The 56,316-nt window shown below is 50.0% G+C and carries 61 protein-coding genes and 1 tRNA gene (2 of these 62 running past the window's edge); 27 read left to right on the plus strand and 35 right to left on the minus strand.

Annotation, left to right across the window (positions count from 1 at the left end):
* The 4 genes from L1278_RS16210 to L1278_RS16225 all read left to right on the plus strand — a co-directional run.
* A protein-coding gene (locus tag L1278_RS16210; protein WP_253406067.1) for an ATP-dependent helicase crosses the window boundary here: on the plus strand, positions 1-181 show its 3' portion. The gene continues 2,072 nt to the left of window position 1, outside the view; 181 of the gene's 2,253 nt are visible here — the last part of the coding sequence; its start codon lies beyond the left edge, outside the window; the stop codon is at positions 179-181.
* A gap of 216 nt (positions 182-397) precedes the next feature.
* Positions 398-1,069, plus strand: a complete 672-nt coding sequence (locus L1278_RS16215) for a DUF4290 domain-containing protein (RefSeq protein WP_253406068.1) — start codon at positions 398-400, stop codon at positions 1,067-1,069.
* Positions 1,070-1,075: 6 nt separating this feature from the next.
* Entirely contained in the window at positions 1,076-2,380 is a 1,305-nt protein-coding gene (gene murA / locus L1278_RS16220; RefSeq protein ID WP_253406069.1) for a UDP-N-acetylglucosamine 1-carboxyvinyltransferase, read from the plus strand.
* A gap of 263 nt (positions 2,381-2,643) precedes the next feature.
* On the plus strand, positions 2,644-3,156 hold the full coding sequence (locus tag L1278_RS16225; protein WP_253406070.1) for a hypothetical protein: 513 nt from the start codon (positions 2,644-2,646) through the stop codon (positions 3,154-3,156).
* Between the two features lie 68 nt (positions 3,157-3,224).
* Here L1278_RS16225 and L1278_RS16230 read toward each other — a convergent pair whose 3' ends face one another.
* The gene (locus tag L1278_RS16230) at positions 3,225-4,400 is read right to left on the minus strand and encodes a class I SAM-dependent RNA methyltransferase (RefSeq protein ID WP_253406071.1); all 1,176 of its coding nucleotides are present in this window, start codon (positions 4,398-4,400) and stop codon (positions 3,225-3,227) included.
* A 291-nt stretch (positions 4,401-4,691) separates the two neighbouring features.
* On the opposite strand from L1278_RS16230, the gene murB reads away from it, so the two are divergent.
* The 3 genes from murB to L1278_RS16245 all read left to right on the plus strand — a co-directional run bounded on the left by murB (position 4,692) and on the right by L1278_RS16245 (position 6,784).
* The gene (murB, locus tag L1278_RS16235; protein ID WP_253406072.1) at positions 4,692-5,708 is read left to right on the plus strand and encodes a UDP-N-acetylmuramate dehydrogenase; all 1,017 of its coding nucleotides are present in this window, start codon (positions 4,692-4,694) and stop codon (positions 5,706-5,708) included.
* A gap of 101 nt (positions 5,709-5,809) precedes the next feature.
* Positions 5,810-6,247 carry a hypothetical protein gene (locus L1278_RS16240; protein ID WP_253406073.1) on the plus strand — a complete coding sequence of 146 codons (438 nt, stop codon included), beginning with the start codon at positions 5,810-5,812 and terminating at the stop codon, positions 6,245-6,247.
* Positions 6,248-6,352: 105 nt separating this feature from the next.
* Positions 6,353-6,784, plus strand: a complete 432-nt coding sequence (locus L1278_RS16245; protein WP_253406074.1) for a hypothetical protein — start codon at positions 6,353-6,355, stop codon at positions 6,782-6,784.
* A gap of 31 nt (positions 6,785-6,815) precedes the next feature.
* On the opposite strand, the gene L1278_RS16250 is transcribed toward L1278_RS16245, so the two are convergent.
* Positions 6,816-9,212, minus strand: a complete 2,397-nt coding sequence (locus tag L1278_RS16250; protein ID WP_253406075.1) for an endonuclease MutS2 — start codon at positions 9,210-9,212, stop codon at positions 6,816-6,818.
* 352 nt (positions 9,213-9,564) lie between these two features.
* On the opposite strand from L1278_RS16250, the gene L1278_RS16255 reads away from it, so the two are divergent.
* Positions 9,565-10,035, plus strand: coding sequence for a YhcH/YjgK/YiaL family protein (locus L1278_RS16255; RefSeq protein WP_253406076.1), 471 nt, complete (start codon positions 9,565-9,567; stop codon positions 10,033-10,035).
* Positions 10,032-10,745, plus strand: coding sequence for a hypothetical protein (locus L1278_RS16260; RefSeq protein WP_253406077.1), 714 nt, complete (start codon positions 10,032-10,034; stop codon positions 10,743-10,745). Before L1278_RS16255 ends, L1278_RS16260 begins: the two co-directional genes overlap by 4 nt.
* Here the strand turns inward: L1278_RS16260 and L1278_RS16265 are convergent.
* The 4 genes from L1278_RS16265 to L1278_RS16280 form a co-directional block, all read right to left on the minus strand.
* The gene (locus L1278_RS16265) at positions 10,742-11,794 is read right to left on the minus strand and encodes a serine hydrolase (RefSeq protein ID WP_253406078.1); all 1,053 of its coding nucleotides are present in this window, start codon (positions 11,792-11,794) and stop codon (positions 10,742-10,744) included. The two genes, L1278_RS16260 and L1278_RS16265, sit on opposite strands and share 4 nt — an antisense overlap.
* Positions 11,795-11,817: 23 nt before the next feature.
* Positions 11,818-12,594, minus strand: coding sequence for a TIGR02757 family protein (locus L1278_RS16270; protein WP_253406079.1), 777 nt, complete (start codon positions 12,592-12,594; stop codon positions 11,818-11,820).
* Positions 12,595-12,738: 144 nt separating this feature from the next.
* Positions 12,739-13,725 carry a LysM peptidoglycan-binding domain-containing protein gene (locus L1278_RS16275; protein WP_253406080.1) on the minus strand — a complete coding sequence of 329 codons (987 nt, stop codon included), beginning with the start codon at positions 13,723-13,725 and terminating at the stop codon, positions 12,739-12,741.
* Positions 13,726-13,746: 21 nt separating this feature from the next.
* On the minus strand, positions 13,747-14,517 hold the full coding sequence (locus tag L1278_RS16280) for a DUF4905 domain-containing protein (RefSeq protein WP_253406081.1): 771 nt from the start codon (positions 14,515-14,517) through the stop codon (positions 13,747-13,749).
* An 84-nt stretch (positions 14,518-14,601) separates the two neighbouring features.
* Between L1278_RS16280 and L1278_RS16285 the strand changes: the two genes are divergently transcribed.
* The 5 genes from L1278_RS16285 to L1278_RS16305 all read left to right on the plus strand — a co-directional run bounded on the left by L1278_RS16285 (position 14,602) and on the right by L1278_RS16305 (position 18,138).
* Entirely contained in the window at positions 14,602-15,948 is a 1,347-nt protein-coding gene (locus tag L1278_RS16285; protein WP_253406082.1) for a nodulation protein NfeD, read from the plus strand.
* Positions 15,949-16,049: 101 nt separating this feature from the next.
* Complete coding sequence (locus tag L1278_RS16290; protein ID WP_253406083.1) at positions 16,050-16,388, plus strand: hypothetical protein; 339 nt, start codon at positions 16,050-16,052, stop codon at positions 16,386-16,388.
* A gap of 41 nt (positions 16,389-16,429) precedes the next feature.
* On the plus strand, positions 16,430-16,774 hold the full coding sequence (locus L1278_RS16295) for a hypothetical protein (RefSeq protein ID WP_253406084.1): 345 nt from the start codon (positions 16,430-16,432) through the stop codon (positions 16,772-16,774).
* A gap of 104 nt (positions 16,775-16,878) precedes the next feature.
* Positions 16,879-17,610: a 3-deoxy-manno-octulosonate cytidylyltransferase gene (kdsB, locus tag L1278_RS16300; protein WP_253406085.1), complete on the plus strand. Its 732-nt coding sequence runs from the start codon at positions 16,879-16,881 to the stop codon at positions 17,608-17,610.
* 102 nt (positions 17,611-17,712) lie between these two features.
* The gene (locus L1278_RS16305) at positions 17,713-18,138 is read left to right on the plus strand and encodes a hypothetical protein (protein WP_253406086.1); all 426 of its coding nucleotides are present in this window, start codon (positions 17,713-17,715) and stop codon (positions 18,136-18,138) included.
* 411 nt (positions 18,139-18,549) lie between these two features.
* Here the strand turns inward: L1278_RS16305 and L1278_RS16310 are convergent, their stop codons facing one another.
* From L1278_RS16310 to gap, 4 genes are all read right to left on the minus strand, one after another.
* Complete coding sequence (locus L1278_RS16310) at positions 18,550-18,897, minus strand: translation initiation factor (RefSeq protein WP_253406087.1); 348 nt, start codon at positions 18,895-18,897, stop codon at positions 18,550-18,552.
* Between the two features lie 75 nt (positions 18,898-18,972).
* Positions 18,973-19,854 carry a diacylglycerol kinase family protein gene (locus L1278_RS16315; protein ID WP_253406088.1) on the minus strand — a complete coding sequence of 294 codons (882 nt, stop codon included), beginning with the start codon at positions 19,852-19,854 and terminating at the stop codon, positions 18,973-18,975.
* A 123-nt stretch (positions 19,855-19,977) separates the two neighbouring features.
* On the minus strand, positions 19,978-20,823 hold the full coding sequence (locus L1278_RS16320) for a universal stress protein (RefSeq protein WP_253406089.1): 846 nt from the start codon (positions 20,821-20,823) through the stop codon (positions 19,978-19,980).
* Positions 20,824-21,003: 180 nt separating this feature from the next.
* Positions 21,004-21,996 (minus strand): type I glyceraldehyde-3-phosphate dehydrogenase, encoded by a 993-nt coding sequence (gap, locus tag L1278_RS16325; RefSeq protein ID WP_188499857.1) that lies wholly within the window; start codon positions 21,994-21,996, stop codon positions 21,004-21,006.
* Positions 21,997-22,179: 183 nt separating this feature from the next.
* Between gap and L1278_RS16330 the strand changes: the two genes are divergently transcribed.
* The 4 genes from L1278_RS16330 to L1278_RS16345 all read left to right on the plus strand — a co-directional run bounded on the left by L1278_RS16330 (position 22,180) and on the right by L1278_RS16345 (position 27,198).
* Positions 22,180-22,251: transfer RNA gene (locus L1278_RS16330), tRNA-Glu, on the plus strand.
* Positions 22,252-22,682: 431 nt separating this feature from the next.
* The gene (locus tag L1278_RS16335; protein WP_253406090.1) at positions 22,683-24,068 is read left to right on the plus strand and encodes a gliding motility-associated C-terminal domain-containing protein; all 1,386 of its coding nucleotides are present in this window, start codon (positions 22,683-22,685) and stop codon (positions 24,066-24,068) included.
* A gap of 585 nt (positions 24,069-24,653) precedes the next feature.
* On the plus strand, positions 24,654-25,895 hold the full coding sequence (locus L1278_RS16340; RefSeq protein ID WP_253406091.1) for an alpha/beta fold hydrolase: 1,242 nt from the start codon (positions 24,654-24,656) through the stop codon (positions 25,893-25,895).
* A gap of 928 nt (positions 25,896-26,823) precedes the next feature.
* Positions 26,824-27,198: a hypothetical protein gene (locus tag L1278_RS16345; RefSeq protein WP_253406092.1), complete on the plus strand. Its 375-nt coding sequence runs from the start codon at positions 26,824-26,826 to the stop codon at positions 27,196-27,198.
* Between the two features lie 180 nt (positions 27,199-27,378).
* Here the strand turns inward: L1278_RS16345 and L1278_RS16350 are convergent, their stop codons facing one another.
* Positions 27,379-27,645: a hypothetical protein gene (locus tag L1278_RS16350; RefSeq protein ID WP_253406093.1), complete on the minus strand. Its 267-nt coding sequence runs from the start codon at positions 27,643-27,645 to the stop codon at positions 27,379-27,381.
* Positions 27,646-28,336: 691 nt separating this feature from the next.
* Here L1278_RS16350 and L1278_RS16355 point away from each other — a divergent pair.
* On the plus strand, positions 28,337-29,194 hold the full coding sequence (locus tag L1278_RS16355) for a DMT family transporter (protein ID WP_253406094.1): 858 nt from the start codon (positions 28,337-28,339) through the stop codon (positions 29,192-29,194).
* A gap of 97 nt (positions 29,195-29,291) precedes the next feature.
* Here L1278_RS16355 and L1278_RS16360 read toward each other — a convergent pair whose 3' ends face one another.
* The 17 genes from L1278_RS16360 to L1278_RS16445 all read right to left on the minus strand — a co-directional run bounded on the left by L1278_RS16360 (position 29,292) and on the right by L1278_RS16445 (position 45,247).
* Positions 29,292-30,257 carry a DUF5996 family protein gene (locus tag L1278_RS16360; protein WP_253406095.1) on the minus strand — a complete coding sequence of 322 codons (966 nt, stop codon included), beginning with the start codon at positions 30,255-30,257 and terminating at the stop codon, positions 29,292-29,294.
* Between the two features lie 23 nt (positions 30,258-30,280).
* Positions 30,281-30,691 carry an OsmC family protein gene (locus L1278_RS16365; RefSeq protein ID WP_253406096.1) on the minus strand — a complete coding sequence of 137 codons (411 nt, stop codon included), beginning with the start codon at positions 30,689-30,691 and terminating at the stop codon, positions 30,281-30,283.
* 270 nt (positions 30,692-30,961) lie between these two features.
* Entirely contained in the window at positions 30,962-31,480 is a 519-nt protein-coding gene (locus tag L1278_RS16370) for a DUF488 family protein (RefSeq protein ID WP_253406097.1), read from the minus strand.
* A gap of 67 nt (positions 31,481-31,547) precedes the next feature.
* Positions 31,548-31,949, minus strand: a complete 402-nt coding sequence (locus L1278_RS16375) for a heme-binding protein (RefSeq protein WP_253406098.1) — start codon at positions 31,947-31,949, stop codon at positions 31,548-31,550.
* Between the two features lie 160 nt (positions 31,950-32,109).
* Entirely contained in the window at positions 32,110-32,493 is a 384-nt protein-coding gene (locus L1278_RS16380) for a nuclear transport factor 2 family protein (RefSeq protein WP_253406099.1), read from the minus strand.
* Positions 32,494-32,785: 292 nt separating this feature from the next.
* The gene (locus L1278_RS16385; protein WP_253406100.1) at positions 32,786-34,024 is read right to left on the minus strand and encodes a DcaP family trimeric outer membrane transporter; all 1,239 of its coding nucleotides are present in this window, start codon (positions 34,022-34,024) and stop codon (positions 32,786-32,788) included.
* A gap of 302 nt (positions 34,025-34,326) precedes the next feature.
* The gene (locus L1278_RS16390; protein ID WP_253406101.1) at positions 34,327-35,592 is read right to left on the minus strand and encodes a M20 family metallopeptidase; all 1,266 of its coding nucleotides are present in this window, start codon (positions 35,590-35,592) and stop codon (positions 34,327-34,329) included.
* A gap of 38 nt (positions 35,593-35,630) precedes the next feature.
* The gene (locus L1278_RS16395) at positions 35,631-37,097 is read right to left on the minus strand and encodes an MFS transporter (RefSeq protein ID WP_253406102.1); all 1,467 of its coding nucleotides are present in this window, start codon (positions 37,095-37,097) and stop codon (positions 35,631-35,633) included.
* A 181-nt stretch (positions 37,098-37,278) separates the two neighbouring features.
* Complete coding sequence (locus tag L1278_RS16400; RefSeq protein ID WP_253406103.1) at positions 37,279-37,833, minus strand: TetR/AcrR family transcriptional regulator; 555 nt, start codon at positions 37,831-37,833, stop codon at positions 37,279-37,281.
* A 33-nt stretch (positions 37,834-37,866) separates the two neighbouring features.
* Positions 37,867-39,075, minus strand: a complete 1,209-nt coding sequence (gene pcaF, locus L1278_RS16405; protein ID WP_253406104.1) for a 3-oxoadipyl-CoA thiolase — start codon at positions 39,073-39,075, stop codon at positions 37,867-37,869.
* Between the two features lie 12 nt (positions 39,076-39,087).
* Complete coding sequence (locus L1278_RS16410) at positions 39,088-39,585, minus strand: FUSC family protein (RefSeq protein WP_253406105.1); 498 nt, start codon at positions 39,583-39,585, stop codon at positions 39,088-39,090.
* Positions 39,586-39,629: 44 nt separating this feature from the next.
* Positions 39,630-40,979 carry a 3-oxoacid CoA-transferase gene (locus L1278_RS19610; protein WP_305884444.1) on the minus strand — a complete coding sequence of 450 codons (1,350 nt, stop codon included), beginning with the start codon at positions 40,977-40,979 and terminating at the stop codon, positions 39,630-39,632.
* 7 nt (positions 40,980-40,986) lie between these two features.
* On the minus strand, positions 40,987-41,796 hold the full coding sequence (pcaD, locus tag L1278_RS16425; protein ID WP_253406106.1) for a 3-oxoadipate enol-lactonase: 810 nt from the start codon (positions 41,794-41,796) through the stop codon (positions 40,987-40,989).
* Positions 41,797-41,814: 18 nt separating this feature from the next.
* Entirely contained in the window at positions 41,815-42,732 is a 918-nt protein-coding gene (gene catA / locus L1278_RS16430) for a catechol 1,2-dioxygenase (RefSeq protein ID WP_253406107.1), read from the minus strand.
* A gap of 58 nt (positions 42,733-42,790) precedes the next feature.
* Entirely contained in the window at positions 42,791-43,087 is a 297-nt protein-coding gene (gene catC / locus L1278_RS16435) for a muconolactone Delta-isomerase (RefSeq protein WP_220626748.1), read from the minus strand.
* 3 nt (positions 43,088-43,090) lie between these two features.
* Entirely contained in the window at positions 43,091-44,212 is a 1,122-nt protein-coding gene (locus L1278_RS16440; protein ID WP_253406108.1) for a muconate/chloromuconate family cycloisomerase, read from the minus strand.
* Positions 44,213-44,359: 147 nt separating this feature from the next.
* Positions 44,360-45,247 (minus strand): AraC family transcriptional regulator, encoded by an 888-nt coding sequence (locus tag L1278_RS16445; RefSeq protein ID WP_253406109.1) that lies wholly within the window; start codon positions 45,245-45,247, stop codon positions 44,360-44,362.
* Between the two features lie 120 nt (positions 45,248-45,367).
* Here L1278_RS16445 and L1278_RS16450 point away from each other — a divergent pair, with 120 nt between their 5' ends.
* A complete protein-coding gene (locus L1278_RS16450) occupies positions 45,368-46,411 on the plus strand; it encodes an LLM class flavin-dependent oxidoreductase (protein WP_253406110.1) in 1,044 nt (347 codons plus the stop codon).
* 83 nt (positions 46,412-46,494) lie between these two features.
* On the opposite strand, the gene L1278_RS16455 is transcribed toward L1278_RS16450, so the two are convergent.
* The 6 genes from L1278_RS16455 to L1278_RS16480 all read right to left on the minus strand — a co-directional run bounded on the left by L1278_RS16455 (position 46,495) and on the right by L1278_RS16480 (position 51,059).
* Positions 46,495-47,454, minus strand: a complete 960-nt coding sequence (locus L1278_RS16455; RefSeq protein ID WP_253406111.1) for an adenylate/guanylate cyclase domain-containing protein — start codon at positions 47,452-47,454, stop codon at positions 46,495-46,497.
* A 23-nt stretch (positions 47,455-47,477) separates the two neighbouring features.
* Positions 47,478-47,774, minus strand: coding sequence for a GNAT family N-acetyltransferase (locus L1278_RS16460; RefSeq protein WP_253406112.1), 297 nt, complete (start codon positions 47,772-47,774; stop codon positions 47,478-47,480).
* Between the two features lie 46 nt (positions 47,775-47,820).
* Positions 47,821-48,204: a hypothetical protein gene (locus L1278_RS16465; protein WP_253406113.1), complete on the minus strand. Its 384-nt coding sequence runs from the start codon at positions 48,202-48,204 to the stop codon at positions 47,821-47,823.
* 18 nt (positions 48,205-48,222) lie between these two features.
* On the minus strand, positions 48,223-49,158 hold the full coding sequence (locus tag L1278_RS16470; protein ID WP_253406114.1) for a ring-cleaving dioxygenase: 936 nt from the start codon (positions 49,156-49,158) through the stop codon (positions 48,223-48,225).
* A 77-nt stretch (positions 49,159-49,235) separates the two neighbouring features.
* The gene (locus L1278_RS16475; RefSeq protein ID WP_253406115.1) at positions 49,236-49,775 is read right to left on the minus strand and encodes a YceI family protein; all 540 of its coding nucleotides are present in this window, start codon (positions 49,773-49,775) and stop codon (positions 49,236-49,238) included.
* 306 nt (positions 49,776-50,081) lie between these two features.
* The gene (locus L1278_RS16480) at positions 50,082-51,059 is read right to left on the minus strand and encodes a ring-cleaving dioxygenase (protein ID WP_253406116.1); all 978 of its coding nucleotides are present in this window, start codon (positions 51,057-51,059) and stop codon (positions 50,082-50,084) included.
* A gap of 304 nt (positions 51,060-51,363) precedes the next feature.
* Here L1278_RS16480 and L1278_RS16485 point away from each other — a divergent pair, with 304 nt between their 5' ends.
* Positions 51,364-52,023, plus strand: coding sequence for an NADPH-dependent FMN reductase (locus L1278_RS16485; protein WP_253406117.1), 660 nt, complete (start codon positions 51,364-51,366; stop codon positions 52,021-52,023).
* A 56-nt stretch (positions 52,024-52,079) separates the two neighbouring features.
* Here the strand turns inward: L1278_RS16485 and L1278_RS16490 are convergent, their stop codons facing one another.
* Entirely contained in the window at positions 52,080-52,484 is a 405-nt protein-coding gene (locus tag L1278_RS16490; RefSeq protein ID WP_253406118.1) for a hypothetical protein, read from the minus strand.
* A gap of 325 nt (positions 52,485-52,809) precedes the next feature.
* Here L1278_RS16490 and L1278_RS16495 point away from each other — a divergent pair, with 325 nt between their 5' ends.
* From L1278_RS16495 to L1278_RS16520, 6 genes are all read left to right on the plus strand, one after another.
* Positions 52,810-53,388, plus strand: a complete 579-nt coding sequence (locus L1278_RS16495) for a Crp/Fnr family transcriptional regulator (RefSeq protein ID WP_253406119.1) — start codon at positions 52,810-52,812, stop codon at positions 53,386-53,388.
* 113 nt (positions 53,389-53,501) lie between these two features.
* Positions 53,502-54,164: an NADPH-dependent F420 reductase gene (locus tag L1278_RS16500; RefSeq protein ID WP_253406120.1), complete on the plus strand. Its 663-nt coding sequence runs from the start codon at positions 53,502-53,504 to the stop codon at positions 54,162-54,164.
* Positions 54,165-54,211: 47 nt separating this feature from the next.
* Positions 54,212-54,784: a YceI family protein gene (locus L1278_RS16505; RefSeq protein WP_253406121.1), complete on the plus strand. Its 573-nt coding sequence runs from the start codon at positions 54,212-54,214 to the stop codon at positions 54,782-54,784.
* A 20-nt stretch (positions 54,785-54,804) separates the two neighbouring features.
* Complete coding sequence (locus L1278_RS16510) at positions 54,805-55,257, plus strand: DoxX family protein (protein WP_253406122.1); 453 nt, start codon at positions 54,805-54,807, stop codon at positions 55,255-55,257.
* Positions 55,258-55,372: 115 nt separating this feature from the next.
* Entirely contained in the window at positions 55,373-56,206 is an 834-nt protein-coding gene (gene ygiD / locus L1278_RS16515) for a 4,5-DOPA dioxygenase extradiol (RefSeq protein ID WP_253406123.1), read from the plus strand.
* A 40-nt stretch (positions 56,207-56,246) separates the two neighbouring features.
* Positions 56,247-56,316 carry the start of an alpha/beta hydrolase gene (locus tag L1278_RS16520; RefSeq protein ID WP_253406124.1) on the plus strand. The gene runs 623 nt beyond the window's last position, so 70 of the gene's 693 nt are visible here — the first part of the coding sequence; its start codon is at positions 56,247-56,249; the stop codon falls past the right edge of the window.

The raw sequence follows: 56,316 nt of genomic DNA on the forward strand, positions 1-56,316 counted from the left end.
TCAGCCAAGCGATACGTCGAATCTGGCTGCCGGCATGAAAGTAGAGCACCCTAAGTTCGGGTTTGGCGTAGTAAGCAAAATGGACACGCAGGGTAACAGCACCAAGGCCATTATCAACTTCGACGAAGTAGGCGAAAAAACCCTACTGTTGAGCTTTGCCAAGCTGCGGATACATAATTGATTTAGTGAATGAGTGAGTTAGTGATGGAGTGTTTTTTTTATTTTTGAATGGTGATTGAGTAGATAAGTGATAGTTTCTTGATGAATTATTTTTTCACTCACTAAAATTTCTATAAATCACTCAACCACTAAATCACTCAATAAAAAATCACTCATTCACTAAATCACTAAATCAAAAATAATTTACCCCTACATTTGAGATTCATAAATTGAAATAATGGAAGCAAGTACCACCTTTAAGCAGGACCTGTTGCTGCGCGAATACGGCAGAAACGTACAGGATCTTGTCAATCACATACTGAGCATTGAGGACAAAGCAGAGCGCACCCGCCTGTCATACCTGTTGATCAATCTAATGGCTAAGCTCAACCCACAGTTGCGCGACACCCAGGATTTTCAGCAAAAGCTCTGGAATCACCTGTTTGTGATGTCCGGCTCAAAGCTCGACGTGGATGCCCCTTATCCGCTCAGCGCCATGGAGTACCTCAACGACAAGCCGCAGCGCATGGAGTACCCACTCAGTACGCCCAGGTATAAGCACTACGGCCAGAACGTGGAGTTGCTCATACAACGCGCAACAGAGCTTGAGGACGATAAAGAGCGTGAAGCTGCGACCATTTCCATCGGGAAACTGATGAAGACGCTGTACCGATCTTACAACAAAGACAGTATTACAGATGATGTGATCCTAAGCGACATACAGCAAATCTCCAAAGGAAAGTTGAATCTGGATCCGTCTATGATTGAGAGCAATAGCCTGTTCGAATCTGTGAGCAGCAAGTCGCAGGACGGTGGCAGCAACCGCCCACAGCAACAGCAGCAAAACCGTGGCGGTGACAAGCGTAGCCACAAAAATACGAGACCAACTTCCAACCAACGAAACAAATAGTACTAAATGGCTTCATTTGAAGTAAAAGGCGGTGCAAAACTGCGCGGAGAAATCATTCCGCAGGGTGCCAAAAATGAGGCGCTTCAGATCCTGTGCGCCGTGCTTCTTACCCCCGAGAAAGTAACAATTTCTAATATCCCTGATATCCGGGACGTTAACCTACTGATTGACCTGCTGCGGTCGCTGGGCGTAAAAACAGAGCGCCTGTCGCCGGATACCTATATCTTTCAAGCAGATGACATCGACCTCGACTTCCTGGACTCCGAGCGTTTTGTAGAACTAGGTCGCGCCATACGAGGCTCCGTGATGATCGTGGGACCGATGCTGGCCCGCTTCGGCAAAGCAAAAATGCCGAAGCCGGGTGGCGACAAGATCGGCCGTCGCAGACTGGACACGCACTTTACAGGATTCGAAAAACTGGGTGCTTCTTTTGAATACAGCGCCGAAGATAATTTCTATACCGTCACCTCCTCTGGTTTGAAGGGCGCCTACATGCTGCTCGACGAAGCTTCTGTGACAGGTACAGCCAATATCCTGATGGCCGCTGTGCTGGCCAAAGGTACGACCACGATCTATAATGCGGCCTGTGAGCCTTATGTGCAGCAGCTTTGCCGTATGCTCAACCGCATGGGCGCGAAGATCAGCGGCATTGGCTCTAACCTGCTCGTAATAGAAGGTGTGGAACAGTTGGGAGGAACCGAGCACCGCATGTTACCTGACATGATCGAGATCGGTTCTTTCATCGGACTTGCTGCTATGACCGGATCAGAGATCACCATAAAAGACTGTCAGATTCCGGAGCTAGGTCTTATACCTGATACTTTCCAGCGACTGGGTATCAAAATGGAATTCCGTGGTGATGATATCTTTATACCTGAGCAGGACCGCTACGAGGTGGATACCTACATCGACGGCAGCATTCTGAACATCGCCGACCATACCTGGCCTGGCCTTACCCCGGATCTACTGAGCGTGGCTCTTGTAGTGGCAACGCAAGCAAAAGGCACTGTGCTGGTGCACCAGAAAATGTTCGAGAGCCGCCTATTCTTCGTTGACAAGCTTATCGACATGGGTGCTCAGATCATTCTGTGTGACCCTCACCGCGCTACCGTAATCGGTCAGAACAAGCAGATCCCGCTTCGTGGCATCCGCATGACGTCTCCTGACATTCGTGCTGGTGTTGCCTTGCTTATCGCAGCACTTTCTGCCGAAGGCACCAGCATCATCGACAACGTAGAGCAGATCGATCGCGGTTACCAGAACATCGACGGCCGACTGAATGCCTTGGGTGCACAGATCAGAAGAATGTAAATTCTTAGTCAAGATTTAATAAAGAAAGAGCGCTCAGGAATGGGCGCTCTTTCTTTATTTTGCTCGAAATAAAAAGCAATAGAGAATATTACTTATATTGAATTTAAAAGCGGCAGTTACGAAATACCATACCTACACATATAGTGCGGATAAACGTATGTTGTCGTTTGTCTGGTAGTTAGGTGGTATAAATGAGAAGAATGAAGACTCTGTTGTTACATATTCTTTTGCTCCTAAGCATACGAGCTTATGGACAAATCCCCGTGCTTCAGTACAACAATCAGCCAAATGAATCGACTATACAAAAAAATCTTGAAGGGAAGTATGATTTTTTAATTGCATACACAGAAGAAAGCTATTGGTGGAGCGATAGGCAGTTCTATCAAATTTTGGCACTTAAAGACGGACAATGGGACTTGATAACATTAGCCTCCAAAAAGAAGAAGAATGGCGACTTTAGGAAACCTAAAATCAGAGTGAGCTCATTTGACAATAATAAAGCACAATTGCTATTAAACCAGTTAGACCATTTAAGCTTTTGGACATTAAGTTCAGACTCTCTTAACATAACTCAAAGAGAAGACCCTGATTCTACACTAACCACATACACCCTGTATGACGCTGCAAATTATAAATTTGAAATAATGACAAAGGAGGGCTACAAAATTATAGAAGCATATGCACCAGATCACTTCCTTGAAAAGCTTCCAGAAATTAAGAGCAGGCAGAAGTTTATCGCTGGTAGGGACATCTTTATAGCAGCGTTGAAAAATTAAATCACCTAACAAGGTGCAGCTTTTAAGCTTCGGTTCCGCCTCGCTCATCAGCTGCACGAGCACGTTACCTATTCCTTCTCCCCTCTCCTACTGCCCTGGTACAGCTCATACTTGAGCAGACGGCAATCAATGGCGCCATTGTAGAGTGGAGTGCGTCTAGAGGCTCGTAAACCAATGCTTTTCGCGGCATCGAGGTTTCCAGTGAACACGAAGGCGTCGAAGCCCTGGTAGTTGTTCTTGAGCGTGTCCCCGATCTGCTTGTACAGCTGGTGAATGTCGTCTGACAGGATACGTTCGTTATAGGGCGGGTTCATGATCAAAACACCCTCTTCGGCCGCAGCTTTTGTCTCGAAGAAGTCAGCCATTTCCACTTTAATCACATGCTCTAGTCCGGCGTTCTCGATGTTTTTGCGGGCAGCCAGCACGTAATCCGGGTCAATGTCGTAGCCGATGATCCGGGCTTGTGGCTCGCGCTTTTCTTTGGCTTCAGCCGTCTTCCACACCATTTCAAAGAGCTCGGCGTTATAGTCTTTCCAGCTTTCAAAGCCATAGGGGTCGCGGCGGAAAATGCCCGGCGCGATGTTCTGCGCCATAAGCGCGGCTTCAATCAGGAAAGTACCGGAACCGGCCATTGGATCGATGAAGGTCGATTTCTTGTCCCAGCCGGACAGAGCAATAATGCCGGCGGCCAGCACCTCGTTCAGAGGTGCTACGTTGGTCTGCAGACGGTAACCACGGCGGTGCAGCGAGTCGCCGGAAGAGTCGAGCGAAAGGGTGACCATGTTCTCGTGCATGTGCAGGTTCAGGCGCACATCCGGGCGGATGCGGTCCACAGAAGGACGCTCGCCTGTGGCTTTTCGGAACTGGTCGACGATAGCGTCTTTAGTAAGCTGAGCTACAAAAAGCGAATGCTCAAAAGTAGAATGGCTTACAACGGCATCGATCGCAAAGGTCTGGTTCAGGTCAAACACCTCGACCCAGTTGGTTTTCTGTACCTGTTCGTAGAGGTCGCGCTCGTTGCGGGCTTTGAAATTACGGAGAGGCCTGAGAATGCGAATGGCGGTGCGGCACCAGAGGTTGGCTTCGTAGAGTTGGCGCAGGTTACCCGAAAAAGAAACTGCGCGGTTGCCTACTTTGATATACTCTACTTCAAGCGCCCGCAGTTCTTCTGCCAGCACTTCCTCCAGTCCACTGAGCGTTGTGGCAACTATATTGAAATTAACGCTCTGCTTTTGCTTCGCCATTTGCTATACCTGTTAAACCGCAAAAATAATGGTAATTTAGTTAAGAGTTAGGAGTTGTAATCAATTTAAGAGTTTGAGGCTTATTGTGGTGGTTTCTTTAGTAAGGAAAGAGTAAAAAAAAGTCGCTATACCTGCTGGCATAGTGGTCAGCCACTCAGAATTAGCTTTAGCCTTTGCCTTGAGCTGAACATCATAAAACCCTATACCTATAGCTACATCGCCTCAACTCTTAGCGCATAACTTTTAACTCTTATCTAAATAAAAACTATTTTTGCCCGTAAATACCCGTTTATGAAATTCGAGAAAGACTTTTCCCTTAAACCTTACAATACGTTTGGCATCGATGCCAGGGCCAGGCATTTTGCACGCTTCGACAGTGTGCAGGAATTGCAGGAACTGCTGCAGCGGCCGGAGGTGAAGGAAGAGCCGAAGCTCATTTTAGGCGGGGGTAGTAACTTGCTGTTCACCAAAGATTTTGAAGGCATTGTGCTGCTCAATGGCATTAAAGGTATGGAAGTGCTGCGCGAAGACGGTGGCTATACCTACGTGCGGGCCGGTGGCGGTGAGAAGTGGCACGACCTGGTGCTCTATTGTCTTGAAAATGATCTGGGTGGCATTGAGAACATGTCGCTTATACCTGGCACGGTGGGAGCCGCTCCCCTGCAGAACATTGGGGCCTATGGTGTAGAGCTAAAGGATGTGTTTGTAGAACTGGAAGCCGTGCAGCTCGAGACCGGTCAGGTCCATACCTTCGACAAGGAGGCCTGCCAGTTCGGGTACCGTGAGAGCGTCTTCAAACACAGCCTGAAGGGACAGTATGTAGTAACGAGCGTGACCCTGCGTCTTCGTAAAAACCCAGAGTTGAATACCACTTATGGCGCTATCCAGACCACACTGCAGGAGATGCAGGTGCTACAGCCAACCATACATGATGTAAGCGCTGCCGTTTGCCATATCCGCCGCAGCAAACTTCCCGACCCGGCCCAGATTGGCAATGCCGGCAGTTTTTTCAAAAACCCGGAAATTCCGCTGCTCCTCTTTGATGTGCTCAAGGAAAAACACCCTGATATGCCGGCCTACCCTGTGTCTGAGACCAGTGTGAAAGTGCCTGCTGGCTGGCTGATTGAGCAATGTGGCTGGAAAGGAAAGATGATCGATAACTACGGCGTGCACAAAAACCAGGCGCTGGTGCTGGTAAACTATGGTGGTGCAAAAGGCGAAAACCTGTTGCAGCTGGCACACGATATCATTCAGTCGGTACAGGAGAAATTCGGTATTTCGCTGCACCCGGAGGTAAACATTATCTAAGCATCAGGACTTCCGGGAGGCGCTAAAATTTTTATTTAACTTCCCTAACTTATTTAAACAGGCTGCGATATATAGGGTAGACTATAATAGCTTACAACCCTATGAAAATTTATATACTGCGTTACCTCCTGTTATTTCTGGCGCTTCCCCTTGTGCTGGCATCCTGTGACAAAGACGATCCTGAACCTACTAAAACTGACCTCGTTGTAGCACACGAATGGCAGGGAGAACGCGTGCTGGTCAATGGTTTTGACGTATCAGACCGCCCCGAGATCAAAGACATGCTGCTCGACATTAAGAGCACACGCCTGACCCTGCGCCGCGACGGCACTTACACCGCAGTATACGACCAGGCAGGCACCCCACAAACTACCACCGGAACCTGGGAATTCAAGGAAAATGAAACAATCATCTACTTCGATCTGCTCGGCGACCTACAGATAGAAAGCCTGACTCCCACCAACATGGACCTGATCACCACCGTGAACCGCAACAACACAAGCTTCGATGCGAAGGTCCAGTTTGTGAAGAAAGACTAAATTCAGTAAGTTAGGGCTGGCTAATGCCCTTCGTGCGCCTTCATGACAGATTTTCCAGCGCAGGACAGGATCCATGTAATTTATCTTTTACTATAAAATCATTCTATGAGAATTCAAAAATTACTCACTTTCCTGTTTGCCTTGCTCCTGGTAACCAGCATGACCTCGTGCGACAAAGACAAGGACAAAGAGCCGACAAACAAAGACATATTAGCATCCAGCATCTGGAAAGGCGAATCTATCTGGGCCTATGGCAGCGATATTTCCGATCTGTTTATGGATGAACTCGGTTATGACATCAAAAAGAACACAATTAAGTTTGACAAAGCGGGCACGTATGTGGACTCCTACGAGAGAACTTCGTTGAACGGCACCTGGGAGTTTGCGGATAATGACAAATCCATCATCTTTGATAAGGGAACCGAAGATGAGTACAAAGCAAGCGTACTGATGCTTACCGATAAAGAGCTTCGGATGGAGCAGACGCTAGAGGACGATGGTGAGTCCCTAACACTGGAGGTTCGATTCATACGATAAACAAAAAAGGCTCCCTTGCAGGAGCCTTTTTTTATTTCAGTACAGCCAGGGTGGCACCATCGCCTCCCCTTTCCTCGGCCTCGCTGGCCAGGCTGACCACTTCCGGCACAGAGTACAGGTAGTCGCGCACGACTTGCCGCAGCACTCCGTTACCACGTCCGTGCACGATCTTAATTTCAGGTATACCCAGCATAATTGCTTCGTCGGTGAAGTTCATTACTTTGTTTAAAGCATCTTCGGCATACTCGCCCCGAATATCAATCGAAGAGCCAAAGTCGGCCATACGTTGCGTGATGTTCATGCCGCGGGTATAACCCTCTGCTGTTTCGGCTTTCTTTTGCTTTTTGGTCTGCGCCTCGGCTCGTTCCAGATTGTCCACCTTCACGATCGTTTTCAGACCACCGAACAACACCTCCGCAGTCTTACCTTTTATACCTACAATCTCTCCCACCGAATCCTGTCCGATCAGTGCTACCGTGTCGCCGGCTTTAAGTGGACCGCCGTTGCTGGCAATTCGCTTATGAGCAGGGCGCGGCTCTTCTTTGCGCACCTTTTCGGTGGCAAATTCTTCGAGTTCGCGGCGGGCCAGTTTGGTCTGCTCCTTCTCGGCCTGACTTTGCTTGATTTGCTGGATGGTAGCCTCGATCTTCTGGTTGGCATCTTTCAGCAGGAGTTTGGCCTTACCTTTGGCCTCACGCATCACATCCTGCTTGCTCTCCTCCAGGAAGTTCTTCAAGTCAGTATACTCCTTTACATTGCGTTTCAGCTTCAGTTCCAGCGCTGTGGCTTCTTTCAGCTTCTTCTCCAATTCCTGCTTCTCTGTTTCGAGCTCCTCCAACAAGCGGTCGTAGCGAATCTTGTCTTTACCTACTAGACTGCTGGCCTTGTCTACGATATGCCTTGGCAGACCAATCTTACGGGCAATCTCAATTGCAAACGAAGAACCCGGCTTCCCGATCTCCAGTTGGTAGAGCGGCTGCAGGTTTTTGTGATCGTAGCGCATGGCCCCGTTCACAATGCCCGGCGTACGCTCGGCGAAGTTCTTCAGGTTGGTATAGTGCGTTGTGATCACGCCAAACACCTTGCTGTCGTTGAGGTTCTGCAGCACGGCTTCGGCGATAGCACCGCCCAGCACGGGTTCTGTGCCTGTACCAAATTCATCTATCAGCACCAAACTCTTGCTATCGGCCACCGTCACAAACTTTTTCATGTTGGTGAGGTGCGAACTATAGGTACTCAGATCGTTTTCGATGGACTGCTCATCCCCGATATCGATGAAGATGTCGTGAAAAATACCAGCTTCCGAGTTATCAGTTACAGGTATAAGCATGCCGGTCTGCAGCATGTACTGCACCAGGCCCACCGTCTTCAAGCTCACCGATTTACCACCTGCGTTCGGGCCGGAAATCAGCAGGATGCGCTGCTCGCGGGTCAGTTCCAGATCCATCGGCACTGTCGGTTTACCCAGTTGCTTATGCGACAGGTATAGCAGCGGGTGAATGGCTTCTTTCCAGGCGATGTGCGGGTACTTGTGCAGCTTCGGCATCGTTGCCTCTATGCGTCTGGCAAAGGCCGCCTTGGCTCGTATAAAGTCCAGCAGGCCCAGGTATTGATAAGCTTTGCGCAACTCGGGTATAAAGTTGCGGAGCGTATTGGTCAGCCCTACCAGTATGCGGATCAACTCGCGGTGGTAGGCATTCTCCAGGTCTTTGATGTCGTTGTTGAGTTCGAAAATAGACTCCGGCTCAATGTATACTGTCTGCCCCGTATTCGATTCGTCGTGGATCAAGCCTTTGATGCGGCGCTTGTGCTCGGCGATGACAGGTATAACCAAACGGCCACCGCGAATGGTTGGCTCGGCATCGCCGGGTGTCCAGCCTTCGTTTTTAGCGTGGCGCATGATCGAGCTGATCGTCTTACGCAATTGCCCCTGCTGCGCGATCAGGTCGCGCTTGTATCGCTGTAGCTCAGGCGAGGCGTCGTCGCGCACGGCACCGGCATCGTCCACTACTTTGTCGAGGGCAGCGATTAGGGAGCGCTCAACCATGATATTAGCACCCAGGGCTTTCAGGGCTTCAAACTTACCCTCTTCAGTGCTGGAAATAAAGCGCTGTGAGTCGCGGATAGTGCGCAGCGACATTTTAATTTCGAAGAAGGCCTGCACTTCCAGGAAAGTACCAGGTATAGCGGCCCGGTCGAGGTAGGCGGTTACATCGAAGTAATGCTGCAGCGGAATCTCGGCGTCGGACTCGAGCAGTTGTTTGAACTCGTTCGTTTGCTCCAGCAGGCGCTGCACCAGGTCATGGCGGTTCAGGAAGGTCATGCGGCTGACGAACTGTCGGCCAAGTGGGCTCAGGCAAAGTTCCGAAAGCATTTCGCGTACCTGCGCAAAGCCAATTTTTATTTCAAAGTTATCTGGATAGATCAATTGTTATCTCTTAGATTTAGGGCAAATTTAGCATATTATAACAAGTAAAGGTGCTGCTTTCGTTCGCTGTGGTTTTATAAATTGTTGGGAATTAAAATTGTTTAAGGCTAATTCTCTGATGCATGGTTTGGTATGAAAGCCTGCAAGCAATTGACCTAATCCTGCCCCTCCCAAGAGGGGAATATCAATGAACGATTTTTCGTGCACAATTAGAGCAGGTTTGGTGCACGATTCGGACAGGTCGCGACCTGTCCCTACAATGAAACGATGCTGTGTAGCACCACGACTTTATGGTATAACTTCGCTACAATCAAACTCTTTAACTCTTAAACTTTTTAACTCCCAAACTCATATGGTTCTCGACAAACTTACCAACGCCGACCGCTATACCTGCATGCACCCGCTTTTTGCGCAGGCTTTCCAGTTTTTGCAGGAAGCTGACCTGATGACGCTCCCGCTTGGGCAAAAAGCAATTGTGGGCAAAGACTTATTTGCGATCATCTCCGATGGCAGCGGTATACCTGAGTCGGACGCCAAAATAGAGGTGCACCGCCGCTACATCGACATACAGTTCGTAATTGAAGGCACCGACCACATGGGCTGGAGAGATCTGGCGCTGTGCAGCGAGCCCAACGACCCGTATACCGACGAACGGGATGCTGCTTTCTTTCCGGACAAACCTGCTTTCTGGTTTGATGTGCCGGCTGGTTCCTTCACCATTTTTTACCCCGACGATGCCCACGCTGCCATGATCACAGAAAAGAATGTACGCAAGGTGGTGCTGAAGATTGCCGTGAGGCCGGAAGGCCCTGTAGAGGTATGAAAAAGCTAGCCTCTTTGCTGGCCTTTCTCTGTCTGGCTACCGCAGCTAGCGCACAATCACAGCCTGACTCGCTCAAAAATCGCGCGTTTGGGAGTTATATTTTCATTCCTGTTGAATTCCCGATCATCGACAACAAGGGCTTTGAGAATGCGGTGGCTGCAGCCGGATTACCGGATGCTAAGCAGCCGCCTGCGACCTTAGGTATTGGGTTCCAGTTCTACGCGAACCGCGGCATCAGCACGATTTCTTTTGCAAAAGGTACCCGCAGAAAAGAGAAAGATACCTATCTGACGGAAATGGAATACCGATCATTCTCCTTCAACTTCGGTTATGACCTGACCAAAAGCCATCGGTATGCGCTATACCCATACCTGGGCTTCAAGGGCAATGGACTCAACTACCTGTACCGCGAGAAACTAGATGAGACGACAGACCTGGAAGATTACCTGGAAAATGACCTGCAGTATAAGGAAATTCACAACTCGAGAGCACATCTGGACTTGGGGTTCGGCTTTGCCAGACAGTCTTTTTATCTGATCAATGCCCGGGTAGGCTATCTCGTTCCACTCGAAAAATCACGCTGGACCATCAACGACTACCTGCACCTGAGTGCTGCGCCAGGTACCAGGTATAGGTTCTACTTTTCGCTCAACATCGGCTTTGGCGCAATCTTCACCGAAGACGATGTCAGAAGAAGGTACAGCAATTAACGGGTCAGTTTCAGCAAGTCTCTAATCAGACCCGACTCTGTTTTGAGTATAGGGAATTGGTCTAATACATCCAGAAAGCCAGTCAACAGATGCGGATTGTCGGCTATATTTGAGAAGCAGGCGATCAGCACATCGTTTTCAGGTATACGGATGACGAGATTGCTGAAGCCGCTGGTGTTGCCGGTGTGGTACATTTCCAGTCCTCCCGATTTGCGTCGGCTGAAGAACCAGCCCATCCCATAGAAGCCATTCGTATAGTCAGGTATAGGTACGTATACCTGTTCCAGCGCAGGTGCCATACCTGATTGCTGACTGAGCGCCCGGTGCCACCGATCGTAGTCCCGAACGGAGGTATAGATACAGCCGTCGCCTTTGGTAGCCGTGCAGCTGCCCTGGTCAGCCAGAACGATATCGCCCACCTCATTTCGTGCATAGCCCATCGCACGCGCAGGTATAGCCTTGCCCATTCCGTAAAGCATGGTGTGGTCCATACCGAGTGGCTCAAAAATCCGCTGTTGCAAGAAATCGGCGTAAGCTATACCTGACACCTGCTCCACCACCAGCGCCAGCAGCACGTAGCCGGTGTTGCTATACCTGTATTGGGTATCGGGTGCGAAGTAGGTCTTAGATTGAGCGGCTGCAATTGCCAGCACTTCTTCATCGCTGATCTGCCAGTCGGGTTGCTCTTCTACAAACTCCTCATAATCCAGCAGGCCGGAGGTATGGCAGAGCAAATGCCGCAATTTCACCTGTGCTCCTATACCTGCCGGGAACGTTGGGAAGAACTGCTGCAGGGTATCGTCGTAAGACAAGCGCCCCTCCTGCTCCAGCAGCTGAATGCACATTGCCGTAAACTGCTTGCTCATAGAAGCTAACCGGAAAGTGGTGTCGGGTGTAATCCGTTCGCCGGTGGAAAGATCGGCTATACCTATACCGCCTGCATACAGCTCCTCACTGGCCACTGAAACCAGCATTGCTGCGCCAGGACCATCGGAGGTATAACAACTGCTCAGGTGCTCGTCTAACGCTTTTTTTAAATGCTGTAGCATCGGAATTTGATTTGGGCTATACCTTAAAATTTCTCCTCCACCCCGAGTCCGAACAAAGCGTAGTCGTACTTTACCGGATCCTGTGGGTCGAAAGTGCGCAGGTGGTCGGTCAGTTCCTCGGCCGTTTGCCAGTCCATGCCTTTGCGGGTGATCAGGCCAAGTCGGCGGGCCACCCGCTCCACATGCACATCGCAGGGACAGACCAGATCGGCAGGCTGCATGGTATGCCAGATTCCGAAGTCCACGCCGCCGTCAGCGGGGCGCACCATCCAGCGCAGGTACATGTTCAGGCGCTTGCAAGCCGACTTACGGGCCGGAGTGGAAATATGCTTGCGTGTGCGGTGCGGGGCATCCTCCAGACTAAAAACCAGGTTATGAAAATGCTCCAGCCGCTCTTTTTGTGTCCTGACCTCGTTCCGCTCTCCTGTAAAAGCCGTCTCCAGACTCTCGTGCTGCTGGTAGTACCATCGGAACCAGTGGATCAGGTATAGCAGGTCGGTATCGTTGAAAGTACGGTGTTTGAAGCCGAGAAATCTAGGCAGGTCCTGCTCCTGGTGCTGCAATATAAACTCGTGCGGGGCATTGTCCATCAGGTCCATCAGCTTCAGGCAGTTGTTGATGATCGTTTTGCGCTGCCCCCAGGCCAGGATGGACGCAAAAAAGCCACTGATCTCGATGTCCTGTTTTTTAGTGAAACGGTGGGGTATGGAGACCGGGTCGTTCGGAATAAAGTTGGGCTGGTTGTAGCGTGCTACCCGGTTGTCAAGGAGGGCTTTGATCTGAGCGATATCCTGTTTCATGTGCTTGGTACGAGAAATGGCGCTATGCAAGTTAAGTAATATGCAGCAGGTAGCCCAGTTTTCAGCTGCCAACTGCAGGTATAAAACGGCAACAAAAAAGCCCAGACATCGCTGCCCGGGCTTTTTCTTTATCGCTATACCTGCTTAGGGCATGTAAGACAATTCTACTCTGAACTTCTGATCAATGGCGCCCAGTTTCTGGCAGGCTTTCTTGGAAAGACGCACTACCACGTTGTTGTTCTCGCCTGTGCTAGGCAGTTTACCGATCACACGCACATACACTACCTGATCGTTCATGGCGTTTTTCACCTGCATAATGGTGCCTACCGGAGCTGTTTTGTGCAGCGCCAGGTATTTGTTGGTATCTGCTTTCGGGTCGATCATTTCGGCCATACCTGTTTCAAGGATCTTCTTGGCACCAGACACAGAGTCTACCATCTCTTCATCATCGTCATCCTTAACGCTGGTAGCAGGTGCCGGTGTGGCAGGCTGCGGCGTCAGCACAACGTGTGTATTGGTCGGAGTAGTTGGAGCAGCTACAGGGTCTGTAGAAGCTACCGCTGTTTCCGTTACCTTATCTTTTGCAATCTCGTCATCCGTCTCGCTCACGTAGATGGGGTTCTTGGAAGGAACCGGCTGGCCTTTGCCTACGATCAGCAAAGCACCTACACTGATCGTGTTATCCGGCAGGTTGTTCCAACGCTTAATGTCATCCACTTTCACGGCATGCATGCGCGAGATGGAGTACAGCGTCTGCTGCGGCTCTACCTGGTGCAGTTTCTCACCACGGCTGTTCACAGTAAAAGTACGGTTGCTGGCCGTGCCTGCGGCAGGCGCCTGCTTAACAGCGGGAGATGCTGCGGCATACTTACGCGGAATCAGCACCAGCTGCCCAACATTGATCGTGGTTTCTACGGATGGGTTGGAGTCCACGATCTGGGCCACGGATACACCATACTTTCTGGACAGGGCGTAGAGCGTTTCTCTTGGCTCTACGCGGTGCTGCACGTATACCTTACCGTTCTTACGCTCCACACCAACCGAGTCGCGCAGGGCAACCATGTCGAAGGCTGAAGCCGAAATAGGAAGCAGCGGTATTGCTACAAGGGCGATAAGTAAAATTCGGATCATAGCTAAAAGTCGAACTAAAAATTAAAGAGAATATGCCTTCAAGGTTGTTTTGTTTTGCACGAAATACAAACTGCGCATAAAGATAAAAAAAGTATCTGAACCTACGCCATCAATTGCACCTGCAAGTAACTCATTTAAGTGCAAAAAACCATTTAAATCAAAAATAGCCAGAAAATTATCTAACTTATTTACACCCGTCTTAAGGTAATAGCTCACCACCAGACAGGTGTCCGTTTCGGCATACTCCAGGACACTTACAGGCTCACAATCAAGCTCCTGCGCCAAAAAATCGCGTACCTGACCGAAATAAGTTTCCCCCTCCCGGTATAGGTGTGGGTACTGCACAGCCCCAAATCGGATTTGATGGAAGCGCTGCACCCGATCAGCCGCCTCTTTTTGACTGATATCGTTTTGAATGGTTTTACCGTAACCGCTTTCCAGCAAAAGCAGTTCCCCGCTTTCCTGACTAATATCGTAAGCCAGTAGTCCTTGTTCCTCTATTCCATAAAATGCCAGCTCCGGCTGCTGCCACAGCGCTATACCTGAGTCAGTTGCAAAAGCCCGTATACCTTTGTGCTGCCCCAACTTGCGGTCGCCGTAGCCATGCAGGTATAGCACATGTTCGTGCACGTCTTCCAGCCCCAGCCACCAGGTGTTAGGATCGGGCAATTTAAGCTCCTGCAACTGGCCAGCAGGCAGGTGCAAGGTATAGAAGCGGGCCTGCAGCAGGTCGGCGTCACGCACCTCCAGCGCCAGCCAACCACCGGGGGCATCCAGGCGAATGCGCCACACGTGCGCCTCAAAGTCGTATTTAAAAAGCAGGGAAAGGATAAGCGGGATTTTTTTAGTATCTTATTTCCGATAAAGCCCAAATGTATGAAATCTAAAGCAAAAATATGGCCCTGGTCTTACCTCCTCTTGCTGGCCCTACTCTTTTCTTGCACGTCTGCCTGGGCGCAGGAGCGCCAGAAGGTGTTCATCATGGAGATCAGCTCGGAGATCGACCCACGTACCAACCGCTATACTCAGCTGGCCTTGGAAGAGGCCACCCGCGTGGAAGCTGACCATGTGCTGCTGAAGCTGAACACCTACGGGGGTGCCGTGAATGATGCTGACGCCATTCGCCTGCGCCTGCTCGAGTATCCGAAGCCGATCTATGTTTTTATCGACAAAAACGCTGCCTCGGCCGGAGCACTTATTTCCATTGCCTGCGACAGCATTTACATGGCGCCGGGTGCCAACATCGGTGCAGCCACGGTGGTCGGTGCCGACGGGCAGGCCGCGCCGGGCAAGTACCAAAGCTACATGCGTTCGATTATGCGCTCCACCGCCGAAGCCAACGGCCGCAACCCCAGACTGGCCGAAGCCATGGTAGACGCTGCTGTGGACAGTACTTTGTCGGCAGATCAGGTACTTACCCTCACCACTTCCGAAGCCATCCTGCACGGCTTCAGCGAAGGACAGGCCAACAACATCGAGGAAGTGCTGCAAAAGCTTAATCTGCAGGACGCCGAGATCGTCCGCTACGAACTTAGCACGACAGACAAAGTCATTTCCTTTTTCCTGAACCCCGTTATCAGCGGCATCCTCATCCTAATCATCATCGGCGGCCTCTGGTTCGAACTGCAGACCCCGGGTGTGGGCTTTCCGCTCATAGCCGCTATTGTAGCCGGCGTGCTATACCTGACGCCCTTCTACCTCAACGGACTGGCCGAGCATTGGGAGGTCCTGTTGTTCATTGTAGGGCTGGTGCTCATTGGCCTGGAGGTATTTGTCATTCCTGGGTTTGGGGTGACAGGTATAAGCGGCATTGTGCTCGTATTTCTGTCGCTGCTGCTCATCATGGTCAACAACCAGGCCTTTGACTTTACGTTCGTTTCGTCTGAGCGCCTGATGGAAAGCCTGGTATCGGTGTTGCTCGGTATGATCAGTGCTGTGATCATTGTGGTGCTGACCTGGAATCGTGTGCTGGGAAGCCGGGCCCTGCGCCGTGTCACGCTTGTCAATACCTTCGAAAGCAAGGAAGGCTACCGCTCCAGCCACTCTGCCGAGCACCTGATCGGTAAAACAGGTATAGCCTACACCCGCATGGCGCCAAGTGGACGCGTGATGATAGACGACAACGTATACGACGCACAGGCCCGCGACGGCTTCATCGACAAAGGCGATGTGGTGCAGGTGATCGACCAAAGTACCTTTGCCCTGCGGGTGAAGAAAGTTTAGAAAAGGAGGGTGCAGCATAAGTGGGAAGCCCTTTCTGTGCCATGCAACCCTTTCTGTAAGTTTGGGGTCATGAGAACGGAAACTATCCTCTACTTTCGGAGATGAAAAAATTCAAGCTATACCTTGTCGCACCCATGGTGCTTATGCTGACTGCCTTTTCCTGTGACAAGGACGATGACTTCGAAACTGTCGAAACAACCGCCACCCTCTTTTGGACAGGCGATATTGCCGTCGACGGCTGTGGGTTTTCAGTACATATTGGTGAGAAGAGCTATAAGCCCGAAAATGAAGGCGACATTGACGATTCTTTCAAGGTATATGAGCCTACCACGGTAGAGGTAAAGTTAGTTCACCTGGGTCAGCGGGACTTAGCATGCGGTATGCTTCCCGGTAAATCAAAAAGGGACTTCATCCGCGTACTGTCAATTAAAAAACGCTAAAACATCATCAATTGCTATCAATCTACTTCTACTCTAAACCTATGAAACTATTCCTTCAGCTTACACTACTAATTGGCCTTTGCTCGCTCTTGTTAGTTGCCTGCCAGAACAACACGGACGGCAACGCCGAAACCGATGACGCCATCCTGATCTGGTCGGGAGAGTATATGGTCGACGGTTGCGGTTTTGAAGTGGAGATAGACGGTAAGCGCTTTAAGCCGGACAACGAAAACGAAATGGACGCAGCCTTTAAGGTGGAAGGCGAAACGCCCGTGATCATCACCTACGAGAAGCTGGGTCGCCAACTCGACATCCGCTGCGGACTGTCTACGCAAAGCAGGGCCATGGACGCTATCCGCGTGATATCCGTTAAGAAACGGACCTAGCCCGCTCCAAGCTTTTTATACCTGCCTGCTGCATTACTCCTATCTCTTGCGTAACTTGCCGGGGCCTGCCGCTGCATGGCCGGCCACCGAAACCCGTATGCCCTATGCAAGTACTCGGCATTATACCTGCCCGCTACGCCTCCACCCGTTTCCCCGGAAAGCCACTCGTCGACATCAACGGCAAAAGCATGATCCGGCGGGTATACGAACAGGCTTCATCATCTGGTTTAACAGAAGTGATTGTAGCCACTGATGATCAGCGCATTCTGGACCATGTACATGGCTTCGGAGGGAAGGCCGTTATGACAGCAGCCCACCACCAAAGCGGCACCGACCGTTGCTTCGAAGCATACCAACTGCATGACCAGCCTTTCGACTATGTGATCAACATACAGGGCGATGAGCCCTTCATCAAGCCTGAGCAGATCGATTTGGTTGCCTCTTGCTTCAACAACCCACAAACACAACTGGCGACCCTGATCAAGAAGATTACTACCCCGGAAGAGCTTTTTAATGTGAATGCGCCAAAAGTGGTGGTAAGCCGCCATGGTGAGGCCTTGTACTTCAGCCGCCAGCCTATACCCTACTGCCGCAACGTCCCCAACGACATCTGGCACAAACAGCACACGTACTACAAGCACATTGGCATCTACGGCTACCGCACCGACATCCTGGAGCAGATCACACAACTGCCCCCTTCCAGCCTGGAACTGGCGGAATCGTTGGAGCAACTGCGCTGGCTCGAAAACGGTTTCCGCATCACCACCGCCACCACCGAGTTCGAAACCATCGGCATCGACACCCCGGAAGATCTGGAGAAAGTTAGAGAAGTTTGAGAGTTATAAGGTATAGCCCACAGGTAAAGATTTAGTCATGAATATTTACCTATTCAACTATTTAACAATCAGCATTCTATCCATCAACAAATAAACTATACCTTGAAGCATTATACCTTGCTGCGATTTGTAAAGTTGAACCTATACTTCTTCGGGATGTATGGGCTGCTGACCGCGGCCTGGTTTGGAATTACGGGAAGGTTCAGTGAGGAGTCGACTGGGGCGATCAATGAAATCCTGGTGAATGCGGCGATCTTCTCGCTACTGTTCACCATTGCCCTCCTGCTGTGGTATAGGAGAACGGAAGTGAGAATACCAGTCAAGAGTATCTCACCAAAAGCGCTGGATCAAAAACTGGAAGAGATCGGCTACGAGCATATACCTGGCAAGGACAAAGGCGCGGTGCAGGTATACAAGCCCCGTCCCCCAAAAGCTCCTGCTCTGGCCGGCCGCCTGTTCGTACAAAAGTCTGCTAACTTCTACCACCTGCAAGGGCCGGTGAGTCAGCTGAAAAGTCTGGAAGTTTAGAAGGTTTGTTAGGTTAGGTAACCTACGCATCAGTGTGACGTAGTTCACATGTTGGAGTAGCCATTTTAACGCTCTTCCGGACTTGCATGCTTGGAAGTATTTCTGCTGGCGACATACCTGTCCCCGTATACCTGCAAAACCAACTCGGCACACGGGGATTAGGAAATCCCCGACAGTTTGCTTCGGGATTGACAGATGCCGAAGAGCCTTATAGCAAAGCGTTTTCAGGACGAGACCACGCGTCCTGTCCGAATCGTGTACTTCTATACCTTGTTAGATCGTGCACCGGTATAACTATCTGAACCATACAGGAAAATCCCCTCTGGGGTATGCCTCTATAAAAGGAGGCCAGGGGCAGATTACTCTGGCTTCCAACAATTTAACCATCAACAGTTCAACAATCCATTAAGATCACCCTCCCGCCTTCTTTGCCTTATACCCGGCGGCTTGGAGTACCTGCAGCACCTTATCGCGAAAGTCGCCCTGTATCAGGATCTCTCCGTCTTTAGCTGATCCACCAACACCGCATTTGTTTTTAAGCATTTTACCCAGTTCTTTCAAGTCATCGTCCGTCCCGACAAAGCCAGCCACCAGCGTCACCTGCTTGCCTGCACGGGATTTTTTGTCGAGCATCACTTTCAGGTTCTGCTGCTGGGGCGGAAGCGTTTCGGCTTCGTGCTCCTGCTCATATTGGTAGTTGAAATCAGAACTAGTGGAGTATACCACTCCCTGTCTGCCTTTTTTATTCTTGTCGCTCATCGTCTTGTTCTCTATACCTTACATGCTGCTTTGCTATACCTATATGCGCTCCCATGTTTAGCGTGCTCCCATTCTTTAGCGTGCCACCACATGCAGCGATTGTGGCACCATACGCACTTCAAACTCTTTTGCCTTGCCCAGATATTCGCCGTCGGCGTGGTGCATCATCTCGTGGTCGGTCTGCACGGTTACGCCTTCTGTCTTAAAATACTCGGCGCTGTCAGCACTGGCCGGTTTGTTGGCTAGCATCGCGTAGCTCAATTGCAGCGCTTTAAACATATCCAGTTTACGGACCAGGCACACGTCCAGCATACCGTCCCGTATATTGGCCATGGGAGCAATATAGGCGTTATTGCCATATTGTGCCGCATTAGCAAAGGCCATCACGAACAGCTCTGTTTCGATGGTGTTGCCATTGATGACGGCCTTCACCGGGAGATGGCGGTAGTTGCGCACTTCCTTCAGGATTAGCTCCACATAGGTCTGCAAACCGCGTTTCTTACTCCCTGCAAATACTGAACTAATGTAGGCATCAAAGCCTATACCTGCCGTCGTGAAGAAAGGGCGCCCGTTGATCGTTCCGCTGTCAATCTGAGAACGGTGTCCCTGGTTGAGGAAGCGGATGGCCGCATCAACTGTGAGAGGTACCTGCAAATGGCGGGCAAGTCCGTTGCCAGAGCCTCTTGGGATAATGCCCAGTGCCGTTTCAGAATGCAGCAGTCCCTGAGCCACTTCGTTCACCGTACCATCGCCCCCAACAGCTACTACGACCGCATAGCCCTGCGTTGCCGCCTCTCTCGCCAGTTCCGGGGCATGACCCGCGTAATCGGTGTACACGATGTCGTGGTCATACTTTTCGTGGTCCAGGTGGAGTTTGATGCGGGCGGCCACATCAACCCTGCTGCTGGGTCCGGAGGTGGGATTGATGATGAACCGGAATCGGGGACGTTTGCTCATATCGGTCGGATCGGCCAAAGGCGCTGCTGACTGGTTAAATTCTACGCAAATTAACCGATTCCGCAGGAGAATAAAAAAAGCCCGACAAACTGCCGGGCTTTCTGTTCTTAAGGTATAGGTTCCTTATTTGAGGTGGAATGTCAGAACTGGGATATCAGAGTGGTTTACCAGATCTTCGGCTATACTGCCGCTGAGCAGGTGGGCCAGACCAGTACGGCCGTGTGTGGCCATCATAATCAGGTCAGCGCCAACCTCCTCTGCAAAGTTCAGGATACCATTTTCCTCAATGACGTCATTGTATACATTGGTGGTATAGTTTTGCAGCCCGTAGCGTTCGGCAGCATCCTGCATGCGTGTGCGCAGGATGGCGTTCGACTCAAAAGCGCCAGGCGTGTTGACGTATACCAGGTGCAGCTTGGCACCGAACATCTGCTGGAAGAACTTGAACTTCTCCATGGCAGTGCCGATCTCACGCTTGAAGTCAGATGGCAACACGATGTTGCGAACCCGGAAATTGGCAATAGGGGCTTTGATAGTCAGTACCGGGCACTCGGCCGTGCGCACCACCTTCTCTGTGTTGGAGCCCAGCAGGAACTCATTCATGCCGCTGGCGCCTTTTGAGCCCATTACCACCAGGTCTACCTGGTCGTCGCTGATCACCCGGCGGATCTTACGGATCACGTTGTCGGCATCCACTTCCTGCACCACCTCAACCCCGGCGTGCTCCACCGAACGCTCCAATTGGGCCATTCGGCTTTTGGTCGTCTCGAGCAGCTTCATCATATATACCTGTTCCATACCGTCTCCGCCAACCAGATCGCCGGTTACGCTAAAGGATTGCGAGTAGGGCATTTCCACAACGTGCAGCAGCTTAATGGCGGCTCCTGTCTGGCGTGCGATGGCAACAGCTACTTCAAAGGCATTATGGGCCTGGTCAGAAAAGTCGGTGGGTACAAGTATTCTTCTCATAATTGGTGCGGTTTATTGCTTTGCTTTGTTTTCATTGTAAAGATACAGGGCTCTATACGCCCAAACGATGACGAATGTCATTTCAGGTGAAATATAGTGATTTTCTTTTATATACGCCATAAAACACAAAAGCCCACCAGGAAGGCGGGCTTTTGCGGGTATAAGGTATAAAACCGATGATTAGCCAAGCTTGGCGATCAGGTCAGCTGTTCTGTTTGAGTAGCCAGCTTCGTTGTCGTACCAGCCTACCACTTTTACCAGTGTTTCGTTAGCAGAAGTCAGCTCTGCATCGAAAACGCAAGAGTGGGTGTTGCCTACGATGTCAATCGAAACAATTGGATCTTCGGTGTACTCCAGGATGCCTTTCATATCGCCTTCAGCAGCTTTCTTCATGGCAGCGTTGATCTCTTCTTTCGTAGCAGGACGCTTCAGAATACAGGTAAGGTCGGTCAGCGAGCCATCCGGAATAGGAACGCGCATCGCCACACCGTCCAGTTTGCCTTTCAGGTGAGGAAGCACCAGGCCAACAGCCTTAGCAGCACCTGTAGACGTTGGGATGATAGAATATGCTGCTGCACGTGCTCTTCTCAGGTCGCTGTGCGGGGAATCCTGCAGGCTCTGGTCAGAGGTATAAGCGTGTACTGTGGTGATATAGCCTTTCTCGATACCGAACGTGTCGTCCAGTACTTTCGCCATTGGCGCAAGGCAGTTGGTTGTACAAGATGCGTTGGATACGATGCGCTCATCACCTGTCAGGATGTCCTCGTTCACGCCGAGTACTACAGTTGGGATGTTACCTTTGGCTGGAGCCGAAATTACTACTTTGCGGGCACCTGCCTCCAGGTGGCCACCAGCGCCTTGCTCGTCCACGAAACGACCAGTAGACTCCAGTACTACGTCCACGCCCATTTTGCCCCAAGGCAAGTTCTTAGGCTCGCGCTCTGCAGTTATCTGAATCTCTGTGCCATTTACGATAATACCGTTGTCAGTGGCTTCTACTGTACCATTAAAACGGCCGTGCACTGAGTCATACTTCAGCAGGTGAGCCAATGTTTTGGTGTTGGTCAGGTCGTTAATCGCTACTACCTCTACATTGTCCTTCTCCAGAAGGGCCTTAAAAGTAAGTCTGCCGATACGGCCAAAACCGTTAATTGCAACTTTAATTTTAGACATGGTATTTGGGATTGATTTGTTTTAAAATTTTGATGGCACGAAGTTACGATTACAGTTAAGGAAAAACAACATATTTTTTCCTTGCTGATTCTTAATGTTTTACGCATAAACAGGCTGAAAAATCAAAAAAACATTTGCCTTGTAAGCTCTTTGCCTTATCTTTGCACCACCAAACGACAAAATGGTCCGTTCGTCTAGGGGTTAGGACTCCAGATTTTCATTCTGGCAACAGGGGTTCGATTCCCCTACGGACTACTCGAAAGCCTCTCAGTTAACGCTGAGAGGCTTTTTTTATGCGCTCCGGACGCTAAAGGGGCCGTTCTCCTTCTGCAGAGTTCCAGGAGTTCTTGCTTATAGAAACACCACAAGGCCATAGATAGCTTCAACCCCTTCAGATTTATTTGCTTTTAGGCCTGTGGGCTATAACTCATTATACCTAATCTTAGACTCTCACTTACACATCTCCTAAAAATAAAATATTCTGATTCACAGGATGGCAAAATGGAACTTCAGATGCACCACTCGCTTAGTAGCCTCACTATATCACTACGAATGGCCGTATCATGCAGAGGGAGAGCATGGCAAGTTTTGCTATTAAAAGCTATCTTTAGCCCCGCCTCATTCCGATGGAAAATTCATCCCCAAGTGGACGCGGGTGAAACCTGATACCACTAACATGTTGCCAGATGACAAAACTCTACTTACTGCTCGCTTTTATACTGATGTCCCTGGGCGCGCTAGGCCAGAACCTCGTACCCAACGGCGACTTTGAGGAGTACACCACCCTGCCGGTGGAGTCAGGGGAATGGCACAAGCTCAAAAACTGGTCCAACGTCAATAAGTACATCCCTTCCAAGTTCCCCTACGGCTCCCCCGATTACTTCCATATTCAGGCAGGACAGGAGGTCCGGTTACCTAATCTCCACAACGCCACTGTTAACCCATACTCTGGATCCGCAGTGGCGGGCTTTTTAACCTTCACCAGCGATGTGTCTAACTTCCGGGAGTACCTGTCCGTTCGACTAACCTCCGCAATGGAGGTGGGAACGAAATACAAGCTATCCTTCTGGGTAAGCAACGGCGGCGGAAAGCTCAGTTATGGTACCGCCAGCAACAACATAGGCGTTTACTTTTCTACTGCCGCACCCAGGCAGTTCACCCACGAGCCAATTAAGGTCACCCCACAACTTGAAGTGAAAGAAGAGATTTGGTCTAACGAATGGCAGGAAGTCTCTTTTGACTTTACTGCAGACTCGGCCTACACGCGCCTGACGATAGGCAACTTCTACACCGACACAGAGACGTCCACCTCCGTCCGGATAAAATACACGTATAACACAGCCTACTACTATCTTGACAAAGTAGAGGTAGTCGAAATTCCGACGCTCAAGATTACTGGCCAGCTTATGATTTGCAGAGGGGATTCTGCCGTGCTCAAGGCAGTTAACGGCACTGAGTATAGCTGGGCAGAAAGCACGAGACCGGGAGTAATTCTGTCCACAGCAGAGACGCTAAAGGTTGCGCCAAAACAGGCCACGACATATGTGGTGAGCAGCAGCACAGAGAACGCCTCCTTTACCGTTCAGGTGAACGAGCCTCCCCTCATCAATCTGGGTGCGGATACCACCCTATGCCCCGGACAGTCGCTTTACCTCAACCCAGACGTTCCCGGTGCCACGTATAGGTGGCAGGACAACAGCACCGTTCCAAACTACACCATTACCAAGCCCGGCCTTTATTGGGTGGAGGTGACCTTAAATGGATGTAGCACAAGAGACGAGCTGCAGGTATCGTACAAACATTGTGAGATTACGCTCGTGATGCCCAACATATTCACTCCCAATCATGACGGCCTCAATGACTCCTTTAGGCCTATAAAAATGGCTGGTATAGAGCAGGCGTCCCTTTTTATTTACAACCGTTGGGGAAATAGGGTGTATGCTAGCGAAGACCTCCTGAAAGGGTGGGACGGACAGGGACATGGAGCCGGAAGCTATTTTTGGCAAGCAGTATATATTGATGCGTATGGGAGCAGGAATTCTTTAAGTGGCACCCTGACACTGGTTCGGTAGGCTGCAGTTGGAGGCAAAGACCTTTTGAGTTACAAGGCTGAAACTTGATAGGCCTTTGCCAACTCTACCTCTACTGAGCTGCAAAGCTGATCTACTTACTGTCCTTCTAGCTCAAAAGGTCATCAAAAGTTATCAAATCCCTGTGAATAAAGTTCGATAATTCAATCCTTCGGTCTACTCGAAAGCCTATTAGAGCAATCTAATAGGCTTTTTTATTTTATTTCTGTCACCTAAGCAGCCCCCCAACCGCTTGGCTTCAAGAATACAATAATTTTATAAACTATAAGTAACTGGACAAAGGCGAATCCAGCAGTTCCTGCTGTCTTTCCTCTAATTTCGTGACTCTCGACGATAGCCAAGCGGTGTTAGGAGACAAAATACATCTATTCGTCTAAAAGGTTATTAAATATATACACAGTACCTTGTATTACAAAGTACTGTGTATATATTTGTACCACTTACTCCCCACATTACCTGGTACCTAAATAGCAGTCTTTGTTTTTAGGATATTCGGAATAAGTAACTGCACCTGTTATAATGACAACCTTGATAAATTTCCATCTTCTCTTATAAACAACTAAAACTATGACGATCAAAAGAACACTATTGCTGCTGTTTTTCTTCGGGAGCATCATGTTGGCGAATGCCCAACAAACAAAAATGATTAATGTCGGGGATCACTCGCTTGAGATGATACAGGCAGGGGCTGGCGAATATACCGTGATCTTTGAATCAGGCTTCGGGACAGACTACAAAGTATGGGGCAATGTGGCTGCAGAAGTGCTGAATTCGAACCAGGTGATGCTGTATTCAAGAGCCGGAACAGGCAGATCAGAAGCAAACCCGAAACCTCAAACCCTGGAGGCAGCTGTACAGGATCTGAACACCCTCATTGATCAGGCAAACCTGAAACCGCCTTTCATCTTAGTGGGCCATTCGTACGGCGCCTTCATTATCCGGGCCTATGCGGCGCAGCATCCGGATAAAGTGAAAGGGCTGGTCTTTGTTGATCCGGCGCATGAAAAAATGATGCAGGAACTGAAAAAGGCAGATCATGCCAAAGCGATCAAAGACATGGAGCTGCAAAACAGCTTTATACCAGACAGGTTCAAGCAAGAGAACGAAGCCATCAACAGGATTTTTGAAAAAGCTGCTTTGCCTGATTTCGGAAAGTTGCCACAAGTACCGGCTCTAGTGCTTACCTCTGTGCAGAAAAGGGCTAACCCGGAATTGTTTCTCCATCAACCAAAAGGCGTGGAAGTATGGCGAAAGCTGCACAACGATTTTTTCAGCCAGTTTACCAGCGGCGCGCATGTAATAACGGCCAATAGTGGCCATAACATACACAGAGAAGAGCCGGAACTGGTGATCAACGCCATCAGGCAGGTGGTGCAAGCGGCAACGAAGGAAAAAGCTCGGCAAGAGCACGAAGCCAAAATGACGGCCTTAGATAATAAATTCGTGCAGGCGGACACGTACCTGAAGCAGCGAAAAGAATCCAAAGCCGAAGCAATCGTGTTTGATGGGTTAAAAGGCTCCGGATTCGACGAGCGCACCATCAACACCATCGCCTACCAGTATCTTAACAACCCGGCCACATTGCCGGTTTCCCTGCTGATTTTCAAGTATAACACGGTGGCTAATGCTAGCTCGGCCAATGCCTTCGATAGCTACGGGGAAGCCCTGCTTAGGCAAGGCAGGCTAAAGCAGGCTGAGGAGCAGCTCCAGAAAGCCATCGAACTCGCCACTGCTGCCAACGACACCTCCACGCTTAAAAACAGTAAGAGCAATCTGGAAAAGATTAACCAGCTAAAAAGGTCTAAATGACTGCAAGGATAGCATCAACTATCTGTTCTTCAGCTCCTCTTCCATGTAAAGATAAGCTTCTAGAACAGCCAGATCACTGTGGACAAGGTTCGATAATTCAATCCTTTGGTCTACTCGAAAGCCGCTTCAGATAAAACTGGAGCGGCTTTTTTTATGCCCTTCGAACAGGGTTCAGTCAAAATTCTCTCTTCCTCCCATTTTGTGTGCAAATCCTACATTCAAATTTGATCAACTATCAAAGTAAATACCTTATAATCATTTATTTACAACCAGTTACATACACTTAACATGCCTTTGCTCTGAGGGACTAAACCAGCACTGAAAACGGTAACCTAGAGAGATACCAAAAAGTACAGATTCCCTTGCTGTTGTTTGCAGCCTCTGCTATGTTTTCAGGGCCAATGCTCAGACTTCTCAGGTCTAATCAGGTGTAAAATAGACCAATATCTATGACGCGTTCGGCGCTGAAAACGCTGGGCTAAAGCAGGATTTTGGTTTCTCTTGCCTGATAGAGCACAAGGGGAAGGTGATATTATATGACGCCGGTATAAACTCGGATACATTCCGGTAAAACCTAGCCACGTTAAACATCGACCCTACAGAAATCGATGTGGCTATTTAATCTCACGGTCTATACGACCATATGGGCGGTCTGGATTACCTGCTCAGCGTTAACCCAAACGTTAAAATTTACCATCCAAATGACTTCTTCTGGCGTGATGCACCGTTTAAGTTTCCTTTCCGTGACAAGGAGCCTAATGCAGCAAAGGCTTTTATAAAATATGAGTAGTACTTTCGAGGCGAACAGCTGTTAGATGGCATGGTGACTGTACCGACCGGCAGGATCTGGAAATGGGATGTCATATACCTGACTAAAGCAGAGGAAGTACTGCCGGGTCTGACTATCATTCCAACGACTTCTTAGTTAATGGGCACCTTCATCAAATTCCCGCCGCACGAAAACAATCCGCAGTTTATCGGCATGCCCGAACTATCGGCTTCGATTTCTACCGAGGAAGGACAACTCATCCTAGCCGGATGCTCGCACTCCACCATCGAAACCATCATCCAGGAAACCCTGAAAGTTCGAAAAGAGAACATTCGATTGGTAACCGGAGGCTTTCACCTGATCCACTACGACCGCGCCTACATTGAAGGGCTGGCAAAACGCATGCACGGAGATTATGGGGTGGAACAGGTCCCGCCCGCCCATTGCACCGGGCATCTTGGCTTCTCTGTTTTCAAACAGGTTTTCGGTGACAGGTATAAGTTCTTTGGACTTGGTGAAACGCTCCAATTTTAGGTCAGAAGTGAATACCTATTTAGGCCTTAGGGAAAACCCATTTTGCGTCACATACGGAATCTAAGTCGCGCATCTGTATAAATGACATCATAGGAAGCGTCCATAAAAAACGGCAGCCGATTAACCGGCTGCCGCAAGGAATAACGTTTTAAAAAGGATTTGCTTTCAGGAACCTGACATTTATATGGCGTAATAAAGTAGCTCAGGTACACGGGCGGTAAACGGCCGGTTGCGGGTACTCTCTGGTTCTGCCCTGTTACCCGAAGCGTGCAACTGCAGTTCATTCGCCGCATACCATTTCATCCTTCCTTTCGGATGCTCTACCAGCACATTCTGATCTTTAAAATTTCCGTCTTTATACAATCTGAATCTTCCTATTCCCGCTGGGGTTTCCAACTCAGTGCCAGCAATTAAGCGTTCAAAGTTGATTTTCGTTTTTACAGCCATTTGATTTACAAAGAATGGTTAAGAATAAGCACTTTAAATCTATCTGCTGCAAGGTAGAAAACGACTGTTGCCAGAATGTTACCCTATTATAACGCTTTTATAAAGTTTTGTAAGAGGGTATAATATGCTGGACAGTTGCTGCTCATCGCATCACGATTTCAGGAAATCACTTTAGCAGCAAAGGCATAAGATGTCGTTATACCTGCGGGATATTGACATGCTGGACTACTAATACCTGGAGCACTCCGCATTATATCCTGGCAGTAAGGTGAGTGGCCCTTCAATTGGATGTCGCTTTATGAAAGAGATTGGCAGCGAATAATTAAGATGGGGAAGACTATGGAATCTAAAAAGGGCCTGGATTGATTCATTAGGGGGTAAAAATTACTTTTATTTGAGCAATCCGATGGTAGTTTCTGCTACTGGTTTAAAGCCAATCCATTGGAATTTAAGGGAATGATCCTCATCTTTGGACCGTGATTATACAACATGGCATCTCATCTTTATATCACCCCTACTCCATACCGTTTTGCTTACAAAATAACATTTATTACCTCGCCTCAGTGCTCTCAATTATCTTACTGACTGGCCTTTCTTTGAGCAGTTAATCTAAGGAATCAGATTGTTTTGCAGCCTTAAACTTCCTCAGGGGCTTCACTAAATTTTTGTCGCTTCTACCCTCATCTGTAAAATGTCAAATCTTACAAATAAGAAAATAGCTATACCGGCTATACCTGCCGTTCTGCTTGCTATGATCAGTGTGCAGGGCGGCGCTTCTATTGCCAAGCACCTTTTCCCTGTTTTAGGGGCGAGTGGTACTGCCTCGTTGCGTATTGGCTTCGCGGCGCTTATCCTGCTGGCTGTCTTCAGAACCAACCTCTTTAAGCTAACCAAAAAGCAGTGGCTCTACTGCCTGGCTTACGGCACCTGCCTGGGAGCCATGAATCTGGTATTCTACTTTGCCATCAAGCGCATCCCGCTCGGCCTGGGGGTTACCCTGGAGTTCACCGGACCACTAGTGCTGGCATTGCTGGGTTCCAGAAAGCTTCTGGATCTGGTTTGGGTGCTGCTGGCCTGCATAGGTATAGTGCTTATTGCACCCTGGCAGAACAACAACGTGGACCTGTTAGGCGCAGGCTTGGCTGTCGGGGCAGGCGCCCTGTGGGCCGGCTATATTGTGCTGGGTGGAATGGTATCGAAAGTGATGAAAGGCAGCGATGCAGTCGGGGTTGGAATGCTCTTTGCCAGCCTGTTTGTAATTCCTTTTGGCGTTTTCAGTGGGGATTTGGCTGCAGTAACTGGCCCACTTTTGCTGATCGGTGTGGCTGTTGCGCTTTTAACCAGTGCTATACCTTATACCCTAGAAATCGGTGCACTGCGTCAGCTGCCACCCAAAACATTCGGCATCCTGATGAGTCTGCACCCGGCCTTCGCCGCTCTCTCGGGTTTGCTATTTCTAGATGAATACCTAAGCGTGACGCAGTGGGTATCCATTACCTGCGTCATCGCTGCCAGTGTGGGCGCTACTTACTTCTCAAGAAAGGTATAATGGTGCGCAAGCTGACTGGCAGAAAAGTCATATTTAAAATAGCGACAGGGAACTGATTTATCTGGGTATAGGTATACGCTTTAACAGAAGTATTCTTTTACTCATCTTTATTCAGTTGCTTGTAGGCACTGCGACCCGCTTTTCTCCGGTTGACGAAGCTTTCCTGTTCCAATGCTTTTCGATCCCACCGGGCCAGGTCAGCGGCCGCCTCATAAGTGCTGTGCAGGAAGTCCATCAGCACAGCTTCCGGATCATCGGCACCTTGTACTTCATTGTAAGGTAGAATGAACTCCCGAAGCTCCGGATGGTAGTAGGCCTGATCAGGTTTTATGCGGGCTTCTTTATACCCTTCCGGTTCCGGATAAATGTAGCTGTAAAACGCTGCTGAAGGAAACGCCTCGCTTCCCGGCCAGAAGCCGCAGCTACAAACTTCTTTAGAATAGGCTTCCTGTGCTACCCAATCGGGTAGGTTGGGCACGCCTGCCGGATGCTTGGGTGCATCTCGGCCGGAGAAACGCGACACTGCCAGATCGAAACTACCCCAGAAGAAATGCACAGGGCTGCACTTGCCTCTGAACTCAGCCCGGAACCGGGTAAAAACATCGTGCGCTCGCAAAAATGCCTGGTGCAAAGATGCGGCATGTTCCGGGTTGTAGGTAGCATGGGTTACATCTTTGTCAAATGGAATAGGGTTTTCCAATTCATTCGGGACCGGGTAAATGTCTGCCCGTATACCTACTTCCCGAAGGGCATCCAGAACCTGCTGGTAACAGCCCGCCACCGACAACATTTTTAAGTCAATACTTTTTGTTTCGCCCGCACTGGTTTTTAGTTGCAGTTGGTGGCGTATAAAGTCGAAGTCAAGCTGAAAGTGCTTTTCCCCGTCCACGATATCCGAAGTAGTGAGTCCGCTGGGCGTGACATAGAGTGTGACGTGCCAGGAATGATTAATCCAGGGCGTTTTAATCAGTCTGATCTTCCCCACGATCTGCGTCCACAGGTGTATCGTTTCATAGGTTTTTTGAGCTTCCTCAAAGGAAAGCTTAGGCCATGTTGTTTTCATCGGCAATTATTCTCAAACAGACGTTAATCCAGTAGTGTGATGATATCACTGGGCTTGCTTAGAAGGCGGTGCAGCGGACATGCTTTCGCTATTTTACACAGCTTGCCCCGCTGCTCTGCCGTCAGCGTTTCACCAAAAGACACACTGCAGTAAAAAACGTTATTACCAGAAGCTGTATTGGTGCTTTTCACCAGGTTCACCTTTGCTTTAATCCAGCTTAACTCCCACCCTTTTCGCGTTATATACATACGCAGGGTAATCACCATACAAGATGCCAGGGCCATACACAGGTAGTCCCCGGGGTTAGGCCCCAGATCCTGTCCTCCAAGATCAATAGGTTCATCAGCTACCAACTTATGTTGGTTAGAGAGAAGTTTTGTCGTATAGACTTCCCCGGTATTTTCCGCTTCAGCAGTAGCAATGATGTTGGGCATTGTGTGTTGTTAAATGTTCGAAAGAGGGCGGATGACTCGTGCTGAAAAACTTGACAAAATATAGTCTTTCACCAATACCAGGTTAACTGCTCATGCTTCATTCCCAGTCCTTTATACCTTATACCGCTTCCGTAGGCAAGGGGTTCTGGCAGCAGTGTACCTATCTTACTTTACCCATGACCAGGTATGGGAGCTGATTGTGAAAGGCGGCCAATGCTGTAAAAACATACTTCCCGCCGGGGAACGAGCGTTAGCTTTTATGGTGCCAACCTATTCCTTCACCGGATGTGTTTCCAGGTATGCTGAGGTGTAAGGATGTTCCTTAGCTACTCCTTCAGACATGATGTGCATCACAGTCCAGCCTCTTTCTTTAAGATAGTCCGAGATGATGGCGCGATGGCACCGCCACCACACGGCTTCGGAACACATGTAGGCGGTTCGCTTCTGGGCGGCGAGCTCCGTCAACTTCGCTATTGCATCTTCAAATTCCTTGGTTTCAGCGTAGTCGGCATAGCCGCGGAAAGATTCGCTCCTCCAGACAGTGTGGGGTGAGTCAGGCCGGGGCTTTCTGCGGCCGCCCAACTCCTGCTCGGGCATATAGCGGATACCAGCCTCGGGCAGGTAAGTCTCCAGGGCAGATACGTTGAATTGCGGGTACTTTTTAGAGCCAGGATAACGGCGCACATCCACCAGCACCTCAATCTGAAACGACTGTAACGCTGCCACAAATTCCTCAGGGCTTCTGGTAGAGTGACCGAATGTCCAGATGGTGTTATTGGTTGCTGACATATGTGTTTCTCTTCCCGTTAAAAAAATCTATACCTCTTTGCTAAAAATGGCTGCCTGCCAAAGGGCGCTACGAGATCGCTTTCACGCCAGCCCCGGCTACCGTTTGGTCATTCTCTACGGTGCTGCCCGACACACCGATGGCGCCTATAACCTCTCCTTTGCCATCCGTAACCGGAATACCTCCTGGAAACGTAATTAAGCCGCCATTAGAGTGCTCGATGTTGTAGAGGGAGCCGCCGGGCTGCGAGGCCTTCCCCAGATCGCCGGTGGGCATGTCGAAGAAGCGGGCAGTTCTGGCTTTGCGGATAGAAATGTCGACGGAACCCAGCCAGGCACCGTCCATACGGGCGAAGGCCGTTAGGTTTGCGCCGGCATCCACCACGGCAATGTTCATTTTAAGGTTCAGCTCCTGCGCTTTCTCCTTCGCTGCCTGTACGGCCTGCTGCGCTTGTTCCAATGTCATTCCCATTTGTTTTCAGATTTTAGTATAGTTGAATAATTCGCTTACCTCTTCATACTATAGGCAGGCCTAAAGGTTGGCAAAAGCGACGTGTAGCATTATCAGGTAGAGTGATCAGTAGCAACCTGCGCAGATCATTTCAGGCAGACACGATATTAGAAAGTACTGCTTATTCCTTTACAACTTCGGACGTTGCAAACTCTTCCATTCTAGTGATCAGGTTATTTTCGACGGTGTATACCTGCACCCATTTTTGCTTCAGTTCTCTTCCCGAGCGCTTTACTCTCTGATGCTCCTGCCCTAATACGACCACGTTATTACCTTCCACAATGTATTGCTGCGGTTCAAAACTGATGATCTCCGTGCTTTTGAGAATGCCATTGATAAACTTGCGGGCTCCCTCCTTTCCTTCATAAATACCTTTCGGTATAATCTGCGTGCCATGGTAAATCCAAACGGTATCCTCGGAAACTGTTCCTACAAATTCCTCTACTTCACCGCAACTAAAGGCGGTAAACATTTTTTCTACCACTGCTTTCGCTAAATTTTCCATTTCTGTCCTTTTAACTTAGTTCTATACCAATCCCATACCCTGGGTTCACAATGCACTTCTTAACGTCCTTTATTAAAATACCCCGGAATCGTTCGCTTAATCTTTTCCTGCTCTGGAATCTTTGGCTCCGGTGGACTGTCTATACCTGAGCCCTTCCCCAAACTTGAACAAGGTATACCTATCACTTTCCTGTAAGGGTGAATCATCCGACGGGAAGAGCGGGCGGAAAGTAGGTTATACCCAGAGCAGGATCATGTCGGCTTCAGAGGGTGTGGCGATGATCGTGAGACCGTTATGGCTCGTTGAGTACGCTACCAGAAATGGTATGAGAAAAGAAATACATAAATGAAAACTGTACTCTAATGGCAGAAGACTCAAAACCATCGCTGAAATTATTTCTCTTTCCCCATTGCAGTTCCGCGCCTGTTGTTATTTTCGGGATTGGCTCGTGCAACAAACTAAGAGTAGCATAGTGGCCATCCCTAAAAGCATTGCCTGCCTGCGCATCCGAGTTGTAAATACGCACCCTTGAATAGCCCATGATACTCCTCCATTTGCTGGTCCATTTTTGTTCCAGGAAGGCAAATCCACCTACAACGGGTAATGCAACTCCCAAAAGCGGCGTGGTGGGATCGTCGAAATTGTTGTCGATGCCAACATCAGGACCTGCATCAATTAAATGGCTCTCTATCCCTTTGCCATAGACCAGTTGCCCTTTGAAAAGGCTCTTAGCCCTTAGCTGCTGTACAGAACTGAAGTTAAACCCCCACCCTATTTCTTCCCCGGTCAGGTCGATTGGCGCCGGGACAGTGTTTTTCCACCTGATCCATTTTAAAATACCGGCCAATTCAATATATCCGTTCCAGGCCTTTCTGCGGTATTCGGCTGCAAGGTCCGGCACCACAAACGCCGCCTTTACATTTTGCAGTTCTATCCTGTCGGCATAAATACCTTCATCAGAACTAGCGCCGGGTCGTTCCAAACCTATCGCCCATCTGCCCCGCTCACTTACCTGCTTATACTGTACCTGAACGGATCGCAGCAAGGTCAGGCTAGGAGGCGCGCCAAAGTCCAGTGTGAAGGGCTGAACCTCAGAATCTGTAAATGCGCTTTCGGCGTGCCCAACCGTAAACCTCCCTATTTCAACATAGGCTTTCCGGAAGTGCAGGGTAGTCTGACCGATATCCGGACCTACTCCAAAAAGATCGAACTCCAAAATGGCCTTAAGCTGACCCAGGGGAGTCTGCGACTGACCTTTGAAGCCAAACCTTGTCTGGCGAACGCTGAAATAGATCCTTCCATCCGGCGCAAACTGGTCTTTATACTGGGGCAGTTTGGTTACGCGTAATATATCAAACCAATCGGGGTCAGCCTGATCAAAATTATAGCCGATATCTGTCTTGAAATACCCATATATGCCAATGCTTCTTTCCTGCTCCTGGGCGTTTGCCTGACTTATACCCAACAGAAAGAGCAGCAGCTGCAATACCTGCAGAGGCTTTAAGCATTGCGGAAATCTGAAGTGACTCATGCAGTAGTAAGGATCAGTTAGATAACCTCATCCGGATATAATTCCACGACCGTTATTTGCTTCTAGCCTCCTGCTACACCAAAGCGCGCCTGCAACTATGGGCTTACTGTATTGTCCCGATACAAACGTCGCAGGTAATACCGCCACCACAGGCCACAGTAAAGCAAGGGCCCATACTCAAACAGATAGAGTTTATGTCTTCTTGCTGCCGTGGCCCCGCTTATGACAAAGGCAAAAGTGCCAGCCACGTCAAGAAAGGTGTAAAGCGAGTATAACTCGTCCATTCTGCTGCTCCGGGCCTTTTAATGGAACCAGGCTACAGCAGCTGTCATCATCGACTGTAAACCAGTTTTCAGGGTTGGGTGTATGACGGGCGCAAACTTGGGTGAGTGGTTACTGGGTATAGCATTTATCCGGTCTGCTTTCTTGGCCTCCAGATAGGTTTGGGGATCGGTTCCGCCTACAAACCAAAAAACATAAGGCACACCCCAGTTCCGGCCAAAAATACTGAAGTCCTCGCTGGCAGATGCTGGTTTCGTCTCAAATGCCTTGTCGCCAAATTGCATTTTGAAGGCTTCCACCACTCTGGCGGTGGCTTCGGCATCGTTTACTGTCATCGGGTAACTGACGAGTTCGGTAAACTCAGGATCTCTTGGGGCATTGGAAGCGGCACATTCTGCACAGCAGATCCGTTTTACCGCAGAAAGGATGTGATCCTTTACACTGTCGTTGAAGGTGCGGATGTTCAGTTTGAGCGTGGCCTCCTCTGGGATGATATTTTCTTTTGTGCCTGCCTGCAGGGCTCCTACAGTCAACACGGCATTCTCTATCGGGGCCACCTCACGGGAAATAATGGTCTGCAGGCGCATGGTAGTGGCCGCCGCCATCACCACCGGGTCGATGGAAGTATGGGGTTGGGAGCCATGTGAGCCACGCCCAAAAAGCCTTACTTTCAGGCTATTGCCGGCCGATAAAATGGTGCCGCTGCGATACTTGACAGTGCCGGCTTCGCCCACCATCACATGCTGCCCCAGGATGATGTCCGGTTTGGGGAACCGCTCCATCATGCCATCGTCTATCATGCTTTGGGCGCCGCGTCCTACTTCTTCGCCCGGTTGGAAAACGGCCATCAGCGTCCCACTCCACAGGTCTCTGTTTTCTGAAAACAATCTGGCCGCGCCCATCAGCCAGGTAACGTGCAGGTCGTGGCCACATACATGCGACACCCCAACCTCTGTTCCTTCTTCGTCTCTGGCTATTTTCGTACTGGCATAAGGCAAGCCGGTGTCTTCGGTTACAGGCAGTGCATCCATATCTGCCCGAAGCATCACAACCGGCCCGTCGCCATTCTGTAAAATACCTACCACACCGGTTACTCCTATACCTGTCGAAACCTCAAATTGGTATCTGCTCAGGTAATCCGCAGCGATTTTAGCTGTCCGTAACTCTTCCATTGACAGCTCCGGGTTCTGGTGAATGTCCTTGTAGATCTCTTCGAGTTCGGGCAGGAGTTGCTCAATAGAACTGTCCATTCTGTCATTAAAGGCTTTGATTTTAGGGATCTCCATAACTATAGCGTTCGTTCGGACTAAAATTTATAATCGGATTATTCGAGTACTTCTTTTGGTTTCCCCTTCGGGATTGTCATTATGATGGCAATGATGGCCACTACAATCATAAATACGTTGAAGAGCAGCCCAATGCCTGCCGCATAGCGCACGGTTATGTTATCGGTCCTGCCCAGAAAAAGGTCTGCCATGGGCGGTATACCTTCCATTTCGCTGAGTCCGTAAAAAATGGCTGCAGAAATGGCGACGCCAAATGCAGCACCCAGCGACGAGGCCATCTTGTAAATGCCGGACGCTGAACCGGCCTTATCACCCGGAACATTACTTAAAGCGGCATCCGTAGAGGGAGTGGCATAAAAGCCTAATCCTATACCAAAAAGGGTAAACCCGATGAATGAAACGATGATGTATTGTTCAGCTAATAAAAAGGTAAGACTGGTGAGTAATATCCCAACCCCTGTTATAAAGCAGCCCATCAGCATGGGTTTTCGTGGTCCCATTCTTTGAAGCAATTTCTCACCTACCCGAATCGTACTGAGTACGGCCACTAAATACCCGACCGTAATTAAACCTGATTGCAACGAAGACAAGCCCGCTTCGGCCTGCACGAGCGCCAGCGACACAAGAAGCGTTCCGGCTGCCCCGTTGAGCAGGAAGTTGGACAGCGAGGCACCTGAAAAAGTCTGGTTACTGAACAGTGACAGATCGACAAAGCCGTTTTCACTCCGTTTCTCTATCCTCAGAAAGATAATGGTTGAGATGATGAAAACGGCTATACCTGCAAGTACGGCAGGGCTTAACCAGCCAAGGCTGGCACCTTGCCCGATCACGATATTGATGGCCAGCATGGCGATAATGAACGCTATTAGCCCGGCCCAATCGAAAGCTTTTTCGTCCGTTTCAGTTGATTTACTTTCCGGAGTGCCTCTTATGAGCAAATAACTAATAACCGCGACAAGTATGGACAGAATAAAAATCCAGCGCCAACCCATGGTGGAGGCTATCAGGCCACCAAATAACGCACTCAGGCCGGAACCGCCCCACGAGCCGATGGACCAGAAGCTAAGCGCCCGCTGGCGCTCTTTCCCTTCGTAGTAAGCTTTCATCAGGGCCAGGGTTGCCGGCATGATACAGGCTGCTGAAAGCCCCTGCAGGATGCGTCCGGCCAGGAGCAACACCGCAGTACCCGTAGGTGAGATGACGATCAGTATGGAGCCGATAACACTCAGCAACAAGCCGATGTTTGTCAGCTTTACCCTACCTAAACGGTCTGCCAAACCGCCTGCCACCACTATAAAAATTCCCGAGAAAAGCGCTGTGATACTAACGGCCAGGTTGTTCAGGTCGTAGCTAATCTGTAGGTCTTCCTGCATGGCAGGAGCAATGTTCAGGGTTGTTTGGGCAAAGAGCCAGAACGTAACAACAGCTAAGACAATACCTAAAATAAGCTTATCTGTTCCCTGATAGTTTGCGGTGCTAACCTGAGTTTGATTGAGAGAAGCCATACACACATCATCATTTGATATTTGAACGTAAATGGCTGTAAAACAATAATGAAAAAGAATAAAATTACTTTATATTCCACTTGCGCTGTCTCCTTCGCAGGGTTTATGAGCCCGATATCAGGTGCGACTTCAGGATAGCCAGAGTGCAATAGAACATCGTCCCGTAAAGAGAATGTTCGTGTTAATTTTCAGTAGCTGCTCCCTTAAACCTATACTTCTGCTTCATTAACTCAATCAGTTCTTTCTTCAGGGAATCATCAGGTTGGTGGGCGGCAAAATATTTCCAGATGCCATCGATATGAATCAGTAACAGCTCCGCCTCCATGGCAGGGTTGCTATACCTTAACGCACCAAAACACTCCGTCAACCTAAGCTGACAGGGGCGCATGAAATTTTCGTGGTAGCGGGATGAGATGGGGTTGAGCGGCATGATCTTGTACTGCATGCGCCAGAAGACGGGGTTGGAGCGCGTGAGGTGTATGGGCAGCTCGATCATGCTGTTGATGTAGGCGCTTTCTGAGAGTCCTTTCAGGTATAGGTTAGTTTCGACAGCGGCGGTTTGGTAGGCTTTTTTGATGATGGTTTCGAGCAAATAATCCTTTGTGCCGTAGTGCTTGAAAATCAGCGCTTCTGAGGTGTTGGCTTCAGAAGCGATTGATTTAGTGGAAGTGGCCCGAACACCATTCTCCGTAAACAGCTTTAAGGCAGCATCAAGTATGGCCTCTTTCTTACTCATCAGATTGTAATCAGAAAAATAGCAAAAAGGGTCTTATACCCTTTCCAGTATGACGGCATAGCCCTGCCCTACTCCCACGCACATAGTCGCGAGGGCATAGCGTTTCTGCTGTCTTTTTAGCGAGAGGGCCGCGCTGTACACGATGCGCGTACCCGACATGCCCAGCGGATGTCCTATGGCAATAGCTCCACCATTCACGTTGAGGCGCTCGTCATCATCTGCCAGGCCCCAGGCCCTGGTGCAGGCCAGGCTCTGCGCCGCAAAGGCCTCGTTCAGTTCAATGATATCCATATCAGCCAGGGTTAAACCTGCTCTTTGCAGCGCTTTCTCAGTGGCTGGCACGGGGCCGATCCCCATGATGCGGGGCTCTACGCCTGCCACAGCCGAACTCACAATTCGAGCCAGCGGTTTGAGGTTGTATCGCGCCAGGGCTTCTTCGGAAACGATGTAGGTGGCTGCCGCACCATCGTTCAGGCCGGAGGCGTTTCCGGCTGTCACCGTTCCATTGGCTTTGAAGGCGGGCTTCAGTTTGGCTAGGGTCTCCAGGGTGGTGTTTGGTCGTACAAATTCATCTTTGGAAACAATAATCGGTTCGCCTTTCCGCTGCGGAATCGTGACCGGCATGATCTCTTCTGCCATCGTACCATCCTCTTGCGCTTTGGCCGCTTTCATTTGCGAGAGGTAAGAGAACTTGTCCTGGTCCTCGCGGGAGATCTCATACATTTCAGCCAAGTTTTCTGCTGTCACGCCCATGGGGTCAGTGCCGTATACCTCCTCCATTTTGGGATTGATGAAGCGCCAGCCGAAACTGGAGTCGTGCATCTCGGAGTCGTTGCCGAAGGCTTTGCTGGGCTTGGAAACCACCAGGGGGCCGCGCGTCATATGCTCTACACCACCGGCTATAAACACATCGCCATCTCCTGCTTTAATAGCCCGTACGGCGTGAATAACGGCCGACATGCCGGAAGCGCACAGGCGATTAACGGTTTCGCCGGGCACGGTTACCGGCAGACCGGCCAACAGGCCCGCCATGCGGGCCACGTTCCGGTTGTCCTCGCCGGCCTGGTTGTGGCAGCCCAGGATCACATCGTCCACGGCCTCTTTCGGTATGTCTGGATTCCGGGAAACTAACTCTTTTATGACCATTGCTGCCAGGTCGTCGGTGCGTATGGGCGAAAGTCCGCCGCCCAGCTTTCCGACCGGTGTCCTGATTCCATCTATGATATAGGCTTGCTTGCTCATGACATTTCTTAATTAACTGGTTTGATCTCTTTTAAGCTTATCAAATAAAAATGAGGTCGCGCCGGACACGCCGTATCCGATCACACAACCCAACGCAACACATGAGAAACGCTCCACCCCCGCCCAGTTGGACATGGTTTCTTGTTCATGTATCACCACTATAACAAGGGCCACCACAGCGGTCCTGGCCACAGACATCAGGTTAAAAAAATGGCAGACCAGAATGGATACCGCAATTCCAACCACCATCATCAACACCTGCGGGACCTGAAGCAACACACACAACAGTCCGACACTCGACCCGATCAGGTTCGATTTTACGCGTTCAACCGTGAGTCTGGAAGAGTCCTTTACTTCCGGAGACAAGACCAGCAGGATGGAAATCATCGTCCAGTAGAACTCAAACTGTGGGAAAGCCAGGTATAGCATGTAGCCGATCAGGAAGCCAATGGTACACCGGATAATGTACAGGACCATGTCTACATCAATGCTATACCTCTTGACTGCCATCTGTGCGGTTCTCCTTTACATAATTGAGCGGCGCGGGCCCATTTTTATGCTGAAAGCGCCTCTTTGAATGTTGCGGTCGTTTTATCCCGTACCTCTTCTAAAGTCGCGCCCGGCATCAGCTCGGTCAGCGTCAGTTGCCCATCGATAAAGCGGAAAACAGCCAGATCTGTAATGATCATGTCCACTGCTTTCAGCGCTGTGAGCGGCAGTGTGCAGGCCGGGACCACTTTAGCGGAGCCGTCTTTGTTGGTATGGGTCATGGTGATGATAAGCGTTTTGGCCCCTGAAGCAAGGTCCATAGCGCCGCCCACGCCCAGCAAAGGCTGACCGGGCACTGCCCAGTTGGCCAGGTTTGCTTTTTCATCCACTTCCAGTCCGCCCATCACGGCGATGTCCACGTGCCTGCCCCGTATCATGGCAAAGGAGTCAGCACTGTCGAAGTAGCTGGAGCCCGGAAGTGCCGTAACCGGTATTTTGCCTGCATTGACAGGGTAATCCATCGCGCCACCACCATCTTTAGGCGACGGCCCCACACCCAGCATGCCGTTTTCGGTGTGCATCACAATACCGTCCTCCGGCGTGATCAGATCCGCCACCAGCGTAGGTATACCTATACCTAAGTTCACGACGTCCCCTTTTTTGAGTTCCTGCAATGCGCGCCTGGCCATGTTCATGCGGGTGTCGCTTACCTTACGGGAAGAAGATACGGAAGCAGAAGAGCCGAGGTCCTCCAGTGTCAACGTTGCCTGCACGAGGTAGTTTACATAAGAGCCCGGCGTATGCACATGCTCCGGGGCGATCTCCCCTACCGGCACAATCTCTTCCACCTCGGCTATTACCAGATCGGCGGCGGTTGCCATGGCGCGGTTAAAATTCTGCTCGGTCATGCGGTAGGTCAGGTTGCCGGCTGTGTCAGCTTTCCAGGCGCGCACAAAGGCCACGTTGCCTCTTATACCTTCCACAAACACCTGCTCCTTTCCTTGAATCATTTTTGTTTCGCGACCCTTCGCCAGTTCGGTGCCGGCTGAGGTTGGCGTATAAAAACCGCCTATACCTGCGCCGCCGGCCCGGATGGCCTCTGCCAGGGTGCCCTGCGGCAGTAATTCGTATTCTACATCGCCGTCCTGGGCTGCTTTCACCGCCTCCGGGTTGCTGGTAAAGAAAGAGCCGATCATCTTTTTGATCTGCCCGTTGCGCAGCAATTTGCCTCCACCTATACCTGCCTCGCCGACGTTGTTGCCGATAAAGGTTAGGTTCTTCGTTTTGGTTTCGGCAAGCGCGTGCATCAGGTGCACCGGATTGCCCGTCATCCCGAAGCCGCCCTGCAGCAAAATATCCCCATCCTTTACCAAAGCAACTGCTTCTTCAAGGCTAATCTGTGGTACCGATTTCATGTTTATATCAATGGTAGATTTCTAAGTAAAAGTCGCCTTCGTTCTTGGCGGCGTAGAGCACGTTCGTAGCAAACTCAGTGGGCAATTCCACACTGGACAGGTGGTTGGCCTCGAGCTGAACGTGCCGGGAGCGGGGAATGCCGCTGGCCAGAAATTCGCCGTCGACAGTTGTCGTCACCTCGTCCTGCGTGCCGCTGATGACAAGGGTGGGAACTTTCAGATTCGATAACTCTTTCCTGAAATCGGCATCGCGCACAGCAGCACAACAGGCAATGTACCCTTGCAGAGATGTCTGCGTGAATTTCTCCAGCACATCGCGTACCGCTTCCGGGTGCTCCTGCCTGAAGGCCGGTGTAAACCAGCGCTGTGCCGTACCATCCAGTATACTTCCCAAGCCGTGCTCTTTTACCTGGGCAATACGGGCGTTCCAACCATCAACTGTTCCAATTTTTGCGGCCGTATTAGCGATGATGTTCTTTATGAACCGCTCGGGGTGGTGAATGCCCAGCCACTGCCCGATCAGCCCACCCATCGAGAGGCCGCAGAAGTATACCTTGCCCAACTTCAGGTGATCCAGCAACCCGATGACATCCTCACCCAACGCTGCGATGGTGACGGTGTCCGAGTTGATGGAGCTTTGGCCGTGTCCACGGGTATCGTAGCGTAGTATGTTGAGGTGCTTCCGCAGGTTATGCACAACTTTATCCCACATGGTCAGGTCCGTACCCAGCGAGTTGGAGAACACAATGGTATCATCATGCCCCAGGTCCTCATAGGTATAGAAGCAGTCGTTTCCGGCAATTTTTAAAGTAGGCATCTGGTATGGGCTTAAGTTTTAGCGTGGTCCGTGCGTGCGCTCTACTGCTGCAGCGAACACGCCTTCCCGCTCTTTGTGTACCTCAAAATCGAAATCAATGGAAGCGAAGGGCTCGTCGATGCTGAATTTCTCTTTCGCTTCGGCAGCAGAATAGCGTGTGATGTGCGGCACCAGTTCCGGACGGGATGCAAAAGCGAAGTCATCCCAGATGAGTGGGTCGCCCTCTATGTTGATCTGCGTGGTTAATTTGCGATAGTCGGGCGCGGTCACAAAAAAGTGGATATGTGCAGGACGACTGCCGTGGCGGCCAATTGCCTTGAGTAACTGGTCTGTCGCACCGCCCGGGGGACAGCTGTAGCCAACCGGCAAAATGCTCTTGAATCTATACCTGCCATTTTCATCGGTGATGATGGCCCGGCGCAGGTTGAAAGGCGGTTGTGACGAATCAAATATGGAGTACATGCCGCGCAGGTTGCAATGCCATACCTCTACTTTCGCGCCGGGTACTGGCTTGCCTTCTTCATCTTTCACCTGGCCTTGCATGTAGAGTCGCTCCCCCCCTTCTTCGGGCTCCGTTTCCAGTTCTGCGTAACCAACCGATTCCGGTGAGCCGGGTACGTACAGCGGACCTTCAATTGTTCTCGGGGTGCCACCTGTTATACCTGCTTTGGCTTCGGCCTCGTCCATGCGCAGGTCCAGAAAGTGCTCCAGGCCAATACCGGCCACAACCAGTCCCCATTCGTTGTTCCGGCCAGTGGTAGTCAGCCAGTCGACTGCCTTCCAGATCTCTTCCGGCTGAATATCCAGGTCTTCGATGGCGTAGAACAGGTCGGTGGTGAGGCGGTTTACAATCTCTTTAATGCGCTCTGAGCCTTGACCAGGCACTTCTGTCGATTTGATTTTTTCAACAACGGCATCTATTTGGTGTCTTTCCATGGTTAGTTTATGCTAAGGTTTTAGGTTGATTTGCTTTTTAAGGTATAAGGCGGGTTTGTTAGTGGGCTTCCTCCTCGTTTTTAACAGAAGAGTAGTGCTGGCAAAGGGCCGTTACTTCCACCTGCATGAACGGGTATAGCGGGAGCGACATCAGGATGTCGTGCAGTTCGCCGGCGCTGGCCACATTAAAAATGCTGATGTTGGCATACTGTCCGGCAATACGCCAGATGTGGGTCCATTTGCCCTGCCGCTGCAGGTCCTGCGCGAGCGCTTTCTCTTTTGCCTTTAAATCCTCTACATAGACCTTATCTAAATCCAGCGGGATGTTCACTATCATGTGCACGTGAAATAGCATAGCTTATTTTCTTTTGAATTTTTCTACCTGATTCATATCCAGTTCTATACCAAGTCCCGGTCCCTGCGGAATTTCCATGATGCCGTTGCGGTAAGTCAGTCTGGTTTTAACAATATCTTCGGTGAGCAGCAGCGGGCCAAAGAGTTCGGTGCCCCAGTCGAGGTGCGGCAGCGTGCTGAAGACCTGCGCCGAAGCCACCGTACCCACCGTACCTTCCAGCATAGTGCCGCCATACAGGCTTATACCTGCGGCCTGAGCAATAGCTGCCTGTTTCTGGATGTTGATCAAACCACCGGCTTTGGAGATTTTCAGAGCAAACACACTACCTCCGCCAATCTTGGCAAGCTTAAAAGCGTCGGACACTGTGCCTGCTGCTTCGTCGGCCATAATCGGCACTTTGAAGTATTGTGTCAGTCGGGCGAGTCCGTCGAAATTGGTTTTGATGATGGGCTGTTCGATCAAGTCAATACCATCCTCTTGTAGTTGAACTATACCTTGCTTGGCGATACTTTCTGTCCAAGCCTGGTTGACGTCCACGGTCACTTTCACATCGGGGCCGACGGCTTGTTTGATCGCACTCACATGGCGCACATCGGTTTTCCAGTCATAGCGCCCGATCTTCAGTTTGAAGGTATTGTGCCTGCCCTCTTTTAAGAGCGCATGGGCTTCGGCAATATCTTTTTGGGTATCCCCGCTGGCAAGCGTCCAAAGCACGGGTAAAGTGTTGGTTACAGCGCCGCCAAGTAAGGTGGCTACTGAAACACCGAGTCGTTTGCCCTGGGCATCCAGGAGTGCGGTTTCAATGGCGGACTTCACAAAGTTGTTTCCTTTGATGTTGTAGTCCAGCAAGGCCATAATGGCGTTGATGCTCAGGGCTGATTTTCCTTGTAGCAAGGGGGCAATGTAGGTGTCCACCGTCAGCTTCATGCCTTCCGGCGATTCATCCCCATAGCTCAGTCCGCCAATGGTGGTCGCTTCGCCTATACCTTCGATGCCGTCGCTGCAAAACAAGCGAACGATCACCATGGCCTGGTTGCGCATCACGGCCATCGACAAGTGGTGCGGGCGGATGGTTGGCAAGTCAACGATCACGGACTCGATGCGTTCTATCTGTATGTCTTTCATTTAGTTAAGTGTACGAGTATACCTTAAAATAAGCGTGTACTTACTTTGGAAAGTAACCACTCACTAAGTATTACAAATGTACTCGTACCCAAACCGCGCGGGTAGGACTAATGCGCTATAAACAAGACAAATCGAACATATGGGAGCTTAGCGCTTCTTCACGCCAATTTTTTTTCGGAATTCGAGCGGGGTTTGGCCAGTTTTCTTTTTGAAAAGACGGGTAAAATAGGCGGGGTCGTCAAAGCCGAGTGTGTAGGAGATATCGGCAATGTTGCTGTCCACATCGGAGAGCGCCAGTTGGGCTTTGGTGATGAAATAATCGATCAGGATGTCTTTGGGGGATTGATTGGCGATGCTTCTGCAGATGCGGCTCAGGTGACCGGTAGAGATGAACAGGTCGCGGGCGTATTCTTCCACCATTTTTTTGTAGGAATTCTCTGCCCGGATCAGTTGCTGAAAACGCCGGAAGTATACCTTGCTGATGTTGGAGGAGGAAAAGAAAGCTTTTTTTCCTCCCAATGATATACGGTAGAGTTGCACCAGCATCTGTCCGACCAGGTACTGCAGCATCAGGAGCCGCCCCGGTATCTGGCCGTTATACTCGTCCACACACTTCTGCATGGTTTCAAATAATTCTGTAGTGGCAGGTTCTTCCTCCGTAACCGACACCATATGAACTTCCTCCATCCCGAAAATCACATCGGCTTCCCGCTGCAGCATGTGTTCCAGCACGGTGTCCGCCAGGTTGATGATCCAGCCGGAAACATCTGTCAGGTGCAAGAAGCCGTGTTCAATATTTTTAGGGATCACAAGGAAAGCAGGTGCCTGTATCGTGGTTTTCTCTGTTCCATGATAAAACTCGGTGCAGCCTTCCTGTACGAGAAAGATCTGCAGAAAATTATGGTGGGCATGCAGTTTTACCTGTCCCTGGTGCTGTTTCCCGATCTCTCCGAAAGGATGCACATGGATGAGCCCCCTAGCAAATTCGATGGTGTTGGTGCCGTACAGCCCCTTGTAAAAGCGTTTCTCCTGCATGTTTTAAGTTGGCACATTTTGCGATAGGAAACAACGGAAAAATGAATTTAAGTCTGGTTGCTCAAAGTTTATGTACATTGCGTAATTTATACTTTGTGTGGAACAGTTGAAATCTTAACTATGGAAATCGGAATAACCACCTTCGTCGAAAATACCCCAGACCCTTTTAGCGGCAAGATGCTTCGTCCGGAGGAAAGGATGCAAAACCTGATGGAGGAAATTGAACTGGCAGACCAGGTGGGATTGGACGTTTTTGCCATTGGGGAGCACCACCGACCTGACTATATCGTTTCTTCTCCGGCTGTGGTCCTGGCGGCGGCGGCTGTCAAAACCAAGAACATCAAGTTATCGAGTGGTGTGACGGTATTGAGCTCCGACGATCCGGTTCGTGTTTTCCAGGATTTTGCGCATGTCGATCTTTTATCAAAAGGCAGAGCGGAGATCATGGCCGGTCGCGGCTCCTTCATCGAGTCTTTTCCGCTTTTTGGCAATGACCTGAAAGACTATGACACCTTGTTTTCAGAGAAACTGGAACTGCTTATTGCGCTCAACAAAAGTGAGAAGATAACGTGGGAAGGCAAGCACCGGCCAGCTATTGATAACCGCGGGGTATACCCGAGGCCGTTCCAGCAGGAATTGCCGATCTGGGTGGCTGTCGGTGGCACGCCACAGTCTGTGGTGCGGGCGGCTACGCTTGGTCTGCCAATGGCGCTGGCCATTATTGGCGGTGAGCCGGAGCGTTTTGTGCCGTTCACGAACCTGTATAAGGAGACCTACAAAAAAGCCGGACATGATCCTGCCAAAATGCAGTTGGCTATCAATTCGCATGGGTTTATTGCGGATGATGCGCAAAAAGCCGCCGATGATTATTATGGTCCTTATGCTTACGTGATGAGTAAGCTCGGGCGCGAACGGGGCTGGTCCCCTATGAACAGGGAACACTACGAAGCGATGCGCGCTCCGACAGGGTCTTTGCTGGTGGGCAGCCCGCAGCAGGTCATCGACAAAATACTATATGAGTATGAGCTATTCGGCAATACCCGTTTTCTGCTGCATATCAGCGTGGGCACCCTGCCGCATAGCATCCTGATGCGCGCCATAGAATTGCTTGGAACCGTGGTGGCACCGGCAGTTAAAAAAGCGGTGGCAAAGGCTACGTCCTAAATCTGCTACAACGCTTATGCTTTCAGCCATTTGCTGCTGCTAAGGTAGGCAACCCGGTCGCTTGACCTATAAATGCAGGTTTATCACTGGTTGGTTTCGGGGAGAACTGGGGTGTCTTTTATTTCGTAGGGCTTGCCGATCAGTCTCACTTCATAAGGCGTGCTGACACCTTTCAGATTCAGGTAATTACAACCCACGGCATACGGCGGGTTTTTGAGTAAGCGGTAGGCAACAGCTGAGATCACGAAGCTATTGTTCAGTTCTTTGGTAGCGGCCTGTAGCCGGGCTGCGATGTTCACCGGAAAGCCCATCACCGTCAGGTTATGGCTCAGGCCTATACCTACGTTACCCACTACCACCTTTCCTACATGCACGCCTATACCTACTTCAAAGGTATGGTTAAAGTAAGGCCGCATGTAGGTGTTGTTAAAGATCCGAAGGTCTGCCAGTATCTTTAACCCAGCCAGCACGGCCGAGTTGGTGGCTTGTTTTATTTTGCTGTTCAGCCCAAATACGGCATAAAGGCCATCACCGGCTGTATCAATAATCTCCCCATCATACTGAGTGATGGCATTTTTGAAAAGCGCGAAGATCCTGCGCATGATGTGAATGACGTCGAAGGGAAGGCTCCGTTCGACGAAAGGCGTAAAGTCACGGATGTCGATAAAGAAGAGCGCCAGCTTACGGCTCTCCCCCATCACCGTGGTTTTGTTATCTTCCGTGTCATCCACAAAAATATAACGGTCAATTTCATCCCGGATCAGGCGCTGCACGGCTACCCCTTCCCCGTTTACCCTCGACTGACAGGCAAGACGCACGTTGTCCGGAAACTTCTTCACTTTTTTGATGGCCTGCTCCAGACCAGTGGGCGGTGTCAGCTTCTCCTGCCCCTCCAGTACCAGCACGCGGCAAGTGGTGCATTGCCCTTTTCCACCACAGGCATGGTAGTGCGGAATACCGGCAGCCAAAGAAGCCTGCAGAATCGTCTGCTGCTCTTCTACCGGTACTGCTTTCTCGCCTTTGAAATTTACATGGTGGGTCATGAGCGCTTTTCGTTGATTATACCTTACTCGCTTTTAGCCGATTCCTGACGCACCAGGTACTGGTACTCCGGGTGCTTTTTAAGGTATGAGCGCATATAAGGACACAGCGGCACCAGTTCCAACTTATTAGCGGCAATATGCTCCAGCGCATACCTGGTCATGGCGCCGGCTATACCTCTGCCTTCCAGCGCTTTTGGCACCTCGGTATGGAGCACTGTCATCACACCGGGCTTCAATTTATACTCGATGATGGCGGTATGTCCTTCCAGGGTTGTCTCGAACCTGTTTTTGGCCGGATTATCTTTTACTTCTATCTCCATGATACTTGTTTTTGGATTGATTCTTTCAACGGATGTGAGCTATACCTTAGGCCAGCGTAATGAAAATAGAGCTCCGGACGGCCTGCTCCAGGTTACGGGTTTTATGACCCTTTCCGGTTGTATCTTCCAGCAGCAGGACTTCCCCCTGCCTGAAGGTGCGTTTTTCACCAAGCGATGTTTCTATCTCTATACCTACGTCCAGCACGACAATGTACTGCCGTGCCGGAGCTGTATGGAAATCATAATCATAGGTAGGCACTACTTTACGGAAAATAATACTCTCCGCTTTTTCCGCCTCCGACAGGAAACCGATCTCCCCTTCCGGATTCAAGGGCCTGGAAATATCCTCAAACCTGCTGTCACCATTTTCGTCAGCGTATACCCTGGTTATTGCAAAAGCTTCCATACCTTTTTTTGCTATTATCATCATACTTCTTCTGCTCCTGGCTTAGTCAATTTTTGGCAGGGCTGCTTCAATCTCCGCTCTGCGCGACTCGTAACGGGGAGGCAGGAGCAAACCGGTTCCCAGTTCTTCCCACGGCTCGTCGATGCCAAATCCGGGATTGTCGGTGGCGATCTCGAACAGGATACCATTCGGCTCGCGGAAGTAGAGCGAATAAAAGTAATTGCGGTCTATCTTCTGGGTGATGTTATACCCCAGGTCGGCAATCTTTTTCTGAAAATGCATCAGCACCTCTTCGTTCTTCACCCGGAAGGCAATGTGGTGGTTGGTGCCGGCTCCGCCCAGTCCACGCGGCTCGTTGGGCAGCTCCACCAGATCGATGATGTTGGCCGTGTCCACCGTGTCGGTTACGTAGCGGTAGCGGTTGACGCTTTGCTCCTGCAAGGTATAGCCGAAGATATCGGTCAGCACCTGCGCAGTTTTGTCTTTGTCCTGCACCGTCAGCGTTACGCCATGGAAGCCTTTTGTCGCCACATCGGCTTTCACTTCGTCAGTTTCCCAAGGTATGCGGTTATCCTGTTTTTTGGGTATCACCAGCTCCAGTTTCAGACCATCCGGATCCAGAAACGTGAGGTACTTCTCGCCAAACTTTTCGGAGGGCTTGTTGTAAGTCACGTAGTGCTTTTCGAAGCGGTCGATCCAGAAGTCGAAGCTGCCTTCGGGCACCGCGTAAGCAATGTTGGTGGCCATACCGGTGCCGGCGCTCCCCCTTCGGGCTCCTTCGTGTGGGAAAAACGTCAGGATCGTACCTGCGCTGCCTTTTTCATCACCGAAATAAAAGTGATAGGTACCCGGATCGTCGAAGTTTACGGTCTTCTTGAGCAGGCGCAGCCCCAGTACTTTGGTATAAAAATCAAGATTTTGTTTGGCCATACCCGCGATCGCTGTGATGTGGTGTAGACCTGCTATTCTATTCTCCATGATCTTAGTTTTATGTGCCATCTACCTGGTAATCAGGTATACGGCTTTTTTATATATTGAATTATCTTTCAGTAAGTTTACACCGACTGCTTCACCAGCTGCACTTCTGCGTGTAGTCTGATCTCGTCACTCACCACAACGCTGCCCGCTTCGGTCACGGCGTTCCAGGTAAGGCCAAATTCCTTGCGGCTTATCTTGCCATCTACCGTAAAGCCGGCTTTTGTCTGTCCATAGGGGTCGACGACGATACCGCCAAGCTCCACCTTTACAGTTATGGGCTGGGTCACATCGCGTATACTCAGGTCGCCATGCAATTTGTAGTCACTGCCTCCTACCTTCTCATAACGGCTGGCTACAAAGCGGATCTCGTTGTGCCTCTCCACATCAAAAAAGTCCGGCGATTTCAGGTGCGTGTCGCGTTGGTCGTTGTTGGTACTGATGGAGTTCACATCTGCTGTAAAAACAACCCGCTCCACGTTCGTGAAAGCCTCATCCTTCGTAAGCGCTTCTATGTTAAAGCTCCTGAAATAACCCGTCACAGTCGTGATCATCAGGTGCTTTACCTTAAACTGTACTTCGCTGTGTATCGGGTCTACTACCCATTTCGTGTTTGCCATGCTGCTTCTTTTATTTTAATTCTTAACCCCGTAATGAGATTAGGTTTTATCTGAATTTCGATATAAATGTAGATACATTTATTGTATATACATCAATAATGCTTAAAAAGTTTTGCGTTCTCTGAACATGCCGTAATTGAGAAGGCCTTTTCCCCTCTTTTGTATCGGGCACCGTGATTCAACACTTTCAAAGAATTTATCAGCCAAGGTATAGCCTGCGTATCCTCCAGCTTGTGTGGCGGCTTTGACGCTACCTCTTCCTGGCTATACCTATTCCCCTATAGCAACAGCGCTCACCGAACGACTCTATTCTTTGGAAAACTCCTTTGTGCTTCGCACGGTATCAATCGGCCGGACCATTTTTTCGATGGCTTCGCGTTTGGGCTCCAGGAAAGGAGGCAGGGATAGTTTCTCCCCCAGCGTTTCATAGGGTTCATCTCCCATAAAACCAGGGCCGTCTGTAGCCAGCTCAAATAAAATTCCGGGCGCAACGCGTGTGTACAGCGACTCGAAAAAGTGCCGGTTAACATAGCCAGAAGTAGGAAGCCCTATCTTCTCCATCTGCTCGATCCAAGTTTCCAGTGCTGCGCGGTCCTCTACCCGGAAAGCTACATGGTGTACCGTACCAAAGCCTTGCTGCGCCATAGCCAGACTCCCATTCTTTTCGACGATAACGGAAGCACCGTTTCCGCCCTCCCCCACTTCAAACAAATGGAAGGCTCCTTCACTGGCAGTCTCTTTAAACAACAGCACTTTCTCCAGTACTTCCTTAAAGTAGTTGAAGTCCCCGATCCGGATAAAGACCGGCCCCAATCCAGTAATGGCGTATTCCAGCGGAACAGGGCCTTTTTGCCAGGGCGTGCCCGTTGCTATACCTGTATTTGTTTCATCGGACACTAACTGGTACTGCTGATCGTCAAAATCGACGAAGGGAAGTGTTTTCTTGCTGAACTGCTCTTGTACGCCAGTATGTTGGACCTTGAACCTGTCAAATCGTTTTTCCCAGTATGCCAGGGCCGTATCGTCCGGCACTCTGAAAGAGGTCCTGGCAATCTCGTTTGTCCCGTGTTTGCCTTTCGGAATGCCCGGAAAGTCAAAGAAAGTCATATCCGTTCCGGCGCTGCCTTTGTCATCGGCGAAGAACAAATGATAGGTTTGAATATCATCCTGGTTAACCGTTTTTTTCACCAGACGCATTCCCAGCACGTTTGTGAAAAAGTCATATATCTTTTCTGCGCTGCTGGTAATAGCAGTTACATGGTGCACCCCTTTAATTTCGTTCATGGTGTTTGCCTTTGATTGACCCTGTTAAAAGTATACGCTATACCTGTATACCTATACGTTGAGTATCAATGGAGAAGGTATAGCAGTTATGATAGGCAGGGCACCTCATGTATGCACGCACTGGTCCGGCAAGTGCGAATTAGCAGATGGAAACCCACCGCCTGCCTCCTGATAACTTTTTATTGCGTTCTCGTTTAACAAATGAAGCGAGAGGCACCGCCACTGCAGGTGAAAATGCCGGACTCGCGTGAAAAGACAAGACAGACAGGCAATGCCTGTAACAACTTATAAGAAAGGATAGCAAATGGAAGAGCAGCAGAATAAAGGTCGTGAGCATACCAGTTTCCTGGTTTTTTCAGCCTCGCTCAGGAGCGGATCGCTCAATACCAAACTGGCAAAGCTGGCTGTGAAAGTCATTGAGGAACATGGCGGCACGGTGGACTTTGCCGACATGGCGGAGTTTGAGTGTCCTACTTTCAACCAGGATCTGGAGGTGGATAATTTCCATCCCGAGGGAGCTGAAGCGCTCCGTAAACGTATGCTGGCCAACGATGCTATGATCATTTCATCGCCAGAGTACAACGGTTCTATGCCCGGTAATCTGAAGAACATCATCGACTGGACGTCCCGTTTTCGTCCGCAGCCCTTTCACCAGCATCATGCCTTACTGATGTCCGCTTCCACATCCATGGCGGGTGGCAACCGCGGACTCTGGGCTCTGCGCGTTCCCTTTGAGCATCTAGGCACCAGAGTATACCCGGATATGTTCTCGCTGGCAACGGCGCCCGAAGCATTTAATGAAGATGGCAGCCTGAAAAATAAGACGCTGGCCAAGAGGTTTGAAGACAACCTGGTCGCATTTATGAATCTGGTGGAAGCGTCCAAACACTATCCGTGTATTAGAAAAGCCTGGGTTGAGTTTTTGGGAGAAAAACCGGCCAAAGAAACAGAACGGGTGGAATAGGTATAGGATCCTAGGCTACAGTTTTTAACCCGTACAGTTAACGTCGCGAAACCCTCTTAATCAGTGGTGCCGGCAAGTTGGTCCAGTATGTTCTCACCCAAGGCAATGTCGGCAACTTTTATACTTCCCTTCCCTATCTGCTTCCACACGCCGCTTACCTGCAGCACGGCTATCCTGTCTGTGGGAGATACTTCGGCAACATAAGAGACATTGGATTCAAGTAATTTGTTGGCAACTGCCTCGTGCATTTTTTTCACGGAAACAGGATGCGTGATCATGTTGCGGAAGTCAGCCAGCAGGGTAAAGCCCGGTGCTGCTAAGCCTATCACTTTATTCCAATCATTCAAATAATTTGGCACTACCTCCGGTGATTTCCAGTAATTATTGATCCTCATGTAAATACGGTTCTTTTCAGGGTCGTAAGCTAACTCGTAGAATTGGTTATCAGATACAGTAATCATCCAGCTGGTAGTAAGTAAACGTGGCACAAAGATAAGAAAACAACAAATGCAATCCAGATTAGATTAGCACCGCCTGTTCAAAAGCCTGGAAACCAGCTAGGAAAGCCACTGGTTGCAAGGGCTACTTATTCGTAATGCTGAAGCAGCCGCCCAGCATTCTACGGGTATCAAACGGGTATGGGTGGAATTCCCGGGAAAAAACCAGCTAAGGGAACGAAACGAGTAAAATAAAACGACTAACTTGGATACAGGTAAAAGTTCAGGTATAGCATTAACATCGGAAGCGACTTTTACCTGATCGAATGCATTCAACAATCAAGAGGCGATGTACAATTTATACTTTCAGCATCTAAACAGTAAAGTCCAGCTTACGGAAGAGGAAGAGGCGCACATCAAAACCTACCTTACCCTTAAGAAGCTCCGAAAGAAGCAGTACCTGCTGCAGGAAGGTGATGTATGCAAAGTGATCGCCTTTGTAGAAAAGGGCGCCTTGCGCGCATACTCAGTTGACGAGAACAGCAATGAGCACATCATTCAGTTTGGCCTCGAAGGCTGGACGATCTCCGATCTGTACAGTTTCCTGACTGGAGAGCCTGCCACCTATAACATCGATGCCCTGGAAGACTCGGAACTGGTGATCATCAGCAAATCAGCTCATGAGGAGCTGTTGCAGACGATGCCCAAGTACGAAACTTTCACCCGACTGAATATTACAGGCGCTTACCTGGCCATGCAGCGCCGGCTGACTTCCATTATCAGTGCCTCGGTGGAAGAGCGCTACCAGGAATTCATCGCCCTCTACCCACACATTGTGCAGCGTGTTCCCCAGCACATGATCGCCTCCTACATGGGCCTTACCCCAGAAACCCTGAGCCGCATCCGGAAACGCATCTCTTCTAAGTAACAATCTACCAATCTCTTCAAAAGCATTGATTTGGATCAATGCTTTTTCTTGACCGGACGCAATGCATCGGGGCATGGCTCGGCCGTACCTTTGTATTGTTCAAAATCACCAATATGAAGACAAAGCAAACCATAGCGATTATAGGAGCTTCCGGAAACATGGGTTCTGCCATCTCCAGAAGTCTGTCGAAAGGCAACTACCGGCTGCTGCTTTGCGCCAATGACCTGAATAAATTGCAGGCTATTGCGGCGGATATTAAAAGCAGCAACCTAGGCGCCGATGTAGAAGCATCGGATTGCTCCAGGGATGCTTCCTGGGAAGCGGACATCATCATCGTGGCGGTCCCTTACTCGGCTGAGAAAGAAGTAGCCGATAGGATAAAGGAAGTTGCCAACCAAAAAATTGTCATCAGCATCGCCAATCCGCTTAACGATACTTACGATGGCTTGGTAACCGCGCCGGATACCAGCGCGGCGGAGGAACTGCAAAAGCTGCTGCCTAATTCCAAAGTGGTAAAAGCCTTTAACACCACCTTTGCAGCCGATTTCGCCACACCAGTGATCGATGGAAGGCAAGTGGACGCTTTTATAGCTGGCCATGACGAAGAAGCTCTGCGAACCGTGACAGAGTTAGTCGAAACGGCTGGTTTCCATCCGATCGTAGCCGGCGACCTGGCCGTGAGCGGAACGCTGGAGCGCATGCAGTTGCTGCTCATTCAGCTAAACATGAAGTACGACTACAACTGGCTGGCAGGCTGGAAAATCCTACACCATTAAACGAATCACACTTAACAATTATAAACACTATTTAAATCACAAATTTTATGAAAAGAGTATCCTTAATTTTATTCGCATTCCTGTCGCTGACGGCTTTCACAACCCTGAACACCGTTTGGACAAACGATGACGCGCACTCGCAGCTTGGCTTTACAGTGAAACACCTGGGCATTTCCGATATTTCGGGCCACTTCGATGACTTCGATGTAAAAATCACCGCCACTAAGCCGGATTTCAGTGACGCTGTTGTAGAAATGACCGCTAAAACAGCTTCTATTGACACGAGAGTAGACGACAGAGACACGCACCTGAAGAGCCCGGACTTTTTCAACGTAGAGAAGTACCCGACCATGAACTTTAAGAGCACCTCTGTAAAGAAAGCAGGCAAAGACAGCTACAAGCTAACCGGCAACCTGACCCTGAACGGCGTAACCAAGCCCGTTACCATGGACATGAAATACAACGGTACAGTAGAGAACGCCATGAACAAAAAGCAGACCGCTGGTTTCCAGGTAACAGGTACCATCAAGCGCTCAGACTTTAACTTAGGCAGCGGTTTCCCAGCCCCTATGATCAGCGACGAAGTGCGCATCAAGGCGGACGGCGAGTTTATCCAGTAATATACCATTAAGAATCAGCCATGAAAAAGCTATTAAACGTGTATCAGAGCGCCAACAGCATTGATGTGGCGCTTCTGATCACCCGGGTAGGCGTAGCAGCCCTGATGCTTGTGCACGGCTGGCCAAAACTGGAAATGCTTCTCTCAGGTGGCCCGGTTCAATTTCCGGCCGTCCTGGGTCTTAGCGCTACAACGTCGCTTGCCCTGGCAGTATTCTCCGAAGTGCTTTGCTCCCTGCTGATTCTGGTAGGGCTGGGCACCAGGCTGGCAGTCATCCCGTTGCTCATCACCATGCTGGTAGCGGTGTTTGTGGTACATGGGGCAGACCCTTTTGCCAAGCAGGAACTGGGTCTCCTATACCTGATGCCTTATACCGTGTTGCTACTGACAGGCAGCGGCAGGTACTCCCTGGATTATCTGCTCCAGCAAACGGTACTTAAACCATCTTACGCCAGATCGCTTTCTATACAGTAAGCTAAGTTTTAATAGGTGCTTCCGGGATGAAATTTCCTGGGAGCACCTTTAAATTAATCAGGGTGCCATGCAACGGAAACAGTTTATTAAAACACTTTTAACAGGAGTAGCAGGTATGACCACACTAACCGCATTCAATCGATTTACAGACAGCCTGGGTGAGCAGGAGCAGTTGATGCCGGTCCTCTTTATGGGCCACGGCTCTCCCATGAATGGTATTCAGGACAATGAATTCAGCCAGAAATGGGCACAACTGGCCAAAGATATGCCCACGCCCAAAGCAGTGCTGGTGATATCGGCCCACTGGCTGAGCAAAGGCACCCGCATCACAGCCATGGACTTCCCAAAGACCATCCACGATTTCGGTGGCTTTCCGCAGGAGTTGTTCGCAGTGCAGTACAAGGCACCGGGCAGTCCGGAACTGGCCAAGGAAACTGCTTCGATCATCACATCAACCGCAGTAGAAATGGACCACGACTGGGGCCTCGACCACGGCGCCTGGACCGTTATCCGACACATGTACCCGGAGGCCAATATACCTGTGCTGCAGCTCAGCATCGACTACACCAAAGGACCGCAGTACCATTACGACTTGTCCAAAGAGCTGGCCGCCCTGCGCAAAAAAGGTGTCCTGATCATGGGCAGCGGCAACATGGTGCACAACCTGCGCATGGTCGCCTGGGATAAAATAAACGAGCCGGAGTATGGCTTTGACTGGGCGGTGCAGATGAACACCACTTTCAAAGACCTTATCCGCAACGGGCAGCACGACAAGCTGATCAAGTACGAGCAACTGGGCCGCGAAGCCATGCTGGCTATACCTACACCGGAGCACTACTGGCCTTTGCTCTATACCCTGGGACTGAAAGGCAGCAAAGAGGATGTTTCCTTCTTCAATGACAAAGTGGTGGGCGGCTCCCTGACCATGACGTCGGTGATGATCGGGTGATAAAGTAAAGTACAGCCTTTTAACTTAGAACGACTAAACGATGTCACTTACAGAAACGATGAAGAACAACCTTGAAAACGACCTGGGACTACAGTATTTGGTACGGCCTG

Source organism: Pontibacter sp. HSC-36F09, from assembly GCF_024171605.1.
Lineage (GTDB): Bacteria > Bacteroidota > Bacteroidia > Cytophagales > Hymenobacteraceae > Pontibacter.

Excerpts from the sequence above, each read along its gene's own strand:
- L1278_RS16215 (WP_253406068.1), top strand. The coding sequence starts at position 398 with ATGGAAGCAAGTACCACCTTTAAGCAGGACCTGTTGCTGCGCGAATAC.
- murA (WP_253406069.1), top strand. The coding sequence starts at position 1,076 with ATGGCTTCATTTGAAGTAAAAGGCGGTGCAAAACTGCGCGGAGAAATC.
- L1278_RS16230 (WP_253406071.1), bottom strand. The coding sequence starts at position 4,400 with ATGGCGAAGCAAAAGCAGAGCGTTAATTTCAATATAGTTGCCACAACG.
- murB (WP_253406072.1), top strand. The coding sequence starts at position 4,692 with ATGAAATTCGAGAAAGACTTTTCCCTTAAACCTTACAATACGTTTGGC.
- L1278_RS16240 (WP_253406073.1), top strand. The coding sequence starts at position 5,810 with ATGAAAATTTATATACTGCGTTACCTCCTGTTATTTCTGGCGCTTCCC.
- L1278_RS16245 (WP_253406074.1), top strand. The coding sequence starts at position 6,353 with ATGAGAATTCAAAAATTACTCACTTTCCTGTTTGCCTTGCTCCTGGTA.
- L1278_RS16255 (WP_253406076.1), top strand. The coding sequence starts at position 9,565 with ATGGTTCTCGACAAACTTACCAACGCCGACCGCTATACCTGCATGCAC.
- L1278_RS16260 (WP_253406077.1), top strand. The coding sequence starts at position 10,032 with ATGAAAAAGCTAGCCTCTTTGCTGGCCTTTCTCTGTCTGGCTACCGCA.
- L1278_RS16265 (WP_253406078.1), bottom strand. The coding sequence starts at position 11,794 with ATGCTACAGCATTTAAAAAAAGCGTTAGACGAGCACCTGAGCAGTTGT.
- L1278_RS16270 (WP_253406079.1), bottom strand. The coding sequence starts at position 12,594 with ATGAAACAGGATATCGCTCAGATCAAAGCCCTCCTTGACAACCGGGTA.
- L1278_RS16275 (WP_253406080.1), bottom strand. The coding sequence starts at position 13,725 with ATGATCCGAATTTTACTTATCGCCCTTGTAGCAATACCGCTGCTTCCT.
- L1278_RS16285 (WP_253406082.1), top strand. The coding sequence starts at position 14,602 with ATGAAATCTAAAGCAAAAATATGGCCCTGGTCTTACCTCCTCTTGCTG.
- L1278_RS16290 (WP_253406083.1), top strand. The coding sequence starts at position 16,050 with ATGAAAAAATTCAAGCTATACCTTGTCGCACCCATGGTGCTTATGCTG.
- L1278_RS16295 (WP_253406084.1), top strand. The coding sequence starts at position 16,430 with ATGAAACTATTCCTTCAGCTTACACTACTAATTGGCCTTTGCTCGCTC.
- kdsB (WP_253406085.1), top strand. The coding sequence starts at position 16,879 with ATGCAAGTACTCGGCATTATACCTGCCCGCTACGCCTCCACCCGTTTC.
- L1278_RS16310 (WP_253406087.1), bottom strand. The coding sequence starts at position 18,897 with ATGAGCGACAAGAATAAAAAAGGCAGACAGGGAGTGGTATACTCCACT.
- L1278_RS16315 (WP_253406088.1), bottom strand. The coding sequence starts at position 19,854 with ATGAGCAAACGTCCCCGATTCCGGTTCATCATCAATCCCACCTCCGGA.
- L1278_RS16320 (WP_253406089.1), bottom strand. The coding sequence starts at position 20,823 with ATGAGAAGAATACTTGTACCCACCGACTTTTCTGACCAGGCCCATAAT.
- gap (WP_188499857.1), bottom strand. The coding sequence starts at position 21,996 with ATGTCTAAAATTAAAGTTGCAATTAACGGTTTTGGCCGTATCGGCAGA.
- L1278_RS16335 (WP_253406090.1), top strand. The coding sequence starts at position 22,683 with ATGACAAAACTCTACTTACTGCTCGCTTTTATACTGATGTCCCTGGGC.
- L1278_RS16340 (WP_253406091.1), top strand. The coding sequence starts at position 24,654 with ATGACGATCAAAAGAACACTATTGCTGCTGTTTTTCTTCGGGAGCATC.
- L1278_RS16345 (WP_253406092.1), top strand. The coding sequence starts at position 26,824 with ATGGGCACCTTCATCAAATTCCCGCCGCACGAAAACAATCCGCAGTTT.
- L1278_RS16350 (WP_253406093.1), bottom strand. The coding sequence starts at position 27,645 with ATGGCTGTAAAAACGAAAATCAACTTTGAACGCTTAATTGCTGGCACT.
- L1278_RS16355 (WP_253406094.1), top strand. The coding sequence starts at position 28,337 with ATGTCAAATCTTACAAATAAGAAAATAGCTATACCGGCTATACCTGCC.
- L1278_RS16360 (WP_253406095.1), bottom strand. The coding sequence starts at position 30,257 with ATGAAAACAACATGGCCTAAGCTTTCCTTTGAGGAAGCTCAAAAAACC.
- L1278_RS16365 (WP_253406096.1), bottom strand. The coding sequence starts at position 30,691 with ATGCCCAACATCATTGCTACTGCTGAAGCGGAAAATACCGGGGAAGTC.
- L1278_RS16370 (WP_253406097.1), bottom strand. The coding sequence starts at position 31,480 with ATGTCAGCAACCAATAACACCATCTGGACATTCGGTCACTCTACCAGA.
- L1278_RS16375 (WP_253406098.1), bottom strand. The coding sequence starts at position 31,949 with ATGGGAATGACATTGGAACAAGCGCAGCAGGCCGTACAGGCAGCGAAG.
- L1278_RS16380 (WP_253406099.1), bottom strand. The coding sequence starts at position 32,493 with ATGGAAAATTTAGCGAAAGCAGTGGTAGAAAAAATGTTTACCGCCTTT.
- L1278_RS16385 (WP_253406100.1), bottom strand. The coding sequence starts at position 34,024 with ATGAGTCACTTCAGATTTCCGCAATGCTTAAAGCCTCTGCAGGTATTG.
- L1278_RS16390 (WP_253406101.1), bottom strand. The coding sequence starts at position 35,592 with ATGGAGATCCCTAAAATCAAAGCCTTTAATGACAGAATGGACAGTTCT.
- L1278_RS16395 (WP_253406102.1), bottom strand. The coding sequence starts at position 37,097 with ATGGCTTCTCTCAATCAAACTCAGGTTAGCACCGCAAACTATCAGGGA.
- L1278_RS16400 (WP_253406103.1), bottom strand. The coding sequence starts at position 37,833 with ATGAGTAAGAAAGAGGCCATACTTGATGCTGCCTTAAAGCTGTTTACG.
- pcaF (WP_253406104.1), bottom strand. The coding sequence starts at position 39,075 with ATGAGCAAGCAAGCCTATATCATAGATGGAATCAGGACACCGGTCGGA.
- L1278_RS16410 (WP_253406105.1), bottom strand. The coding sequence starts at position 39,585 with ATGGCAGTCAAGAGGTATAGCATTGATGTAGACATGGTCCTGTACATT.
- L1278_RS19610 (WP_305884444.1), bottom strand. The coding sequence starts at position 40,979 with ATGAAATCGGTACCACAGATTAGCCTTGAAGAAGCAGTTGCTTTGGTA.
- pcaD (WP_253406106.1), bottom strand. The coding sequence starts at position 41,796 with ATGCCTACTTTAAAAATTGCCGGAAACGACTGCTTCTATACCTATGAG.
- catA (WP_253406107.1), bottom strand. The coding sequence starts at position 42,732 with ATGGAAAGACACCAAATAGATGCCGTTGTTGAAAAAATCAAATCGACA.
- catC (WP_220626748.1), bottom strand. The coding sequence starts at position 43,087 with ATGCTATTTCACGTGCACATGATAGTGAACATCCCGCTGGATTTAGAT.
- L1278_RS16440 (WP_253406108.1), bottom strand. The coding sequence starts at position 44,212 with ATGAAAGACATACAGATAGAACGCATCGAGTCCGTGATCGTTGACTTG.
- L1278_RS16445 (WP_253406109.1), bottom strand. The coding sequence starts at position 45,247 with ATGCAGGAGAAACGCTTTTACAAGGGGCTGTACGGCACCAACACCATC.
- L1278_RS16450 (WP_253406110.1), top strand. The coding sequence starts at position 45,368 with ATGGAAATCGGAATAACCACCTTCGTCGAAAATACCCCAGACCCTTTT.
- L1278_RS16455 (WP_253406111.1), bottom strand. The coding sequence starts at position 47,454 with ATGACCCACCATGTAAATTTCAAAGGCGAGAAAGCAGTACCGGTAGAA.
- L1278_RS16460 (WP_253406112.1), bottom strand. The coding sequence starts at position 47,774 with ATGGAGATAGAAGTAAAAGATAATCCGGCCAAAAACAGGTTCGAGACA.
- L1278_RS16465 (WP_253406113.1), bottom strand. The coding sequence starts at position 48,204 with ATGATGATAATAGCAAAAAAAGGTATGGAAGCTTTTGCAATAACCAGG.
- L1278_RS16470 (WP_253406114.1), bottom strand. The coding sequence starts at position 49,158 with ATGGAGAATAGAATAGCAGGTCTACACCACATCACAGCGATCGCGGGT.
- L1278_RS16475 (WP_253406115.1), bottom strand. The coding sequence starts at position 49,775 with ATGGCAAACACGAAATGGGTAGTAGACCCGATACACAGCGAAGTACAG.
- L1278_RS16480 (WP_253406116.1), bottom strand. The coding sequence starts at position 51,059 with ATGAACGAAATTAAAGGGGTGCACCATGTAACTGCTATTACCAGCAGC.
- L1278_RS16485 (WP_253406117.1), top strand. The coding sequence starts at position 51,364 with ATGGAAGAGCAGCAGAATAAAGGTCGTGAGCATACCAGTTTCCTGGTT.
- L1278_RS16490 (WP_253406118.1), bottom strand. The coding sequence starts at position 52,484 with ATGATTACTGTATCTGATAACCAATTCTACGAGTTAGCTTACGACCCT.
- L1278_RS16495 (WP_253406119.1), top strand. The coding sequence starts at position 52,810 with ATGTACAATTTATACTTTCAGCATCTAAACAGTAAAGTCCAGCTTACG.
- L1278_RS16500 (WP_253406120.1), top strand. The coding sequence starts at position 53,502 with ATGAAGACAAAGCAAACCATAGCGATTATAGGAGCTTCCGGAAACATG.
- L1278_RS16505 (WP_253406121.1), top strand. The coding sequence starts at position 54,212 with ATGAAAAGAGTATCCTTAATTTTATTCGCATTCCTGTCGCTGACGGCT.
- L1278_RS16510 (WP_253406122.1), top strand. The coding sequence starts at position 54,805 with ATGAAAAAGCTATTAAACGTGTATCAGAGCGCCAACAGCATTGATGTG.
- ygiD (WP_253406123.1), top strand. The coding sequence starts at position 55,373 with ATGACCACACTAACCGCATTCAATCGATTTACAGACAGCCTGGGTGAG.